At 60.4% G+C, this 57,671-nt stretch carries 46 protein-coding genes, 2 tRNA genes and 1 pseudogene (1 of these 49 running past the window's edge); 45 read left to right on the forward strand and 4 right to left on the reverse strand.

Features of this window, described 5'->3' with window-relative positions:
- The first annotated feature begins 699 nt into the window (after nucleotides 1-699).
- From GPK42_RS03145 to GPK42_RS03210, 13 genes and pseudogenes are all read left to right on the forward strand, one after another.
- Nucleotides 700-1,800, forward strand: coding sequence for an AAA family ATPase (locus GPK42_RS03145; RefSeq protein WP_215693452.1), 1,101 nt, complete (start codon nucleotides 700-702; stop codon nucleotides 1,798-1,800).
- Between the two features lie 2 nt (nucleotides 1,801-1,802).
- Entirely contained in the window at nucleotides 1,803-2,621 is an 819-nt protein-coding gene (locus GPK42_RS03150) for a hypothetical protein (RefSeq protein ID WP_215693456.1), read from the forward strand.
- A 296-nt stretch (nucleotides 2,622-2,917) separates the two neighbouring features.
- Nucleotides 2,918-5,959, forward strand: coding sequence for a DUF4118 domain-containing protein (locus tag GPK42_RS03155; RefSeq protein ID WP_215693457.1), 3,042 nt, complete (start codon nucleotides 2,918-2,920; stop codon nucleotides 5,957-5,959).
- Nucleotides 5,956-7,836 (forward strand): DUF2194 domain-containing protein, encoded by a 1,881-nt coding sequence (locus GPK42_RS03160; RefSeq protein WP_215693462.1) that lies wholly within the window; start codon nucleotides 5,956-5,958, stop codon nucleotides 7,834-7,836. Before GPK42_RS03155 ends, GPK42_RS03160 begins: the two co-directional genes overlap by 4 nt.
- Nucleotides 7,833-9,260 (forward strand): GT4 family glycosyltransferase PelF, encoded by a 1,428-nt coding sequence (pelF, locus tag GPK42_RS03165; protein ID WP_215693463.1) that lies wholly within the window; start codon nucleotides 7,833-7,835, stop codon nucleotides 9,258-9,260. The genes GPK42_RS03160 and pelF overlap by 4 nt, the downstream gene beginning before the upstream one ends.
- Before the next feature lie 3 nt (nucleotides 9,261-9,263).
- Nucleotides 9,264-10,808 carry an exopolysaccharide Pel transporter PelG gene (gene pelG, locus GPK42_RS03170; protein WP_338404317.1) on the forward strand — a complete coding sequence of 515 codons (1,545 nt, stop codon included), beginning with the start codon at nucleotides 9,264-9,266 and terminating at the stop codon, nucleotides 10,806-10,808.
- Nucleotides 10,798-12,567, forward strand: a complete 1,770-nt coding sequence (locus GPK42_RS03175) for a CotH kinase family protein (protein ID WP_215693464.1) — start codon at nucleotides 10,798-10,800, stop codon at nucleotides 12,565-12,567. Before pelG ends, GPK42_RS03175 begins: the two co-directional genes overlap by 11 nt.
- Nucleotides 12,554-13,345 (forward strand): annotated as a pseudogene (locus GPK42_RS10150) (polyphosphate polymerase domain-containing protein). The gene GPK42_RS03175 and the pseudogene GPK42_RS10150 overlap by 14 nt, the downstream one beginning before the upstream one ends.
- Nucleotides 13,346-13,348: 3 nt before the next feature.
- Nucleotides 13,349-14,014, forward strand: coding sequence for a DUF4956 domain-containing protein (locus GPK42_RS03190; RefSeq protein ID WP_252200059.1), 666 nt, complete (start codon nucleotides 13,349-13,351; stop codon nucleotides 14,012-14,014).
- Between the two features lie 128 nt (nucleotides 14,015-14,142).
- Nucleotides 14,143-15,114: a LacI family DNA-binding transcriptional regulator gene (locus GPK42_RS03195; protein WP_252200063.1), complete on the forward strand. Its 972-nt coding sequence runs from the start codon at nucleotides 14,143-14,145 to the stop codon at nucleotides 15,112-15,114.
- A 183-nt stretch (nucleotides 15,115-15,297) separates the two neighbouring features.
- Nucleotides 15,298-16,698 (forward strand): PTS transporter subunit EIIC, encoded by a 1,401-nt coding sequence (locus tag GPK42_RS03200; RefSeq protein WP_215693473.1) that lies wholly within the window; start codon nucleotides 15,298-15,300, stop codon nucleotides 16,696-16,698.
- 108 nt (nucleotides 16,699-16,806) lie between these two features.
- Nucleotides 16,807-18,348 carry a glycoside hydrolase family 32 protein gene (locus GPK42_RS03205; RefSeq protein ID WP_215693476.1) on the forward strand — a complete coding sequence of 514 codons (1,542 nt, stop codon included), beginning with the start codon at nucleotides 16,807-16,809 and terminating at the stop codon, nucleotides 18,346-18,348.
- A 96-nt stretch (nucleotides 18,349-18,444) separates the two neighbouring features.
- A complete protein-coding gene (locus GPK42_RS03210; RefSeq protein WP_215693478.1) occupies nucleotides 18,445-19,449 on the forward strand; it encodes a PLP-dependent transferase in 1,005 nt (334 codons plus the stop codon).
- Here GPK42_RS03210 and GPK42_RS03215 read toward each other — a convergent pair.
- Nucleotides 19,439-19,783 carry a winged helix-turn-helix domain-containing protein gene (locus GPK42_RS03215; protein ID WP_215693480.1) on the reverse strand — a complete coding sequence of 115 codons (345 nt, stop codon included), beginning with the start codon at nucleotides 19,781-19,783 and terminating at the stop codon, nucleotides 19,439-19,441. The two genes, GPK42_RS03210 and GPK42_RS03215, sit on opposite strands and share 11 nt — an antisense overlap.
- Nucleotides 19,784-19,976: 193 nt before the next feature.
- Here GPK42_RS03215 and GPK42_RS03220 point away from each other — a divergent pair, with 193 nt between their 5' ends.
- The 27 genes from GPK42_RS03220 to ffh all read left to right on the forward strand — a co-directional run bounded on the left by GPK42_RS03220 (nucleotide 19,977) and on the right by ffh (nucleotide 51,556).
- On the forward strand, nucleotides 19,977-21,488 hold the full coding sequence (locus GPK42_RS03220) for an IMP dehydrogenase (RefSeq protein ID WP_215693482.1): 1,512 nt from the start codon (nucleotides 19,977-19,979) through the stop codon (nucleotides 21,486-21,488).
- 260 nt (nucleotides 21,489-21,748) lie between these two features.
- Complete coding sequence (gene leuS / locus GPK42_RS03225) at nucleotides 21,749-24,325, forward strand: leucine--tRNA ligase (protein ID WP_215693485.1); 2,577 nt, start codon at nucleotides 21,749-21,751, stop codon at nucleotides 24,323-24,325.
- Between the two features lie 258 nt (nucleotides 24,326-24,583).
- The gene (locus GPK42_RS03230; protein ID WP_215693487.1) at nucleotides 24,584-25,078 is read left to right on the forward strand and encodes a ribosome maturation factor RimP; all 495 of its coding nucleotides are present in this window, start codon (nucleotides 24,584-24,586) and stop codon (nucleotides 25,076-25,078) included.
- Nucleotide 25,079: 1 nt separating this feature from the next.
- Nucleotides 25,080-26,327, forward strand: coding sequence for a transcription termination factor NusA (gene nusA / locus GPK42_RS03235; RefSeq protein WP_006234042.1), 1,248 nt, complete (start codon nucleotides 25,080-25,082; stop codon nucleotides 26,325-26,327).
- Between the two features lie 91 nt (nucleotides 26,328-26,418).
- Nucleotides 26,419-29,133 carry a translation initiation factor IF-2 gene (gene infB / locus GPK42_RS03240; RefSeq protein WP_215693489.1) on the forward strand — a complete coding sequence of 905 codons (2,715 nt, stop codon included), beginning with the start codon at nucleotides 26,419-26,421 and terminating at the stop codon, nucleotides 29,131-29,133.
- A gap of 11 nt (nucleotides 29,134-29,144) precedes the next feature.
- Nucleotides 29,145-29,555 carry a 30S ribosome-binding factor RbfA gene (gene rbfA / locus GPK42_RS03245; RefSeq protein WP_006234038.1) on the forward strand — a complete coding sequence of 137 codons (411 nt, stop codon included), beginning with the start codon at nucleotides 29,145-29,147 and terminating at the stop codon, nucleotides 29,553-29,555.
- Entirely contained in the window at nucleotides 29,548-30,591 is a 1,044-nt protein-coding gene (locus GPK42_RS03250) for a DHH family phosphoesterase (RefSeq protein WP_215693491.1), read from the forward strand. The genes rbfA and GPK42_RS03250 overlap by 8 nt, the downstream gene beginning before the upstream one ends.
- A 15-nt stretch (nucleotides 30,592-30,606) precedes the next feature.
- The gene (truB, locus tag GPK42_RS03255; protein WP_215693493.1) at nucleotides 30,607-31,539 is read left to right on the forward strand and encodes a tRNA pseudouridine(55) synthase TruB; all 933 of its coding nucleotides are present in this window, start codon (nucleotides 30,607-30,609) and stop codon (nucleotides 31,537-31,539) included.
- On the forward strand, nucleotides 31,536-32,543 hold the full coding sequence (gene ribF, locus GPK42_RS03260; RefSeq protein WP_252200061.1) for a riboflavin biosynthesis protein RibF: 1,008 nt from the start codon (nucleotides 31,536-31,538) through the stop codon (nucleotides 32,541-32,543). Before truB ends, ribF begins: the two co-directional genes overlap by 4 nt.
- On the forward strand, nucleotides 32,536-34,644 hold the full coding sequence (gene dnaG, locus GPK42_RS03265; RefSeq protein WP_215693494.1) for a DNA primase: 2,109 nt from the start codon (nucleotides 32,536-32,538) through the stop codon (nucleotides 34,642-34,644). The genes ribF and dnaG overlap by 8 nt, the downstream gene beginning before the upstream one ends.
- Nucleotides 34,645-34,754: 110 nt before the next feature.
- Nucleotides 34,755-36,104 carry an RNA polymerase sigma factor RpoD gene (gene rpoD / locus GPK42_RS03270; protein ID WP_055286388.1) on the forward strand — a complete coding sequence of 450 codons (1,350 nt, stop codon included), beginning with the start codon at nucleotides 34,755-34,757 and terminating at the stop codon, nucleotides 36,102-36,104.
- Nucleotides 36,105-36,296: 192 nt separating this feature from the next.
- Nucleotides 36,297-36,371, forward strand: a tRNA-Asn gene (locus GPK42_RS03275).
- A gap of 33 nt (nucleotides 36,372-36,404) precedes the next feature.
- Nucleotides 36,405-36,479, forward strand: a tRNA-Asn gene (locus GPK42_RS03280).
- A gap of 195 nt (nucleotides 36,480-36,674) precedes the next feature.
- Complete coding sequence (locus tag GPK42_RS03285; protein WP_022093773.1) at nucleotides 36,675-37,031, forward strand: Asp23/Gls24 family envelope stress response protein; 357 nt, start codon at nucleotides 36,675-36,677, stop codon at nucleotides 37,029-37,031.
- A 27-nt stretch (nucleotides 37,032-37,058) separates the two neighbouring features.
- Nucleotides 37,059-38,720 carry a DAK2 domain-containing protein gene (locus GPK42_RS03290; RefSeq protein WP_215693496.1) on the forward strand — a complete coding sequence of 554 codons (1,662 nt, stop codon included), beginning with the start codon at nucleotides 37,059-37,061 and terminating at the stop codon, nucleotides 38,718-38,720.
- Between the two features lie 10 nt (nucleotides 38,721-38,730).
- On the forward strand, nucleotides 38,731-40,908 hold the full coding sequence (gene recG / locus GPK42_RS03295) for an ATP-dependent DNA helicase RecG (protein ID WP_215693498.1): 2,178 nt from the start codon (nucleotides 38,731-38,733) through the stop codon (nucleotides 40,906-40,908).
- On the forward strand, nucleotides 40,905-41,549 hold the full coding sequence (rsmD, locus tag GPK42_RS03300; RefSeq protein WP_215693500.1) for a 16S rRNA (guanine(966)-N(2))-methyltransferase RsmD: 645 nt from the start codon (nucleotides 40,905-40,907) through the stop codon (nucleotides 41,547-41,549). The genes recG and rsmD overlap by 4 nt, the downstream gene beginning before the upstream one ends.
- On the forward strand, nucleotides 41,542-42,039 hold the full coding sequence (gene coaD / locus GPK42_RS03305; protein WP_118376690.1) for a pantetheine-phosphate adenylyltransferase: 498 nt from the start codon (nucleotides 41,542-41,544) through the stop codon (nucleotides 42,037-42,039). The genes rsmD and coaD overlap by 8 nt, the downstream gene beginning before the upstream one ends.
- Nucleotides 42,040-42,107: 68 nt before the next feature.
- Nucleotides 42,108-42,605 (forward strand): ATP synthase subunit B family protein, encoded by a 498-nt coding sequence (locus GPK42_RS03310; protein ID WP_022094019.1) that lies wholly within the window; start codon nucleotides 42,108-42,110, stop codon nucleotides 42,603-42,605.
- Nucleotides 42,605-43,159: a YceD family protein gene (locus GPK42_RS03315; protein ID WP_215693502.1), complete on the forward strand. Its 555-nt coding sequence runs from the start codon at nucleotides 42,605-42,607 to the stop codon at nucleotides 43,157-43,159. The genes GPK42_RS03310 and GPK42_RS03315 overlap by 1 nt, the downstream gene beginning before the upstream one ends.
- Before the next feature lie 64 nt (nucleotides 43,160-43,223).
- Nucleotides 43,224-43,403, forward strand: a complete 180-nt coding sequence (gene rpmF, locus GPK42_RS03320; protein WP_022094017.1) for a 50S ribosomal protein L32 — start codon at nucleotides 43,224-43,226, stop codon at nucleotides 43,401-43,403.
- A gap of 87 nt (nucleotides 43,404-43,490) precedes the next feature.
- Complete coding sequence (plsX, locus tag GPK42_RS03325; protein WP_138374831.1) at nucleotides 43,491-44,510, forward strand: phosphate acyltransferase PlsX; 1,020 nt, start codon at nucleotides 43,491-43,493, stop codon at nucleotides 44,508-44,510.
- 124 nt (nucleotides 44,511-44,634) lie between these two features.
- Nucleotides 44,635-44,877 (forward strand): acyl carrier protein, encoded by a 243-nt coding sequence (locus GPK42_RS03330; RefSeq protein WP_055286398.1) that lies wholly within the window; start codon nucleotides 44,635-44,637, stop codon nucleotides 44,875-44,877.
- A gap of 3 nt (nucleotides 44,878-44,880) precedes the next feature.
- Nucleotides 44,881-45,606 (forward strand): ribonuclease III, encoded by a 726-nt coding sequence (gene rnc / locus GPK42_RS03335; RefSeq protein WP_055286400.1) that lies wholly within the window; start codon nucleotides 44,881-44,883, stop codon nucleotides 45,604-45,606.
- A gap of 10 nt (nucleotides 45,607-45,616) precedes the next feature.
- Complete coding sequence (smc, locus tag GPK42_RS03340; protein WP_215693504.1) at nucleotides 45,617-49,153, forward strand: chromosome segregation protein SMC; 3,537 nt, start codon at nucleotides 45,617-45,619, stop codon at nucleotides 49,151-49,153.
- Nucleotides 49,153-50,070, forward strand: coding sequence for a signal recognition particle-docking protein FtsY (gene ftsY, locus GPK42_RS03345; protein WP_195544374.1), 918 nt, complete (start codon nucleotides 49,153-49,155; stop codon nucleotides 50,068-50,070). Before smc ends, ftsY begins: the two co-directional genes overlap by 1 nt.
- Nucleotides 50,071-50,080: 10 nt before the next feature.
- The gene (ffh, locus tag GPK42_RS03350) at nucleotides 50,081-51,556 is read left to right on the forward strand and encodes a signal recognition particle protein (RefSeq protein ID WP_035138144.1); all 1,476 of its coding nucleotides are present in this window, start codon (nucleotides 50,081-50,083) and stop codon (nucleotides 51,554-51,556) included.
- Between the two features lie 116 nt (nucleotides 51,557-51,672).
- On the opposite strand, the gene GPK42_RS03355 is transcribed toward ffh, so the two are convergent.
- Nucleotides 51,673-52,437 carry a DUF134 domain-containing protein gene (locus GPK42_RS03355; RefSeq protein WP_215693507.1) on the reverse strand — a complete coding sequence of 255 codons (765 nt, stop codon included), beginning with the start codon at nucleotides 52,435-52,437 and terminating at the stop codon, nucleotides 51,673-51,675.
- Between the two features lie 218 nt (nucleotides 52,438-52,655).
- On the opposite strand from GPK42_RS03355, the gene thyA reads away from it, so the two are divergent.
- The 4 genes from thyA (at nucleotide 52,656) to GPK42_RS03375 (ending at nucleotide 56,530) form a co-directional block, all read left to right on the forward strand.
- Nucleotides 52,656-53,504, forward strand: a complete 849-nt coding sequence (gene thyA / locus GPK42_RS03360) for a thymidylate synthase (RefSeq protein WP_161145471.1) — start codon at nucleotides 52,656-52,658, stop codon at nucleotides 53,502-53,504.
- A gap of 9 nt (nucleotides 53,505-53,513) precedes the next feature.
- Entirely contained in the window at nucleotides 53,514-54,032 is a 519-nt protein-coding gene (locus GPK42_RS03365) for a dihydrofolate reductase (RefSeq protein ID WP_215693508.1), read from the forward strand.
- Between the two features lie 109 nt (nucleotides 54,033-54,141).
- Nucleotides 54,142-55,056 carry a TrmH family RNA methyltransferase gene (locus tag GPK42_RS03370; protein ID WP_215693510.1) on the forward strand — a complete coding sequence of 305 codons (915 nt, stop codon included), beginning with the start codon at nucleotides 54,142-54,144 and terminating at the stop codon, nucleotides 55,054-55,056.
- A gap of 124 nt (nucleotides 55,057-55,180) precedes the next feature.
- Nucleotides 55,181-56,530 carry an MATE family efflux transporter gene (locus tag GPK42_RS03375; protein WP_338404318.1) on the forward strand — a complete coding sequence of 450 codons (1,350 nt, stop codon included), beginning with the start codon at nucleotides 55,181-55,183 and terminating at the stop codon, nucleotides 56,528-56,530.
- 129 nt (nucleotides 56,531-56,659) lie between these two features.
- Here GPK42_RS03375 and GPK42_RS10020 read toward each other — a convergent pair whose 3' ends face one another.
- Both GPK42_RS10020 and GPK42_RS10025 read right to left on the reverse strand, forming a co-directional pair.
- Complete coding sequence (locus GPK42_RS10020) at nucleotides 56,660-56,722, reverse strand: cob(I)yrinic acid a,c-diamide adenosyltransferase (protein WP_252200069.1); 63 nt, start codon at nucleotides 56,720-56,722, stop codon at nucleotides 56,660-56,662.
- Between the two features lie 8 nt (nucleotides 56,723-56,730).
- Nucleotides 56,731-56,943 carry a cob(I)yrinic acid a,c-diamide adenosyltransferase gene (locus tag GPK42_RS10025; RefSeq protein ID WP_338404321.1) on the reverse strand — a complete coding sequence of 71 codons (213 nt, stop codon included), beginning with the start codon at nucleotides 56,941-56,943 and terminating at the stop codon, nucleotides 56,731-56,733.
- A 122-nt stretch (nucleotides 56,944-57,065) separates the two neighbouring features.
- Here GPK42_RS10025 and ftsH point away from each other — a divergent pair, with 122 nt between their 5' ends.
- Nucleotides 57,066-57,671, forward strand: partial view of an ATP-dependent zinc metalloprotease FtsH gene (gene ftsH, locus GPK42_RS03385; protein WP_215693513.1) — the 5' portion only. 1,287 nt of this gene lie beyond the right edge of the window; only the first 606 of its 1,893 coding nucleotides appear in the window; it begins with the start codon at nucleotides 57,066-57,068; its stop codon lies off the right edge, out of view.

A 57,671-nucleotide genomic window follows, 5' to 3' on the forward strand; every position in this document is an offset into this window, starting at 1 on the left:
TCAGATTCTAGGACGAAGGCCGTTCTTCGTTAAACGGGCGCTAGAGCGTCACCCTTACACCAACATTTTCGACGCGATCGCTACAAAGCTCCGTGAAAAACAGCAGCCTGCTTGTTAAGGCCAAAGTTTTGTAAGGGGGTTCCTTCCCAAGGGGGGGGCATCCCCTATGTTTATGGCATCTCGACTTGGGGGTCTCCGCTGAAAGACGCGCCCGTAGACAAGCTAAGGATATCAACTAGAATAAAGTCAATTGCGGTGGAAGCCTTCGGGCGACACCTTAAGAGGGTTGATGCGTCGGCCCTCTTTTTTGTTTGCATGTAAGATTCGGCCTGTCAAAACTTACATCCCAGCTGGAAAAAGGCGAAATTGCGGGTGTTTTTCTGCCGGCATGTAACTTTACTGATGCGTTGTTGCTCAGCCTTAATTCGCTACGGTTTGTCGGTAAAGGATTGACTGGGACTGGGCTTTTCCTTACAGTTCCAACCGTGATGAGGCCTTGCGACGGTACGTCCGGCTTGGTCCGTGGAAACCGCCTAAAGGCGGTTTTTGCGTTTAAGGGTTGTTTTCCAGCGGCTTTCGTAGCGGGTATTCATGGTTCGCATGGACTCTGCTCACATGACTTTTCCCGTAGTGGCGTAATTGATGCAGGTCTCCTATCTCTTGCCGTAATATAATTACGGCAAGAGATAGGAGACTCTCATGCTTAAGCGTTTTACTGTTGATGGCTATAGGAATTTTTCGGCTCCGGTTTCATTTAATTTTGCAGCTTCTCGTGATTACCAGTTTGCAGAAAATAACGTTAAAAACGGAACCGTGAAAACCGCACTTTTGATCGGCAGAAATGCGTCTGGTAAATCGAATTTCGGTTCAGCTTTATTTGACATTACGTTCGGCTTTCCAGAGGCATTCGATTATTCTGACCAGGATGATCGTCTGTTTTTGAATGCTGATTGCGGGCGAGGTACGGCACAGTTCACCTATGTCTTTGAATTTGACGGTCGCGAAATCAATTACTGCTATGAGAAGACTTCTCCGACTACTTGGCTTCACGAGACCCTATCGATTGATGGGGAACGAATTTTCGATTTCAATAACGCACGCGGCGTTTTCGAAGAGAACCACCTTGAACGAATCGGTGCTGCTGGCATTAATTTTGAATTCTTCGACGCTTCGTTGAGCCTTCTTTCTTATATAACGAGCAGTCTTCCAACTAATGTTTTAGGTGTCTTGGCTGAATTACGCCGATTTGTCTCGCACATGAGGCTGATTCGCATGGACAGCTTTCGATTAAAAGGGGTTGAAACAAAAAAGGTAATCGACAAAATCATACGCGAGAACAAAGTTGCGGAATTTGAATCATTTATTCGCAATTTTGGAGTCGATGAGTCCCTGATCGTTATTAAAGAGTCCGACGGCTCGCCTGTTCTATATTTCAATCATCCCATGCGATGCGTCCCGTTTGTCGAGGCATGTTCTAGCGGTACAAGAACCCTGGTTATGTTGTTCTCTGAGCTTGAGCTAAACGACTCGGCCAGTTTTTTGTTCATAGATGAGTTTGACGCTTTTTGCCACTTTGAGATGGCTGAGAGCCTTTTGAAGTTCTTTGGTTCCAAGGCCTCTTGTCAGATTTTGTGCTCCACCCACAACACTTCGCTTGTTAAGAATGGCGTAATGAGGCCCGACTGCGTTTATCAAATTTCTGCAAAAGAGGGTATTCGAACCTTGGCCGATTCCACCGATCGTGAGTTGAGGCTCGGCAACAATATCGAGAAGCTCCTCCGAGCCGGAGAGTTTGAGTAGCCATGAACGGTGCGTCTGAAAAGAACGTCCTGCTCATTGTTGAAGGCGCTAAACGCGAGCCTCAGCTGATGGGGCGTTTATTTGAATCTTTTAGCCTCGCGGATGATCATCAAATTGTTCCTGTCGAGATCAATGTTCATGTCTTTCTTGATAAGCTCTTTCAAGAGTACGGTTGCGATTTCGAGTCCATTGATCTTAAGCCCTTTGTCGCTGAGCTTCTTTCGGATAAAGATGATGCGGCTCAGCTTCTCGAATCCAGTTTTACAGACACCTTGCTCATATTTGACTTAGATCCTCAGGACAATCGGCTCGATTTTAAACGGCTTGAGCTAATGCAAGACTATTACTGCGATAGCACTGATATGGGTCAGCTATATCTGAGCTATCCATCGGTTGAAGCATATCGTGATTTTGATCCCTTGAAGTGTCTCTCTCTGGATGACGCCCTTGTTCCTTCAGATGTGATTTTTGGCAAGCGATCTTACAAGGACTGGGTTGCCAGGAGGGGAGATTCGCTTGCGGATATTGGGCGTATTGATGGTTTTACATTTGCCTGCATTATTGCCGTCCATGCCCTGAGGTCGCTTTGGTTAACTAATGAGCAGATGATGCCAATTGCAAACGAGTCTCTGGCTGACTTAGCTGCGACCGTGGCGGGCATCAATCATTCTGAACTTCTGCTCAATGAGATCGAACGTCTGAACAATGATTCATTTTGCGCATGCTGCACCTGCCTTTTCTTTATTGCGAATTGGCCTAAGCGACTTAACGACGTTATGAACAAGGCGATTAAGAGGGGTTTGGGTATTCGTTTGTTCTAAAGAGTCCCCTTCGCCACTTATCTCCGGAAGTGCGGGGAAAAATCGAAACTTGCCGAGCACACACCGATTTTTGCCAACAAAACCGCAGGTCGCGGATGCCCAAAACTGGGGTCTGGTCGACAGGTCTCGGTTTTTCACCGCACTTCCGGATTGGGCGCTCATTTAGCACTCTCGATGTCCCCACATCCTCTAAAAAAGTTCTTAAAACAGCCTTAAAGGCGTTCTAGCTCGCGTTGACAGCGTAAAATACGCATGTTTGACTAGGACAAAAGTGGATTTTAGGGGAGGAATGCGCCATGGAAGTGCTAGTTGTTGGCAACACCGCATATGTTGACGATGACTTTTGCGCCAAGGCGTTCCCCGGGGACCACGTTAAGGTCGTCGCTGCCGCGGAAGCGCGCCACGATGAGTCGTCGCCTCATGCTTCGTGGAAAGAGCTACTCCAGCACTTGGATCAGGCCTACGAGTTCGACCGCGTGGTCTATCTATCTAATTACCTTACCCCGCATACCGATACCGTGGGCGATATCGAGCTGCTGCGCTCGGTCTTTCGTACGTGCGCGGGTCGCCGGGTCCAACTGCTGTATGTAGCGGGGCCCGCGGGTGCCGAGGGTGCCGCCGATGCCGCGGGGCGAACGGGCAAGGGAATTATCGCCCGCGCAGCCAACGACCTGTGCCGCTACTACGCTGCTAGCGAGGGCGTTCAGACCAAGATCCTGCGCGTGCCGTTCCTGTATACCGCGTCCGCCGCGCTGGAGGACCCGTTTTTGGTGCCGCTGTTCGACGCGTGCTCAACTGGATCGGTCGCTCTGCAGGGCGCGCAGGATGCGGCGTTTCCCCTGCTGTGTGCCGAGGAGCTTGCGGTGTTGGTACGCCGTATCTTCGACAGCTGGGATGGTAACTTTGAGATGCTCGACGTTGCCGATACCTTCCATCACACGTCAGGTGAAGTTGGCGACGCCCTCAAGGCACTGTTCCCCGGCCTTGCCGTTGCCTATGGCGATTCTGCCGGCTACGCCCTGCCCGTCAGCGGCGTCGTTCGCGTGCGTTATGGTTGGTTTCAGCGCTACGACCTGCTGCGCGATCTTTCGACCATTCAAGCGCGTTGGGATGCTGGCCGCGCAAAGAAGGTTAACCCCTTGCGCGCCGCCATCGACCGCATCCAGATGCGCGCGCTGCCTATTAAATGCCTGGAGACGGGCGTTGCCTGGGTCCTGTTCGAGGTGCTGGAGCATCTGTTCTCCCAATCGGCCCAGCTCAACGTGCTTGATTATCGCCTGCTCTACGTGGTGCTGATCGGCACGCTGTATGGCTTGGACTTTGGCCTGGTTGCGGCGCTGCTGGCGTCGGTGGGTTTGGCCGCGAGCTACTTTACTCAGTACGGCTATACCTTCCAGGGCCTGTTCTACGAGCCGTCCAACTGGCTGCCGTTTATTGCGTACTTTGTGGTGGGTGCCGTGTGCGGCTATGTGCAGCTACGCAACAGCGAAGCCATTAGGGCGGAGCGCGATCAAAATGAGCTCGTTCGCAACCGCAATACGTTCCTTACGCAGCTCTACCACGACGCGATCGAGGACAAGCGCGCGTACAGGCGCCAGATCGTGGGTCGCCACGACAGCTTTGGCAAGATCTTTGCCGTGACGCAGGAGCTCGACGTGCTCAACCCACGCGACATCTATCGCAAGTGCTGCGAGCTTCTGGGCGAGATTCTCGAGAACGATTTGGTGGCGATCTACCATGTTTCGGGCGGGGCATTTGCACGCCTGGTGGCAGCAAGTCCCGCGATTGCCGAAGATGCCGCACGCTCGCTCACGCTTGAGCAGCTTGCGCCTCTTTTGGGCGACGGGGGTCGTTCGAGCCTGTGGGTGAATCGCGAGCTGACGCCGGGGCTTCCCATGTTTGGATACACGATCGAGCGCGACGGGGCACCCGCCGTGTTGATTTTTGTGCGTAGTGCGGCCGAAAACCAAATGACCCTCTATTATCAAAACCTGTTCCGCATCTTGTGCGGCCTGGTCGAAAGTGCGCTGGGCCGTGCTTTTGACTATGAGGCGGTGGCGCAGGATAAACGCTGCGTTGACGGTACTTGCGTGCTCAAGCAGGCTGCCTTTGGCCAAGAGCTCGCGGCGGAGCAAGCGCTGGCAGATAGCAAGATGGGGAGTTTTTTGCTCCTGCGCGTGGTACCGGGCGTGGAGCCTGTTGGCGAGCTGGTGGGCGCAATTGGGTCGGCAATCCGCGAGAGCGACGCGGCGGGCTTGGTCGACGGCGACGTACTCTACCTGCTTATGCGTCAGGCAAAGGCGTGCGATCTGCCCATTATCCGCGAGCGCCTGAGCGCAAAGCATATTGCGGTGGAACCCGTCGACGGCGAGGACATCGTGGCGTTGTTGCAGCACATCTCTTACACCGGTGACGGTGAGGGGGGGTGCCGCTTGATCTCGCTTGTCGTTGCTGCCGTCTTGCTGCTGATTCATGCGTTGGTTTGCCTGATGCTGTGGACGCTCATGAAGCTGGGCCTGCTGCCGGTGCGCGGGCACATGCTGGCTGTGATAGTGCTGGTGCCGCTGTGGGGTCCGTTGCTGGTGGTTCTGCTATCGGTCTGCAGCGCGATGTTTGGCGAGGGGCTGAAAGAGTCTGCGCTGGAGTCGCTGCGCTTCAACGACGACCTGCATCGCAGTATGCCGGTACCGAGTGGTGAGGACGATGCAGGCGTAGTGCCGCTCGAGGAGGCGCTCATCGTCAATGACCCGGCATACCGGCGCCGCCTAATGCTCTCCATGCTCACCGAGGAGCCCGACGCTTACCTGGCGCAGCTGCAGGTGGCTAAGCTTAACGACGACGTTGAGGTGGCGCACTATGCCGCGACGGCGGTGGCGCAGATCTCCAAGGAGTCCGACCTTAAACTGCAGCAGCTGGAGCGTGCCTTTAAGACGGACCCGAGCGCGCAAAACCTCAACGAATACTGCGATTTTCTTGGTGAATACTTGGGCTCGGGCTTGGCCGAGGGGCGCGTGGCTCAGATTCAGCGCCAACAGTACGCGCGCCTGCTTGCGCGTCGCTGCGAGCGCGAGGATACCCTTGAGCTGCGCATTCGATACGCGACGGCTCTGGCCGATGTCGGACAGATCGACGAGGCGCAGGCCGTGACCGACCAGCTGGTGCTCGACGTGCCCGACGAGCAGGAGGTTTGGATGCTTTGCCTGCGCCTGGCCGTGATGCGCCGCGACGGTGACGAAGTCCACCGTGTGATCGATGCGATTGACAAGCAACATGTGTATTTGAGCGCCGACAACCGCGAAAAGTTGGCGTTTTGGCGCGACGGGGATGAGGTCCGATGAGCGTGGCACAACATATCCGCGACCGTGCAGGCCGCTTTCGTTGGATGGGGCTCCTCGTGGTGTGGGCGGTCTTTATTGCCATGGCCGCCGTGCTGCTAGTGGAGCGTGCCGGCGTGCAGTACAGTGCGGGCCAGCATAAGCTGGGGATGCTTGCCGCCAACGATGCGGTGCCGGCCTCCTCGGCAATCTTTGGCCAAAAGCCCACGTGCCTGGTCATTACCGATTCCGATCAAGCTGGCGTCGAGGACGTAAAGGAACAGTTCGACCAGATTTTGCTGGACATGAAGATCGCGCACCGCGACGTGGACCTTGCCCTGGATGGTGCGGATGCCATTCCCTCGCTGACCTCCTTCGATCGCGTGATTTTGCTCATGCCGTCGCTCGATGGGCTCGGTACGCACCTGAGCGACATTATGGGTTGGGTGAGTGCCGGCGGTTCTCTTATGCTCGCCATGCCGCCGGATAACTCGAGCTATCTGCAAGTGATTGCCTCCAAGCTTGGCATTGAATCGGCCGGATATGACTATGTAAAAGCCGAAAGCATTGTGCCGAGTGAGGACTTTATGCTGGGCGGGGGAGAGCGCTACGAGTTCTCGGATCCCTTCGATTCTTCACTTTCGGTTTCATTGCGCGAAACGGCGCACGTCTGGGCAAATACCGGTGACGCGGGCACACCGCTCATTTGGTCTAACGATTGCGGCAGTGGTCACACCGTGGCGTGCAACATTGGCATCTACGACAAGGTCATGCGTGGGTTCTATGCTTCGGCCATAAGCTTGCTGGGTGAAGCCACGGCCTATCCGGTCATCAACAGCGCCGTGTTCTATTTGGACGACTTTCCCAGCCCTGTGCCCTCGGGCGACGGCACCTACATCAAGCGCGACTACGGGCTTTCCGTCGCCGATTTTTATGCCAAGGTCTGGTGGCCCGATCTGCAAGAGCTCGCGCAAAAATACGGCATTCGCTATACCGGCGTGATGATCGAAAACTACGAGGACGCGGTCAACCAGACCGAGCCTGCGCGCCAGGCCGATACCACGCAGTTTCGCTACTTTGGCGGCATGCTGCTGCAGATGGGCGGAGAGCTGGGCTTTCACGGCTACAACCATCAGCCGCTGGCGCTCTGGGACACCGACTACGGTACGCTGTACGACTACAAGACGTGGAAGAACAAAGAGACGCTCGTCGCTTCGCTCAACGAACTTATCGCGTTTCAGGACGAGGTCCTGCCCAATGCTCATGGCTCGGTTTACGTGCCGCCGTCGAATATCCTTTCGGCCCGCGCGCGCAAGCTTATCGGTACCGATGTTCCGCGCATTAAGACCATTGCCAGTACGTATTTTGAGGATGGCACCGACCTGCCGTACGTGCAGGAGTTTGGCGTGGCGAGCGATGGCATTGTGGAGCAGCCACGTATTGTTTCGGGCGGCATGGTCGACGATTCCTATATGCGCCTGGCAGCCGTGTCCGAGCTCAACATGCACTACGTGAGCACTCACTTTATGCACCCGGACGACCTGCTCGATCCCGATCGCGGCGCCAAGGAGGGCTGGGAAGTCTACAAGGGCGGCCTGGTCGACTACCTGGACTGGCTTACCAAGTCTGCGCCCGACCTGCGCCGCCAGACGGCGTCGGAGTGCTCCGGTGCCATCCAGCGCTTTTCGTCGGTTACGGTGAGCGTGGATACCAGTGCGGATGCCTGGACGCTCAGCCTGGGCAATTTCCACGACGAGGCGTGGTTCATGTTCCGCGCCAATAATGGCGAGCCGGGTGCGGTGACGGGTGGCGAACTGACGCACCTTACGGGCAATCTGTATCTGCTCAAGGCAAATGATAAGACCCTGACGATCGAGCGCAAGGAGGGTGGCGACAGATGAGAATCTGCCTGGTACTCGAGGGTTGCTACCCCTATGTGCACGGCGGCGTATCTACCTGGATGCATGGCTATATCCAGGCCATGCCCGAGCACGAGTTTGTGCTGTGGGTGATTGGCGCGCATGCTGCCGACCGCGGCAAATTTGTCTACGAGCTGCCCAGCAACGTGGTCGAGGTGCACGAGGTGTTCCTGGACGATGCCCTGCGGCTTTCGGGCGAGCAACATGAAGCCAGTTTTAACGACCGCGAGCGCGAGGCGCTACGCCGCCTGGTGTCGCTCTCCAATCCGGACTGGGACGTGCTGTTCGATATCTTCCACCGCCGCCGCGTGCATCCGCTCTCGTTTTTGCAGAGCCGCACGTTTATGGATATCTTCCGCGACGTGTGCCTTGCCGAGTACCCCTACACGCCCTTTGCCGACGCATTCCACACCATGCGCTCTATGCTGTTGCCGGTGCTCTACCTGCTGGGCAGCGAGGTGCCGGTTGCCGATGTGTACCACGCTATCTCGACCGGCTACGGCGGCCTGCTCGCTTGCCTGGGCTCAAGCGTTCACCATGCGCCGGTGCTGCTGACCGAGCATGGCATCTATACCCGCGAGCGCGAGGAAGAGATCATTCGCGCCGACTGGGTGGTGCCGTCGTTTAAGGACCGCTGGATCCGCTTTTTCTACCTGCTTTCGGAGGAGATCTACAGCCGCGCCTTCCGTGTGACGAGTTTGTTCCATAACGCCCGCAAGACGCAGATCGATATGGGCTGCGATGCGGGTAAATGCCTAGTCATCCCTAACGGCATCCAGTTCGACCGCTTTAAGGATATTCCTTTAAAGCCCGATGACGGCTGGGTGGACATTGGCGCGGTGGTGCGCCTGGCTCCCATCAAGGACGTCAAGACTATGATCTATGCCTTCTTTGAGCTGCACGAGCGCCTGCCTAAGGTGCGTCTGCACATCATGGGCGGCGTGGACGACGAAGAGTACGGCGCCGAGTGCCACGCGCTGGTCGATACCCTGGGCGTGCGCGACCTGATCTTTACCGGTCGCGTCAACGTGGTCGAGTACATGGAAAAGCTCGACTTTACCATTTTGACGAGCATCTCCGAGGGCCAGCCGCTCAGCGTGCTGGAGTCGCTTGCAGCGCGCCGTCCCTGCGTGACGACCGAGGTGGGCTGCTGCCGCGAGCTACTCGAAGGCGCCCCGGGCGACGACTTTGGCGTGGCGGGTTTTGTGACGCCGCCCATGTATCGCAAGGGCTTGGCCGATGCCATGGAGCGCATGTGCGTGAGCCGTGCCCGTCGCATTGAGATGGGGGAGCGCGGGCAGCGTCGAGTTGCCACGTACTTTTTGCACGAGCAGATGCTCGCCAACTATCGCGCGCTGTACGACGAGACGGCGCGTGCGTTTAACCTGCCCAGAGAGGGGGAGTAGCCGGTGGCCGGAATTGGTTTTGAGCTCAAGCGCCTGTTTAGGCGCAAAGGCCTGTTTGCCACGATGCGCGCTTACGGCTACGCCGGCATTGTGTGCACGGGCCCCATGCTGTTGGGCGTGCTACTCCAGGTGGGTATCTTGGTGCTGTGCGGTCTGTGGGGCGTGGGGCGCGCCAACCAGGACCTGCTGGTGTGCATGGTGACCTATACGCTGCTGGCGTCGCTCACGCTCACGAGCTTTTTCTCTATGCCGGTCACGCGTTTTTTGGCCGATATGCTCTTTGCCGAGCGCGAGGATGAGATCCTACCTTCGTTTTGGGGCTCCAACGCCATCATGCTCGTTGCGGGCACGGTGCTCTACGGCGTCTTTTTGCTGTTCTCGGGCGCCACGCTGCTGCAGGGGCTGCTGTGCCTGTGGCTGTTCAACATTATGATCGTCAACTGGAACGGCATGAGTTACCTCACGGCCATCAAGGATTACCGCGGCGTCCTGTGCAGCTTTGCGGCTGCCATTGGCGTGGCGTGCCTGTGCGCCCTGGCCGCGCTGGCGCTGGGACTGCCGCCGGTCGAGGGCCTGTTGGCGTCAATTGCTCTGGGCTACGGCGTCATGCTCGCCTGGGACGTGGTGCTGCTGTACCGGTATTTTCCTCAGAGCGACCGCAGCCCCTGGCCCTTTTTGCGGTGGCTCGATCAGTTTATGCCGCTGGCGCTCACGGGTCTGTTAACCAATCTGGGACTCTTTGCGCACCTGGTGATTATTTGGACCGGTCCCATTGGCGTGCAGGTCAAGGGCTTCTTTTATGGTGCGCCCTACTACGATGTGCCGGCGCTCATCGCGTTTTTGACCATCCTGGTCACGACCGTCAACTTTGTGGTCTCGGTCGAGGTCAACTTCTATCCGCGCTACCGCGACTACTACAGCCTGTTCAACGACGGCGGCGTGGTGGGCGACATTGTGGTGGCCGAGGAGGAGATGCTCTCCACGCTCAACAGCGAACTGCGCTTTTGCGCGCTCAAGCAGCTGTTTGTGACCGCTGCGGTCATTTCGCTCGAGACCACGGTGCTCTCGGCCCTGCCGCTGGGCTTTAACAACCTTATGCACGGGTATTTTCGCACGCTGTGCGTGGGCTATGGCTTGTATGCCGTGGGCAATACGGTGATGCTCATCTTGCTGTACTTTACCGACTACAAGGGAGCCGTGCTGGCTTCGGGCCTGTTTGGCGGTGTGGCCGGGCTGGCGACTGCCGTGTCGTTGCTTTTGCCGCAGCAGTTTTACGGCTTTGGCTTTTTGTTGGGTGCGGCGGTGTTTTTTATCGTGGCGCTGCTGCGGCTCGATACCTATACCGCCAACTTGCCGTATCGTATCCTGAGCCAGCAGCCTATTGTGGCGACCGACAAATCGGGCTGGTTTACCGAACTTGGCCGGGTGCTCGACCGTGTTGAGCAATGCTACGAGGACAAGCGCGCGGGCGGTGAGCCGCGCAGTGCGTTTGAACGTATGGTGGTTCGCCTGTACCAAAAACATTGGGGAGGTTCTGATGATCGATAAGTTGATGTCTCGCCGCTGCCTGATCGAGGCGGCTGCCGGCGCGCTGTTGCTTTCGGGCTGCTCGTCTCAGGACGAATCCTCGACTAAAAAGGTCAAAAAGCAGGGCAAGATTAAAAAGGCCGAGGCCTCCGACCAGTCCAAGCACCTGCGCGATAAGGACGAGCTGTACGAGGTCTACGACGACTCGGGCATTGTGACCATGTACCTGACGGTCTCGCGCGGTAACAGCTCCGAGAACACCGATCATAGCTGGGCCGAGATCAATACGTACTCGGTGTATGACTACGCCGACATGGGCGTGACGCGCTATCAGGTAATGGGGCTTTTGCAGGCGGGCGACGAAGACGGCCCGGTGGCCGGTGAGGTTGGCTATGGCGAGGAAGCGCCCAATGCTACCGTGCAGGTGTGTGGCCAGACGTCGAGCATGAACTCGCAAAAGAATTACAAGGTTGAGCTCAAAAAGGGCAAGGGTAGCTGGCGCCAACAGCGCGCGATTGCGCTCAACAAGCACATGGGCGAGGGTATGCGTTTTCGCAACAAGATGGCCTACGACCTTATCCGCGGGATTCCCCAGATGATGGGCCTGCGCACGCAGTTTGTGCATCTGTGGGTGTGCGACCAGACCGAAAAGTCCAACGACACCTTTGAGGACTACGGCCTGTTTACGCAGGTTGAACAGCTCAACAAGACGGCGCTTAAGGCACATGGCCTGGATAAGAGCGGGCATCTGTACAAGGTGAACAGCTTTGATTTCCATCGCTACGAGGATACCATTAAGCTTGCTGACGACCCCGACTACAACCAGGCAAGCTTTGAGGGCATGCTCGAGATTAAGGGCGATTCGGACCACACCAAGCTCATCGAGATGCTCGATGCGCTCAACGACGAATCGCAAAAGATCGATGACGTGCTCGACACCTACTTTGATACCGAGAATCTGGTCTATTGGTTGGCGTTTCAGATCCTGACGGGCAACTGCGATACGCAGAACCGCAACTGCTATCTGTACAGCCCGCTTAACTCCAAGGTCTGGTACATCCTGGATTGGGATAACGACGGCATGCTGCGTAAGCTTGAGCTGAGCCTGACGGGGTTCTCGGATTATGCGAGCTGGGAGCGCGGCGTAAGCAACTACTGGGGCAACGTGCTATTCAATCGTGCGCTGCGCAGCAAGGCGTTCCGCGGTGAGCTCGATCGCGCCGTCAAGGACCTGCGCTCGTATATGACCGAGGCACGCCTGACCAAGATGATCAAGCACTACCGCGAGGTGACTGAATCCCTGGTCTTTGCTTCGCCCGATATCGACAATCTGCCTGTCACCAAGGACCAATACGAGCAGATCGCCGCGTCGATTCCCTCCGAGATCGAGGAGAACTACAAGAGCTTTCGCGAGAGTTTTAAAAAGCCCATGCCGTTCTACATCGGCGTGCCGCAGATCGATAACGGTAAGCTGCGCATTAACTGGGATGCGTCCTACGACTTTGAGGCGCGCGACATTCGCTACACCGTAGAGCTTGCGCGCGACTATGCCATAAGCGACGTGTTCTTTAAGGCCGAGGACGTGCTGCTTCCCGAGGTGACCTGCGATGCGCCCGATGCCGGCCAGTATTTTGTGCGCGTGCGTGCCGCCAACTCCGACGGCTTTACGCAAGATGCGTTTGACTACTATGTGACTGACGACGGTAAGCACTACGGCATGAAGTGTTTTTACGTGCAAGACGGCGGTAAGGTCGTGGAGGACACGTATGAGGAGGGCTAGCGCGCTGCTTGAGCGCTTGGCGGCCCCGCCTGTGCGTGCCACGCAGGAGCGTTACCGCCATGAGCTCAAATATCTCATTAACGAGGGCGAGCACGCCGCGCTTGCCTGTCGCATGGCGCCGGTGTTTAAGCTGGACAAGCATGCGCGGGCGGGCGGTTACACTATTCGCAGCCTGTATTTTGATGACTACCGAAACTCGGCCTACGAGGAAAAAGACGCCGGCATTCTCATGCGCAAAAAGTATCGCGTGCGCATCTATAACGGCAGCGACAAGGTGATTAAGCTTGAGCGCAAAAAGAAGTACGGCAGCTGGATCTACAAGGAGGACGCGCCGCTTACGCGCGGTGAGTTTGAGCAGATTCTGGCTGGCGACTACGACTTTTTGCTGAGGAGCCCTTATCCGCTCTGTCGCGAGTTCTACATCGAGTGCATCTGCAACATGATGCGCCCGCGGACCATCGTGGACTACGAGCGCGAGCCGTGAGTGATGGATGAGGGCACCGTGCGCATTACGTTTGACATGAACGTGCGTGCCGCGGTGGGAAGCTTCGATATCTTTGACGCGACGCTGCCCGCGCTGCCGGTCCTGGAGCCCGGCAAGCTGGTGATGGAGGTCAAGTTTACGGAGTTTTGCCCGCAGCTGGTGCGCGATATTGTGCCGCCGGGAGCGGCCGAGCTTACGGCGGTCTCCAAGTACTGTCTGTGTTACGAAAAGACCGCCTACCTGCGCGGATTTAATTACTGGGAATCGGATTTTGAGAACCGAGGGGATATTTAGACCATGAGCACCAGGGACTTTTTTAAGAACTCCGTCTTGGAGGCGTTTGGCCAGGTCGACCCTGCCAAGATTGGCCTTTCGCTGCTCGTGGCGCTCGCCATGGGCATCCTGATCTATTGCGTGTACAAGCGCTTTTTTACCGGCGTGGTGTATTCGCGCAGCTTTGCCGTGACGCTTGTGGGCATGTGCGTGCTCACCTGCATGGTCACGCTCGCGATTTCGACCAACGTGGTCATCTCGCTCGGTATGGTCGGTGCTCTGTCAATCGTCCGCTATCGTACGGCGGTTAAGGACCCGCTCGACCTGCTGTATCTTTTTTGGGCCATTACCACAGGCATTACGGCAGGCGCCGGCATGTACGCGCTCGTGGGGCTTACGGCAGTGGTGATTGTGGTGATGATTGCCGGCTTTGCGAGCCGCCAGGACAAGGCGCGCGTGTACATGATGGTCATCCACTACACGGGCCAGACTACTGGCGACGATATCGTGCGCGCATTTGGGCGCACCAAGTTTACGGTGAAGTCCAAGACCATGCGCGGTGACAAGGTGGAGATGGCCGCCGAGGTGTTCTCGGACGGTGTAGATATGCCCTATGCTGACGCCATTCGCGCGCTCGACGGCGTGGAAGACCTAACGTTGATCCAATACAACGGCGAATATCACGGGTAGAACCCTAGCGAGCAGATCGCCCGGCAGATGCCCGCGCAGCGTCGAGCAGTCCGGCGTTCGTCAGAACGCCGGAACGAACAGGTATCATGGTGAAAGCGATTTCAATGACAGGGGTGCTCGTGGTAAAGATGAAAGATGTGGCCGAGCTGGCGGGCGTTTCGAGCGCCGCCGTCTCGCGCTACCTCAACGGTGGATACATATCGGCGGACAAGGCCGAGCGCATTAAGAAAGCGATTGAGCTGACAGGATACGTGCGGTCCAGCCAGGCTCGCGCGCTGCGCACCGGTTCCACCAAGCTCATCGGCGTCATCGTCCCCAAGATCAACTCGGAATCCGTGAGCCGCATTACTGCCGGCATTGGCCAGGTGCTCGGTCGCCGTGGCTACCAGATGCTGCTTGCCAATACCGACAACGCCCCCGATCGTGAGCTTGAATACCTCGACCTGTTCCAGAACCATCCGGTCGATGGCATCGTGCTGGTAGCGACCATGATTACCGACGAGCACCGTCGTGCGATTGGGTCTTGTCGCGTACCCCTTGTGGTCATTGGTCAAAACGTCGAGGGCACGGCCTGTGTTTATCACGACGATTACGAGGCTGCCTTTGAGCTGGGCCATGCGCTTGCGGGCCGCGTGGACGGCAAGATCGCCTACATTGGAGTTACCGAAGAGGACCGCGCGGCCGGTTATGACCGCCGTCGCGGTTTTGAGGCCGGCTTGCGCGCCGCGGGTAACCCGCTCGATGCCGCCTTGATTCGCCTGGGCTCGTTTACGCTCGACTCAGGCTATGGTGCAGCACGTGAACTGCTTTCCGTCGCTCCCGATGTTTCGTTTATCGCGTGCGCGACCGATACCATGGCGGCGGGCGCGCTTCGTGCCATCGATGAGGTTCGCGGCGTGGGCGAGGGCATGCATCGCGTAAGCGGTTTTGGCGACAACGCGTTTTTGCGCGCGCTGACGGGCGGTATTCCCACCGTGCATTATGGCTACCTGACCAGTGGCGTCGAGGCGACCAATATGTTGCTCAACGCGCTCGATGGCGTGGAGGGGGAGAGCGGTCTAAAGACGCTCAAACTCGGCCATCAGCTTATGAATGTCTAGATTTTGGGCACGTCTGCCTGCCTCTGAGCCCTTATGTTTGTCTCAAAACTACCATTCGCCCGCTATTTCCTACCGTTCACCCTACTATGAAAACGATTACAGACATATGAAACTGAAATCGATTACAGTGTAAGTGTCAAAGATGGCCGGGTGCACGTGCGCCCGTTTGAGGAAAGGGAAGTCATGGACTACCGCAAATCAGCCCAAGAGGTGCTCGACAACATCGGTGGCGCCGGCAACGTTGTTTCGGCCGCACACTGCGCCACGCGTCTGCGCCTGGTGATTGCCGATAACGCCAAGGTCGACAAGGAGGCCCTCGAGAATATCGACGGCGCCAAGGGCGTCTTTGAGGCCCAGGGCCAGCTCCAGATTATTTTTGGCACCGGTACCGTCAATAAGGTCTACGAAGAGTTCATCGCGCTCAGTGGCGTCGAAGCTGCCACCAAGGCCGAGGTCAAGGAGGCCGCGGCTCAGCAGCAGAACATCTTTATGCGTGCCATTAAGGTGCTCGGCGATGTCTTTGTCCCCATCATCCTCGCCATCGTGGCTTCGGGCTTGCTGCTGGGCATTATGAGCGCCCTCAACTTTATGGCCTCCAACGACTTTATCGCGCTCGACACTAATAACTTTATTTATAAGATCGCCGACCTGGTCTCGGGAACGTCCTTTGGCATTCTGCAGATCCTGATCGGCTACTCCGCCGCCAAGGCCTTTGGCGCCAACCCGTATCTGGGTGCCGTCGTCGGCGGTGCGTTCATTAACTCCTCGCTGCAGAGCGCCTACACGGTTGCCTCCGAGGGCGTACAGACCATGGTTACCGTCATTCCCGGTGTGTATAGCTTTGAGTGGGTCGGCTATCAGGGCCATGTGATCCCCATCGTTATCGCCTGTGCCATTCTGGCCTTCCTCGAGAAGCGCCTGCACAAGATCGTTCCCGAGATGTTCGACCTCTTTGTGACCCCGCTCGTCTCGGTGTTCGTGACCGTGCTCGTGACGCTCGTTGCCGTCGGCCCCATCTTCGTGTGGGCCGAGAACGCCATCCTCGGTCTGATCCAGGCCCTGCTGACCCTGCCCTTCGGCATCGGTTCCTTTATCGTCGGCCTGTTCTATGCTCCCACGGTCGTTACCGGTATCCACCAGATGTACACCGCCATCGACCTGGGCCAGCTCGCCCAGTACGGCGTGACCTACTGGCTGCCCATCGCCAGCGCTGCCAACATCGCCCAAGGTGGCGCCGCGCTTGCCGTTGCCTTTAAGACCCGCGATGCCAAGATTAAGGGCCTGGCGCTTCCTTCGGCTCTGTCCGCTTTCATGGGCATTACCGAGCCTGCCATCTTCGGCGTGAACCTTCGCTTCTTTAAGCCCTTCATCGCCGGCTGCATCGGCGGCGGTTGCGGTGCCTTGGTCTGCGCGCTCACTTCGCTGGCTGCCTCCGGCACGGGCGTTACCGGTATCTTCGGTATCCTGCTGTGCCTGGCCCAGCCCGTGCAGTACGCGATCATGTTTGCGGTCGCCGCGCTGGTTTCCTTTGCCGTCTCGTTTGTCCTGTACAAGGACGAGCCCAAGGCTTCCGAGCAGGCCTAAGAGCTTTTGGATTAAGGGAATGCCCGCGGGCTGTATGCTCGCGGGTGTTTCCAGCATCGGGCGCCGATCTCTGGTGCCTTGTAACTTTCGATCTGTTAGGACTTTGATATGTCTAATGCACTTGGTCGCGATCTTGCAAAGCTGGTTGCCGCTGTTGACGCCGCCGCCACTGAGTACGGTCATGGCGCGTATGGCCAGCGCTTCCATATTATGCCGCCGGCGGGTTGGCTCAACGACCCCAACGGTCTTTGCCAAGCGGGCGGCGTGTTCCACGCTTATTTTCAATATGCGCCGTTTGATGTCGAGGGCGGCGTTAAGGCCTGGGGTCATGCCACAAGCCGCGACCTTATGAACTGGGAATATGTTGGCGCCCCGCTGTTGCCCGACGAGCCGTTCGATTGCCATGGCGTGTATTCGGGCTCCGCGCTTGCCGAGGACGGCCGCATTCGCGTACTGTACACAGGCAACGTTAAGCTTTCCGATGCGGACGGCACGTACGACTACGTCAATACCGGCCGCCGCGCCGATACTGTTTATGTCGAGAGCGTTGATGGCCTTGCCGGTCGGGAGTTCAGCCAAAAGTGCGTGGTGCTGGCGTCCGATGATTATCCCGAGGATTTGACCTGCCACGTGCGCGACCCCAAGGTGTGGCGTGATGCGGACGGGCGTTATCACATGGTGCTGGGCGCGCGTCGTCGCGTTGACGGTCCTCATGTCGAGAGCCGTTTTTGTGCCATGCACGGCGAGGGTGCCGGGCGCGATGTGGGCGAGATCCTGGTGTATGGCTCGGCCGATATGCTGAGTTGGGAGCTCGAGAGCCGCGTGTCTACGCCCGAGCGTTTTGGCTTTATGTGGGAGTGTCCGGGATACCTTGAGCTCGAGGCGAATGGCGGTGTACCGGCGAAGTGGCTGTCCTTCTCGCCCCAGGGTCTTGAGGGCGGTCGTTGGGACCGCGGCAATGTGTATGCCGCTGGCTACATGCCTGTAACGGGCGACATTACGGGTGGCAATGACGCTTATGAGCTGGGCGAGTTCCGCCTGTGGGACGCCGGTTTTGACTTCTATGCGCCGCAGGAGTTCACGGCCGAGGACGGTCGCCATATTCTGATTGGCTGGATGGGCATGCCCGATGAGCCGACCTATGGCAACGCACCGACCGTGGTGTGCGGCTGGCAGCACTGCATGACGGTGCCGCGCGAGCTTACGGCCGGTGCTGGTGGCGTGGTGCTACAGCAGCCGGCGCGCGAGATTGAGCACCATTATGCCTCGGTGCGTGTAGGGGAGGGCTCGTTGGAGGTTGCCGGCGATACCTGCTTTGACGTTGTTGTCGACGGTGTTGACGGTGCGTTCACCGCGACCGTTGATGGCGAGCTGAAACTGGCGTTTGTGCCCGCTGGGGATGAACTGCCCTCTCGCTTTGAGATTCGATTTACCGATGAGGGTCGCGTTTCTGCCGGCTGCGGTCGTACCGTGCGCTGGGAGCCCGTCGACGAGGTTCGTAACGTGCGCATTGTCGGCGATGTCTCGTCGGTCGAGGTGTTTGTGAACGATGGCGCGCTCGTGTTTTCGACGCGCATCTATCCCGAGGCCTATGGCGTGACCGTTGACGCTCCGGGTGCGAGCGTGAACTATCACACGCTCATCATCTAGGCGATTCGTCGCATATCGGCGCTATACTGCAGCCGTTGCCCACGATGCGGGGAACACCCGCATCGTGGGTTTTTGCTTATGAAGGGATGGTGCCGTGTGGGCGTACAGCAGCTAGAAGAGGCTTGGGCTTTGAGGACCGGCGCGCGTGAGGCGCGGTTGCTTGCGGCCCCGCATGTGCCGGCAGGGCTGTCGCAGCTGGGGATTGTGCGTCCTGGTGACCGCCTGGTGGCCTTTGCGGACGACTTTGTCGATGCGTTTGCGAGCGGCTTTGATTGCTGCGATGTCGCGCTGGTGGGCTCGCCGTCCGCCGATGCGTTTACCGCCGCGTCCGAGGTCTTTGATGCTTCGTTTGATGCCGAGGGGCCGCACCTGTGGTGGTTCGTCAACTCCATCGGCGGGTTTGGACTGCGCGTGCCCGATCTGCGTACGCTGGGTCGAGCGGCTCGCGAGGCCCATGCGCTGCTGGTTGTGGACAACACCGTGGCGTCGGCTTTTGGCTGCGATCCGTTGCGCTTGGGTGCCGTGCTGTCGCTCGAAGCGCTCGACCGTGTGTGCGCCGGTAACGCTTCACGCAAGTTGGTTGCCGTATCGGTCGCGCGCTCGCAGCTCAAACGCCATCGTGTGGATGCTGCTGCTGAGTGCGCGCATGCCCTGCTTGGGGGCCGTGGCTTGGCCAAGCTTGATTTGACTGCTGACGAGGCCGCTGCGCTGGAGCGGGGACTGGACTCGCTCGACGCCCGCATGCAGGCGCATTTCGACCGCGCCCGTGCGCTGGCCGAGTATCTGGCCGCCAACGAGATGGTGCGCAACGTGCGCTATCCCGGGCTGAGCTCGCACCCCGATCATGCGGTTGCAACGGGAATCCTCGAGCACGGCTTTGGCCCGGCAGTTGAATTTGGCCTTATCGAGCGTAGCGCGGGAGAGCTGTTCGATGTTTTGCCGGGGGAGTTCCGCACATCGCCGGCCGGCGGCGCAACGACGCGCCTTTCGGCCCCACGCGGCAAGCAGGGGAGCACCGTCCGCCTCTTCGCCGGCACCGACGACCCCTTGATCGTGGCCGCCACCCTAGACAACGCCCTCCGTAAATTAGCTACTCTTTGATGCTGGCGATGAGGGCGTTGGCTTTGGTGGCGATGACGTTGTTGATGTCGGCCTGCAGCTCCTCGTAGGCCGCTATGGCTCGCTCGCCGGCGGGGGTGAGGGTGGATCCGCGGGCGCCGTCGCGCTCGATGAGCTTGCAGCCCAGCTGGCCTTCTGCCTCGTTCACGATGCGCCAGGCCTTGGAATACGCCATACCCATGCTTTTGGCGGCGCGGTTGAGCGAGTGCTCGCGGGCAATACCCTGCAGCAGCAAGACACAGCCGTGACCGAAGACGCCCGGCAAATCCTTGTCGCGCGCTTGAATGACCAACTTTGCCGTCGTCTTGTACTCCATGTGCTCCACGTCTCCCCGCTAAAGTGTTTGCTGGGCAAACGCAAAGCCTGCGTCAAACCCTCGTGTGCTCTTCTTAAATCATGCATTGTAGCAGTCAAAGTGCGTTAAGATACTTCCCCAGTATTGGGCGCCCAAGGTTGGGCTGGGTCCTACGAGGCCTGCAGCCGACCGGTCGCATGGAAAAAGGAGAAACATGGCTACGTTCTTTCCCGGTGAGTCCCACACGTTTTCGGAGTATCTGCTGGTCCCTGGTTACTCGTCCTCGCAGTGCATCCCCAACAACGTCTCTCTTAAGACGCCGCTAACCCGCTTTAAGCGCGGTGAGAAGCCGGCAATCACCCTGAACATCCCCATGGTTTCCGCCATCATGCAGTCCGTCTCGGGCGTCGATATGGGTGTCGCGCTCGCTACCGAGGGTGGCCTGTCCTTCATTTACGGTTCCCAGAGCGCCGAGTCCGAGGCCGCTATGGTCAAGGCCGTCAAGGATCACAAGGCTGGCTTCGTTCAGTCCGATTCCACGCTGACCCCCGATATGACCATGGAGCAGGTCATTGAGCTCAAGGATAAGACCGGTCACTCCACCATGCCGGTCACCGACGACGGCACTCCCAAGGGCAAGCTCCTGGGTATCGTCACCAGCCGTGACTATCGCCCCAGCCGCGATGACCACCAGACGAAGGTCTCCGAGTTCATGACCCCGCGTGAGCAGCTCATCGTGGGCGACAAGAACATCAGCCTCAAGGTTGCCAACGACGTCATCTGGGACAATAAGCTCAACGCCCTGCCCATCGTCGACGACTACGATCACCTGATGGGCATCGTCTTCCGCAAGGACTACGACAGCCACAAGACCAACCCCAACGAGCTGCTCGACGGCGATAAGCGCTACATGGTCGGCGCTGGCATCAACACCCGCGACTATGCCGAGCGCGTGCCGCTGCTCATCGAGGCCGGTGCCGATGTTCTGTGCATCGACTCTTCCGAGGGCTTCAGCGAGTGGCAGAAGCGCACCATCGAGTGGATCCGCGCCAACTACGGCGAGGACGTCAAGGTCGGTGCCGGTAACGTTGTCGACGCCGAGGGCTTCCGCTTCCTGGCAGACTGCGGTGCCGACTTCATCAAGGTCGGCATCGGCGGCGGTTCCATCTGCATTACCCGCGAGACCAAGGGTATCGGCCGCGGTCAGGCCACCGCGCTGATCGACGTCTGCCGCGCTCGTGACGAGTACTACGAGGAGACCGGCGTCTACGTGCCCGTGTGCTCCGACGGCGGTATCGTCTACGACTACCACATGACGCTCGCCCTTGCCATGGGTGCCGACTTTATGATGCTGGGCCGCTACTTCGCGCGCTTTGACGAGAGCCCGACCGAGCGCGTCAACGTCAACGGTCAGTACATGAAGGAGTACTGGGGCGAGGGTTCTGCGCGTGCCCGCAACTGGCAGCGCTACGACCTTGGCGGCGCCGCGAAGCTCAGCTTCGTCGAGGGCGTCGACTCCTACGTCCCGTACGCCGGTTCCCTCAAGGACGGCGTGGGCGGCACGCTTTACAAGGTCAAGTCCACGATGTGCAACTGCGGTGCCCTCTCGATCCCCGAGCTCCAGGAAAAGGCACGCCTGACCTTGGTGAGCTCCACCTCAATCGTCGAAGGCGGCGCCCACGACGTTGTAGTTAAAGATTCGCAGCAGTCCGTATCTTATCGATAAGGTTAGAGCTGCATATCAAAGGTTGAGTATCAACCACGTTATTTAGATAAAGCGAGATGCCTGCAAGTCGCAGGCATCTCGCTTGTCGTATTTGTTATCATCAGTCAAGTTAACCTTAGGGTCGGTCGGCTTGGCTTTGTTCGCTACAAGTTCCGCACGCAAAGAAGAGCACTTAATGTGCTCTTCGTCTTGCGCAGGACTGTCCGCAGTAGCGAACAAAGCCAAGCCGACCGACCCCAGCTAAGATTAAAGGAGCTGATATGTGCGATTGCACAGATCATAAGGACGAGATCCCTGCCTACGACGCGCAGGCCATTGAGTCCAGGTGGATGAAGGCCTGGGAGGACTCCAACCTCTTTGCCGTCGACACCGACGACAGTAAGCCCAAGAAGTATGTGCTCGAGATGTTCCCGTATCCGTCGGGCGACCTGCACATGGGCCACGCGCGCAACTACACTATCGGCGATGCCATGGCCCGTCAGGCCCGCATGCGCGGCTACGACGTGCTGCACCCCATCGGCTTTGACGCCTTTGGCCTGCCTGCCGAGAACGCCGCCATCAAGCACAACACGCAGGCTGCCGCCTGGACGTATAAGAACATGGACCAGGCGCTCGCCACGATGAAGCGCATGGGCTTCTCCTACGATCTGGATCGTATGGTTAAGACCTGCAGTCCTGACTACTACCGTTGGGGTCAGTGGATCTTTGAGAAGATGTGGGAAAAGGGCCTGGTCTACCGCAAGAAGAACCCGGTCAACTGGTGCCCCACCTGCAAGACCGTTCTGGCCAACGAGCAGGTTACCGAGGGCAAGTGCTGGCGCTGCGGCACCGAGCCCGAGAAGCGCGACCTTGAGCAGTGGTACTACAAGATTACCGAGTACTCTCAGGAGCTGCTCGACGACTTGGAGAAGCTCCCCGGCTGGCCCGAGCGCGTCAAGCAGATGCAGGCCAACTGGATCGGTCGCTCCGAGGGCGCTGAGGTCGACTTTACCCTGTGCGACCAGGATGGTGAGCCCATCGAGGGCGATGAGGGCAAGATTACCGTCTTTACCACGCGTGCCGATACCCTTTTTGGCGTCTCCTTCTTTGTCCTGGCTCCCGAGTACGCAGGCCTGCACGAGCTCGTCGAGGGCACGGAGTACGAGGAGGCCGTCACCAAGATCGTCGAGGACTCCAAGCATATTTCTGCCGTCGAGCGTGCCCAGGGCACCCTCGAGAAGCACGGTGCCTTCACGGGCCGCTATGTGGTAAACCCCGTCAACGGCGAGAAGGTCCCCGTTTGGGTTGCCGATTATGTCGTTGCCGACTACGGTACCGGTGCCGTCATGGCCGTTCCCTGTGGCGACCAGCGCGACTTTGAGTTTGCCCGTAAGTACGACCTGCCGATCGTGCCGATCATCCTGGACGATGACGATCGCGCTGCCATCGAGGCCAGCGGCGAGACCATCGATACCTTCCATGCCGAGACCGTCGACTGGGATTGCGCCCACGCTGCCGAGGGCACGCTCGTCCAGTCCGGCAAGTACACCGGCATGCGCGGCGGTAAGCACTCCGAGGGCGAGGCTGCGATCGTGGCTGACCTCGAGGTCATGGGCTGCGGTCGTCGCAAGGTCGAGTTCCGTCTGCGCGACTGGCTCATCAGCCGCCAGCGCTATTGGGGCAACCCCATCCCGGCCATCCACTGCGAGCACTGCGGCATCGTTCCCGTGCCCGAGGACCAGTTGCCGGTGACGCTGCCCGAGAACCTTGACCTGGGCGCCGGCGAGACCCTCGCCGAGTGCAAGGAGTTCTACGAGACCACCTGCCCGGTCTGCGGCCGTCCGGCCAAGCGCGAGACCGATACCATGGACACCTTCACCTGCTCCAGCTGGTATTACCTGCGCTATACCGATCCGCACAACACCGAGCTGCCTTTCTCCCGCGAGGCTGCCGACCGTTGGATGCCCGTCGATAACTACATTGGCGGCATCGAGCACGCCATTCTGCACCTGCTCTACAGCCGTTTCTTTACCAAGGCGCTGCGCGACCTGGGCCTGCTGAGTGTGGACGAGCCCTTCACCAACCTGCTGTGCCAGGGCATGGTCAAGGACGAGAACGGCGACACCATGTCCAAGTCCAAGGGCAATGTCGTGCCCCCGAGCTCGGTCATCGAGCCCTACGGCGCCGACACCATGCGTCTGGCGATCCTGTTTATCGCTCCGCCCGAGAAGGACTTCGACTGGGATCCCAAGGCCGTTGAGGGCGCCAACCGCTTCATCAAGCGCGCCTGGCGTATCGTTTGGCAGCTCGTCCAGTCCGGTGACGCCAACTTGGCCTTCGACAAGTCCGCGCTCGACGAGGTTGCGATGAAGCTCTATCGCGAGCGTCACCGCACCATCGCCAAGTGCACCGAGGACTTCGACCGCGGCCAGTTCAACACCGCCATCTCGGCCGTCATGGAGCTCGTCAACGCGGCGAGCGCCTACCTCAACGCCACCGAGGGTACCGCCCGCGACAAGGCTTTGTGCTACGGCGTGGCCAAGGATATCGTGAGCGTCCTTGCCCCCATCTGCCCGTTCTGGGCCGACGAGCTGTGGCACGAGGCGCTCGGCTGCGAGGGCAACGCCTACACCGCCGCTTGGCCCGAGTTCGACCTGGCCGAGTCCGTTGAGGACACGGTGCAGATCGTGGTCCAGGTGCTCGGCAAGGTCCGCGGCCGCGTCGACGTGGCCCGCGATGCCTCCAACGAGGAAATGCAGGCTGCCGCCGAGGCCGCTGTCGCCAAGTGGACCGAGGGCAAGACTGTCGTCAAGGCCATCTGCGTGCCCGGCAAGCTGGTCAACCTGGTGGTCAAGTAAGTGCTGCGCACTTAACTGACGCATAAAAGACGAGGGACGGTCCGGTTGGGTCGTCCCTCGTTTTGCATGTACCTGCCTAGGTACCTTCGGTCAATTGTCTTCTTCTTGTGGAGAAGCTGTGCGCACGCTGACCTGCAGATTCGTACTGTGCTTGCACGTTTCCGCAGCTATTGGTATAGTTTGCTTGCAAATGAAGTTGTAATTGAAAGAAGTGGGGTTTCGGCCCCGCTTCTTTTTTGTATGGATGGAGGTGCCGCAATGGTCAAGACCAAGACCGAGCAGGCGATCATCGACGCGCTCGAGGCCGTCGCTCCCCAGCACGATATCGACATCGTCGACGTCGAGCTCGTGGGTGCCACCAAGGCCCCCTGCGTGCGCGTGCGTATCGAGGGTGCCGAGGGTCAGAGCCTGTCGCTCAACGACGTCACGGCCAACACCAAGTGGGTCGGCGATGTGATTGAGGAGCTCGACCCCATCTCTTCGAGTTATACGCTCGAGGTGTCGAGCCCTGGCATGGCGCGCCCGCTACGCCGCCCGTGCGACTTTGCCCGCTTTGTGGGCGAGAACTGCGAGCTCACCTCCTCCGCTACCGAGGGCCGTCGCAAGTACGCCGGCAAGATTGCCGCCGCCACCGAGACGAACGTGACCCTCGAGCTCGAGGACTGCGAGTCCGTCACCCTCGATTTCTCTGATGTTAAAAAGTGCAAGTTGAAGCCCACCTACGACTTCAAGCCCGCGAAGGAAGGAAAGTAAGATGGCAGCATCCGACATGATGTCCGCCCTGATGGAGCTTTGCCAGGAGAAGCACATCGACCAGCTCTACCTGATCGACCGCCTGGAGCAGTCGCTCGCCAAGAGCTATGCCGAGATCCTGCATCTTGAGTGGGGCGCCAAGGTGACCATCGACCGCACCACCGGCAAGATCTACGTCTACCGCCTGGAGCCGATCGACGATTCCATGGACGAGGAGGGCAACTTCACCGAGTTCGAGGAGATCGACGTCACCCCCAAGAACACGAGCCGCATCGCTGCCCAGCACGCCAAGGCCGAGATCAACGCCATCGTGCGTAACTCCGCCCGCGAGCAGATCTACGAGGAGTTCTCCGGCCGCATCGGTGACCTCATCAGCGGTACCGTGCTGCAGTCCACGCCCGACTTCACGATCGTCAAGATTCGCGAGGGCGTCGAGGCCGAGCTGCCGCACTTCGACCAGCGCCGTTACGAGAACGAGCGCAACGAGCGTCCGATGGGCGAGCGCTACCTGCACAACCAGCACATCAAGGCCGTGATCATCGACGTTCGCGACCCCAACTCCAACCTGCAGCCGGTTCGTGGCGAGCACAGCCGTCCGCCGATTGTCATCTCCCGTACCCACCCCGAGCTCATGCGTCGTCTGTTTGAGCAGGAGGTGCCCGAGATCTATGAGGGCACCGTCCAGATCAAGTCGATCGCCCGCGAGCCCGGCCAGCGCTCCAAGGTCGCCGTCCACTCGCTCGACGACCGTCTGGATCCCGTGGGCGCCTGCGTCGGCCCCAAGGGCAGCCGTGTTCGCGCTGTCGTGGGCGAGCTCCGTGGCGAGCGCGTCGACGTCATCCTGTGGGATGCCGATCCTGCCGTCTACGTCGCCAACGCCCTGTCGCCCGCTAAGGTCACCCGCGTCCTCATCGACGAGGAGAAGGCCTACGCCGGCGTCATCGTGCCCGACGACCAGTTGTCCCTCGCCATCGGCAAGGAGGGCCAGAACGCCCGCCTCGCCGCGCGCCTGACCGGCTGGCACATCGACATCAAGTCCGAGACGCTTGCCGCCGACATCCTCAAGAACGTTCCTGTTCACGAGGAGCCCGCTGCCGACCTGATCGGTGACGAGGAGGACGAGGACGTCCGCCGCTGCGAGTACGTGTCCGAGGACGGCATCCAGTGCCGCAACCAGGCTCGTCCCGGCTCCCGTTTCTGCGGTGTCCACGACACCGACGCCTTCGATGATGCGGAGGACCTGATCTAGCGCGCGATCGCGCCGGGCGGGTCCCGGCGCGTCTCCCACGCTCGTTCAGTCTCTAGGCACCCAAGGTGCCAGAAAGGGTAGGTGAAGTCATATGGCAAAAGTCCGTGTGTCCACCCTGGCCAAAGAGTTCGGCATGACCTCCAAGGAACTGATGGGTCATCTCGCCGATATGAAGATTCCCGCTAAGTCCGCTTCCTCCACCTTGGAGGACGCCTATGTCGCTATGGTCCGCAAGCAGCTCGCCTCGGTGATCGAGGCCCGCGCCCAGGAAGTCGAGGCCGCCAAGCAGGCCGAGGAGCAGGCAGCTGCCGCCGAGGAGGCCGCACGCGCTGCCGAGGCCGAGCGCGAGCGCATCGCCGCCGAGAAGGCACGCGAGGAGGAGCGCCGCCAGTTTGCCGCAGCCCAGGCTGCCGAGGAGGCCGCCCGCGCCGAGGCCGAGGCCAAGAAGAAGGCCGAGCAGGAGCGCCTTGCCCGCGAGAAGGAGGAGGCTGCCCGCGAGGCCCAGCGCCGCGCCGTTCCCGCTTCCGACTCCGGTTCGCGCTTCCGTTCGCTGCTCGACCAGATCGCCGCACAGGAGACCGTGCTCAAGGAGAAGAAGGACGCCGAGGACAAGGCCAAGGCCGAGCGCGCCGCAGAGCGCGGTAACCGTCGTGGCGGCAACAACGATCGCCGCGGTGGCCGTCGTAACGATCGCAATGCTTCCGACAACAACTCCGAGCGCAACGCCTCCGAGAGCCGTCCGCACAGCCATCGTACCAACGCCAGCAACAACGTCGCTGCCGGCATGGACTTCCCCAACCCCGATAAGCAGGGCAAGGGCAAGAAGCGTAAGGGCAGTCACAACAACGAAGAGGATCACTACAGCCGCATGGCTCGCGAGGCCGAGGAGTACAGCCGCGAGAAGGTGCTCGAGGAGGCTCGTGCCGCCGTTGAGGAGGCCTCTCGCGAGTCCACCGGTCGCCGCAAGAAGCGCAAGGAGAAGCGCGAGCGCGAGGCTGCCAAGGCTCAGGAGGAGCGCAAGATAGAGGAGGCGCTGGCCCAGGGCGTGAACCCCGAGGACCTCGACGCCATCAAGGTCTCCCAGGGCGTTACCGTCCAGGAGCTTGCCGAGGCGCTCGACGTTCCGGCCAACGACATCATCAAGCGCCTGTTCCTGCTGGGTACGCCGCTCACCATGACGCAGTCCATGTCCGACGACCTCGTCGAGCTCGTCGCCGACGACCTGGGCCGTCAGATCAAGATCATCACCCCCGAGGAGGAGAACACCTTCTCGTTCTACGACGATCCCGCCGACCTTAAGCCGCGCGCCCCGGTCGTCACCGTCATGGGCCACGTCGACCACGGTAAGACGTCGCTGCTCGACGCCATCCGTCACACCGGCGTTGCCGCCGGCGAGGCGGGCGGCATTACGCAGGCCATCGGCGCTTCGCAGGTTATGATCAACGACCGCAAGATCACCTTTATCGATACCCCGGGTCACGCCACCTTTACGGCTATGCGTGCCCGTGGCGCCAAGGTTACCGACATCGTCATTCTGATCGTGGCCGCCGACGACGGCGTCATGCCCCAGACCATCGAGTCGATCAACCACGCCAAGGCCGCCGGCGTTCCCATCGTCGTCGCCGTCAACAAGATCGATAAGCCGGGTGCCAACCCCGACCGTGTGCGCCAGGAGCTCACCGAGTACGGCATCATCCCCGAGGAGTGGGGCGGACAGAACATGTTCGTCAACATCTCGGCCAAGCAGAAGATCGGTATCGACGACCTGCTCGAGACCGTGCTGCTCCAGGCCGACGTGCTCGAGCTCAAGGCCAACCCTGACACCTTCGCTTCGGGCAACGTCCTCGAGGCTAAGCTCGACAAGGGCCGCGGCTCGGTTGCCACCGTGCTCGTGACCCGCGGTACCCTGCACGTGGGCGACACGCTGGTCGCCGGCCTCACCTATGGCCGCGTCCGTGCCATGCTCGATCCCAAGGGTAACGCCGTCACCGAGGCCGGTCCCTCCGACGCCGTCGAGATCTTGGGCCTGCAGTCCGTCCCCAACGCTGGCGATGAGTTCCGCGTGTTCGAGGACGAGCGTGAGGCTCGCGCCCTGGCCGACGAGCGTTCGCTCAAGGCTCGTATCGAGGAGCAGAGCCGCGTGAAGCACGTGACGCTCGAGAACCTCTTCGAGACCATCGCCGACGCCGAGGTCAAGGAGCTCAACCTGATCATCAAGGCCGACGTCCAGGGCTCCATCGAGGCCCTTCAGGACTCCCTCGACAAGATGGATCAATCCGAGGTGCGCATCAACACGATCCACTCCGCCGTTGGTGCCATCAACGAGACCGACGTGGTCCTGGCCGACGCCTCCAACGCCATCATCATCGGCTTTGGCGTTCGTCCCGACGGCAAGGCCCGCTCCGCCGCCGAGCGCGAGGGCGTTGAGATCCGTTGCTACGACGTCATCTACAAGTGCCTCGAGGACCTCGACGCTGCCCGTATCGGCATGCTCAAGCCCACCGAGGTTGAGGTCTCCACGGGCACTGCGACCGTTCTGGACACCTTCAAGGTGCCCAAAGTCGGCATCGCCGCCGGTGTCCGCGTCGAAGAGGGCGAGATCGCCGCGACCGATTCCGTACGCCTGGTGCGCGACGGCATCGTGGTCTTCAACGGTAAAATCGCCTCGATGCGCCACTACAAGGACGAGGCCAAGAGCCTCAAGAGCGGCTCCGAGGGCGGTATTGGCCTGGAGAACTTCCAGGACATCAAGCCTGGCGACACCATTGAGGGCTACCGCATTGACCAGGTTGCCCGTACCGAGTAGGGGGTAGCGCTATGAAGCAAACGCAGGCAACCCGCCGTCTGGGCGAGCAGCTTCGCGAGAAGCTCGGTTATATCCTGCTCTTTGAGGTTTCCGATCCGCGTCTCGACCTGGTCACCCTGACCGCGGTCGAGGTCGCGGTGGACCGCTCGTTCGCGCGCGTGTACGTGTCGTGCGACGCGAGCCGCTACGACGAGGTCATGGAGGCGCTCGCAAGCGCCAAGGGCCGTATTCGTAGCCTGTTGGCTCGCTCGCTCGATTGGCGTGTCACGCCCGAGCTCGATTTTCGCATCGATCGCTCGACCGATGAGGCCGAGCGCATCACGCGTGCGCTGGAAAACGTTCCCGCCACGCTTGCGATCGAAAAGGACGAGGACGGCTATCCGATAGCGGATGCCGCCCAGGAGGCAGCTTTAGATGACTAATTCCGCCGACCTCGCCTCGTGCGAGTCTGCAGATATTCAGCGACGCATCCTCGAGCTCATCGAGGGTGCGTCCTCCATTGCGATTTCGGGACATACTTCTCCCGATGGCGATGCCTTGGGCTCCGTATTGGGTCTGGGCCTTTCGCTCATGAAGTTTTTCCCCAACAAGGACATTGCGCTGCTGCTGGCAGACGATGACCCGGTTCCGCGTATCTACCGCTTTATGGAAGGCTCCGATCGCCTGGTGCCGGCATCTGCGTACGCCGGCAATCCTGACCTGTTCATCTCGGTGGACGTACCGGTCGTCGAGCGCCTCAATAATTCCGCCGAGGTGCTTCGTCGCTCCAAGCATGTGGTGTGCTTCGATCATCATCCGGCGCGCGAGGAGTTTGCCGAGCTGAGCCTGAGGCGCGTCGATGCCGCGGCCTGCGCCATGATCATCGACCGCTTCTTGGACAATTGCGGCATTGTCGCACGTGATAGCGTTGCGACCTGCCTGCTGTGTGGCTTGGTTACCGATACCGGCCGTTTTCAGTACCAAAACGCCGATGCTGCCGCGTTCCATGCAGCCTCGCGCCTGGTGGCGCACGGTGCCGATCCGGCGCGCGTTGCGCTCGAGGTCTACCAGAGCATGCGCGTTGAGTTTTTGCACCTCAAGTCCATTGTCATGGGTCGTATCAAGACGGTCGCGCATGGGCGCGTGGCGTATAGCTATGCCTACCAGAGCGACCTTGAGGCCTGCGGCGTCACCTCGGACGAGTGCGACGGCCTGGTCGATGTGGTGCGTTCGGTGATGGGCGTCGAGGTCTGCATGTTCTTAAAGGGCATTGAGGGCGATACCAAGGTGCGTGGCAACCTGCGCTCCAAGGGCGACCTCGATGTGTCCGAGATTGCTGCCAACTTTGGCGGTGGCGGGCATCATGCCGCCGCCGGCTTTTCCAACAACGGAACAATTCGCGAGACGCTCGCCGTGGCACTTCCCATGCTGGCCGAGCTGGTGGGGGAGGATCCCGCTTCGGTGACCGTCGAGCTTTAACTTTTTGGATGGTACATGGCTCGTCGTACGCCTTCTCAACTGAATATGCTGCTCGCCGTCGATAAGCCGGTGGGCTGCACGTCCCACGATGTGGTCTCGCAATGCCGACGCGCCCTCCATGAGCGGCGCGTCGGCCATGCCGGCACGCTCGACCCCATGGCATCCGGCGTCATGGTGGTGGGCGTGGGCCAGGCTACTCGTCTGCTGGGCATGCTAACCCTCGATACCAAAAGCTATGTCGCCGACATCTCGTTTGGCGCCGAGACCAATACCGATGATGCGGAGGGCGAGGCGGTCCGCACGGTGGCTGTTGCCAACGAGCTCCGCGATCCTGCCTATGCCCGTGAGCACTTGGCCGCTATGCTGGGCCCGCAGATGCAGGTGCCGCCGGCGTTTTCTGCTATCTCGGTCAATGGCGTTCGCGCCTACAAGTCTGCTCGCGAGGGCAATGCGGTGGACCTACCTCCGCGCCCCGTCGAGGTATATGCCGCCGACCTGATCGCCGTGGGCGGCGAAGGTGATACGTGTGTGTGGACCGTGGCGTTCTCGGTGAGCAAGGGCACCTATATCCGTGCGCTCGCTCGCGACCTGGGCCGCGCTTGCGATAGCGCCGCGCATATTTCCGCGCTGCGCCGCACGGCTTCCGGTGTTGTTTCCATTGGCGCTTGTCATGCGGTCGAGGAGCTTTCTCCCGAGTCCGCGGCTGGCTTTGCCCTGGATCCCATTGCGGCCCTGGGCGCCACACGTGTTGACTTGCCGGGCAATCTTGCCGACGACCTGCTCTGCGGCCGACGCATTCCCGTTGAGCGTGCGCTTGCCGATTTCGATTCCTTGAAGGCGCCGTTTGCGTTGGTGCTCGATGGGGGACTCAAGGCGCTCGCCCGCATTGAGGGCGGCCGCTTTGTCATGGAGCACGTGTTTCCGCAGGCAATCGGCGGTGTTCGATGATGTTGTCCGCTCGCGAGCTCGCGCGTATCTTTTTCGCGGGCGAGTCGGACGAGGCTCGCATCGTTGCTGCCGATACGTTTGATGAGTGTGAGCACTTGGGTGCCGCTTCAATCGCCATTGGCGTGTTCGACGGCGTTCACCGTGGACACCAGGAACTCATCGAAGCGCTTGTCCGTGATGCCCGTGCCCATGGCTGTAAGGCGGTCGTGGTTACCTTCGATCCCGACCCGGACGTTGTGGTGAGCCCTTCGCCCGCTCAAAAATTGATGACGACGGCCGACCGTCTGCATGCCTTGGCTCAAACCGGGGTCGATGCGGTGGTGGCCGTTCCCTTTACGCCTGAGGTTGCGGCACTCGACCATGTCGGTTTTCTCGCACTGCTGTCACGCGTAGTCGACATTCGCTCGATTCGCGTTGGAAGTGACTTTAGGCTGGGTCGTGGCGGTGCTTCTGGTGTTGCCGAGATGCGCGCCTGGGGTTCCGAGCACGGCGTTGACGTGTATGGTCACGACCTGCTTTGCGAGGGCGGTGAGGCCATTTGCGCCACCCGCATTCGTCATGAGCTGGGACAGGGCCATGTGGAGCTTGCTGCTGGGTTACTCGGCCGTCCGTATATGGTGCGTGGCGGTGTTATTCGCGGCCGTCACGAGGGTTCTGGCATGGGCTTTCCCACGGCAAACTTGCAGGTTCCCGACGGCATTCAGGTGCCAGCCGATGGCGTGTATGAGGGTCTGGTGCTGGTCGATGACACCGTGTGGCCCGCTGCTGTGAACGTCGGCCTGCCGCCAACGTATGCTGACGATGCGGCATCTGCGCATCTCGAGGCTAATTTAATTGGTTATACGGGCGACCTGTACGGCGCTTCCGTTTCGCTGGCGTTTACGCGCTGGCTGCGTCCCTCGCGTGTGTTCGATTCGCTGGATGAGTTGATCGCGACCGTCGAGGGTAATATCGAGGATATTCGTCACAACTTGGGCGATCAGGGGGTGAGCATCCGTGATTAGCGATGAGGAAAAAGACCAGGTACGCGCTGCGTCTGACCTGGTTGCCATCGTGCAGGAAACGGTCGAGCTCAAGCCTCGCGGCCATGAGTTTTGGGGATGCTGCCCCTTCCATGGCGAGAAGACGCCGTCCTTCCACATTATCCCCGCCACGCAGGTGTGGCATTGCTTTGGTTGCGGCGAGGGTGGCGACGTTTTCACGTATATCATGAAGCGCGAGAACCTGAGCTTTCCCGAGTCAATCCGTTACTTGGCCGATCGCGCGGGTATTGAGCTGCATGACACCGGAGATCGCCGCGAGCGCGGCACCAAGCGTGCCCGCATCTACGATCTGTGCGCCGAGACCGCCCAGTTCTACCACACCATGCTCATGCGCGGTAAGGACGGCCGTCCGCGCGAGTACTTTGCCAGCCGCGGCATGGGCGGCGACGTCTGCCGCCGCTACTGCCTGGGCTTTGCACCGGGCCGTAACGCGCTGGTGTCGCACCTGTCCCAGGCGGGTTTTACCCCGCAGGAGATGATCGACGCCAACGTTGCCGTGAGTCGCGGGCGCGGGCAGCTTGCCGACCGCTTTTACGACCGCGTGATGTTCCCCATCTTTGACGAGCAGGGTCACAACATTGCCTTTGGCGGTCGCATTATGGGCGACGGCCAGCCTAAGTATCTCAACACCGCCGAGACGAGCGTGTTTCATAAAAAGCGAAACCTCTACGGCTTTAATTGGGCCAAGGAGTTTATCGTCGCGCAGGATACCGCCATCGTGGTAGAGGGCTATACCGATTGCATCGCCTGCTGGGAGGCGGGGATTAAAAACGTTGTCGCCACGCTGGGCACCGCCCTCACGGAGCATCACGTCAAGACGCTCACTCGCTTTGCCAAGCGCATCGTGTATATGTTCGACGGCGATGCAGCGGGCCAGAAGGCCGCCCGTCGCGCGATTCAGTTTATCGAGCAGGATTCCATGGACCTGCGCTGCGTGGTACTGCCCGACGGCAACGACCCTATGGAGTTTATTACGGCGCACGGCGGCCAGGAGCTGCAGGCGCGCATCGACGCGGCCGAGCCGCTTATGGACTTTGTCTACCGTTCGCTGCAGGAGTCGAGTGACATCACCACGCCGGGCGGTCGCGCTAAGGCGCTGGAAGATGCGCTGACGCTTATCTATCCGTTGCGCAACAGCTATATGATCGACACGTACTTTATCCAGATTGCCGATCTGCTGGGTTTGGATCTGGAGACGGTGCGCGCGAGCTCGGGTCGTGTGTTTCGCGATGTCGCCAAGCGCGAGGATGCGGAACGACGTCGTGAGCAGAACTATGAGCGCCAGCGGGCACAGACTGAGCGGTCCGGTAGCGCGGGCGGTCGGGCGTCGGGTTCTCGCGATGCCGGTCGCGGTGCTTGGGCATCGGGCGCGACGCCGCCGGTGTCCGCGCCGGTCGAAGAAGAGCCGTACGACTACGTCCCGCTCGATGCCTACGGCGCCGCGCCCGTGGAGGTCGTCGACGACCTGCCGCCGATCGATGTGCCTGATGGTATGGGCGCTGTGCCTGTGGCTGACGGTTCGGGCGCACCGGCTGCGGCGGCGCCGATGGTTCTTACCGATCTTGAACGCAAGTCCTTGGCAGGGGAGCGCGAGCTGTTGACGATGCTCACGAGCTACCCCGACCTGTTCCGCACGTATGCCGACCGCATCTGCTCCATCGAGTGGGTTGACCCGCGTCACGAGTCCATTGCATGGGCCGTTCTGGCAACGCCGCCGGGAACCGATCCTGCAGCCTGCATGGATGCGGCGCGCTCAGTGTGTTCCGATGCGGCAACGCTTGTGAGTGCCGGGCGCATCTCCGCGACGAGCAAGCACCCCACCGAGACGAACATCGTGTTTATGCTTGATACGCTTGAGCTCTACACCATCAAGCGTCGCATGCGTGCCGCACAGGCCAAGCTGCGCCAGGACCGTTCACTCGATGATGAGGCCCGTCGCGCGCTGACCGTTCAGGCCGCGCAGGATTCGCAGCGTCAACGCGAGCTGCAAAAGTCGATCGGCGGCGTGGCGGACCCGTTCCGTTTGATCGGCCTGGAGGCCGCAGGCACCGAACAGGCCTAGATGTTGTGGTCAACCAGCGTATTCTCGCCTATATCCAGTCCTCTTTTTGGGTATAGACGTCTATGTGTGTGCTAAAGTATTGAGTCCTGTGGACTATGAAGGGAGAATCTGTGCCAAAAAAGACTGAGAGCACGGGTACTGGGCTGGAATCCTACGTTGCAAAGCTCATGGGCAACGGCTCAAACAGGACTTCGGTAACCGAGGACGAGATTCAGGTCGCCCTGAAGGATATCGATGTTTCTGACGAGCAGCTCACCGCGGTGTATTCCGCGCTGCGCAACAGCGGCATCCAGATTATCTCCGCGAGCGGTAACGACGACGCCCCTATGGACGTCGACGATGACGATAACGATACCGATACCGATGATTTCGATGACGACGACGAGCACGATTCCGGCTCGCTCGATGATCACGAGCTCAAGATGGCCCGCCAGGCCGACGCCGAGATGGGTTCTTCCAAGAGCAAGAAGAAGCGCACCGTGCGCACGTCCCGTTCGCGTTCGCGCGTGCGCGGCATCGATGCCTCCACGGTGATGCTGACCGGCGACCCGGTCCGTATGTACCTCAAGGAGATCGGCAAGGTCGACCTGCTGACCGCCTCCGAAGAGGTCGATTTGGCCATGAAGATCGAGGCCGGTCTTGAGGCCACTGAGAAGCTCGAGGCTGCCGATGCTGGTGAGCTCGAACTCACGCGTGCCGAGATGCGTCGTCTTACGCGCATTGAGAACGTGGGCCTCGAAGCCAAGCAGGCACTCATCAGCGCAAACCTGCGTCTGGTCGTCTCCATCGCCAAGCGTTATGTCGGTCGCGGCATGCTGTTCCTGGACCTGATCCAGGAGGGCAACCTCGGTCTGATTCGCGCCGTCGAGAAGTTCGACTACCAGAAGGGCTTTAAGTTCTCCACGTACGCCACGTGGTGGATCCGTCAGGCTATCACGCGCGCTATCGCCGACCAGGCCCGTACCATCCGTATTCCCGTGCACATGGTCGAGACCATCAACAAGCTCGTCCGTGTGCAGCGCCAGCTCCTTCAGGACCTGGGTCGCGACCCGACCCCCGAGGAGATCGGTGCCGAGATGGACATGAGTGCCGACCGCGTCCGCGAGATCCAGAAGATCTCGCAGGAGCCCGTGTCGCTCGAGACCCCCATCGGCGAGGAAGAGGATTCCCAGCTGGGCGACTTCATCGAGGACTCCCAGGCCATCGTTCCGCCCGATGCGGCCAGCTTCTCCATGCTGCAGGAGCAGCTCACCCAGGTGCTCGACTCGCTTGCCGATCGTGAGCGCAAGGTTATCGAGCTGCGCTTTGGCCTTGTCGACGGACATCCCCGTACGCTCGAGGAAGTCGGCCGCGAGTTTGGCGTCACGCGCGAGCGTATCCGCCAGATCGAGTCCAAGACCCTGGCCAAGCTCCGCCACCCGAGCCGTTCGAGCAAGCTGAAAGACTATATTGAGTCTTAACCTCGCAAGCAAGAAGCGCCCTCAAGCACATCCGCTTGAGGGCGCTTTCATGTAGTTGTTGGGGACGTTCTTGAATGACTGGTCGTTTAAGAACGTTCCCAATGATTAGGTCGGAAAATTTCTTAAAAAAGTTCTTGCCCTTAGCGGATTCGTCCGTATAATAAACTTCGTTGCTTGAGAGCACGCACCTATTCCTCGGTAGCTCAATGGTAGAGCACGCGGCTGTTAACCGCGCTGTTGTAGGTTCGAGTCCTACCCGGGGAGCCAGAATTTTCCAGCCCTTTCCGTTGGGCTTTAAATTCCTCGGTAGCTCAATGGTAGAGCACGCGGCTGTTAACCGCGCTGTTGTAGGTTCGAGTCCTACCCGGGGAGCCAGGTTGTAAAACCCGTCGCTTATGCGGCGGGTTTTTTCATGCCGCGATCGCCGTTCGCAAACGTTACCGTATCAACATTTCGTGTCGAGGATGTAATCCCGAGGCCCGCCACCTCAACATGGCGCGGTCGTTGTAGAATATTGCAATGATTGCTCCCACGACATGGTGCCGCGAGCACCAAGAAAAGGAGATTCTTGTGTCTGAGACCATTAACGGCAGCCTGAGCGTCTCGAACGACGTTATTGCCGATATTGCCGGTTATGCCGCGATGACGTGCTATGGCGTTGTCGGTATGGCTGAGCAGCTCCAGGGCGCCGAGAGCGTGCGCCTGCTTGCCGGTCAACGCCTCCGCAAGGGCGTGCTTGTTTCCGCCGACGAGAACGGCCTTACGGTCGATCTTCACGTCGTGCTCGAGAACGGCGTCAACATGAAGTCCGTCTGCCACAATCTTTCGAGTTCCGTTGCCTTCACTCTGCAGGAGATCGCCCAGATCGATCCCGCCAGCCTTAAGATCGGCATCCATATCGACGCGCTCAAGAGCCGTCTGAACTAGCATCCGAAAACGGAGATTCAAATACCCATGATTGCAAAGACCATTCGCACCTGTTTTCCGATCGCTGCGGCTGCCGTTTCCGACAAGGCCGAGGAGATCAACAAGCTCAACGTCTTCCCCGTACCCGACGGCGACACCGGCACCAACATGTCGCTCACGCTCGCCTCGGTGACCAAGGAGCTTTCTGCTCTTCCTGCCGACGCTGACATGGAAGCCATCGCCGGCGCCATCACCCACGGCTCCCTGATGGGCGCCCGCGGTAACTCCGGCGTCATCACGTCGCAGATTCTGCGCGGCGTGGCCGAGGGCCTTGTCTCTGCCGATGAGCCCATTACGTCCGCCAACATCGCCTTCGCCTTCCGTCGCGCCGTCAAGGTCGCCTTCCAGGCCGTCCGCAAGCCCATCGAGGGCACGATCCTCACGGTGCTGCGTGATGTCTCGACCAAGGCCGACGAGTGCGAAAAGAAGAAGTTCTCGGCCGAGGACGCGCTCGATGCCATCGTCGTCGAGGCCTACCAGTCCGTCGCCCGCACGCCCGACCTGCTGCCCGTTCTGAAGGAGAACGGCGTCGTCGACTCCGGCGCCTTTGGCTTTGCCATCTTCCTGGAGAACTTTGTTGCCGCCGCGCTTGGCCGCAGCACCGTTGTCGAGGATTTCTCCGCCACGTTTGATTCTGCCGGCTCTGCCCGCGACGCTGCCCTCGGTCGCGTTGAGATCGAGGCCAACGACGATTGGGAGGGTTCGGAGTTCCGCTACTGCAACGAGTTCCTCTTTAAGGCCGACGCCCCGTTTGACGAGGACGAGTGCCTTAAGTTCCTGGGCTCCATGGGCGACTGCGAGCTGCTCGTGGGTGCCTACCCCGATTACAAGATCCATGTGCACTCCAACACCCCCAACCTGGTGCTTGAGCACATGCTGCAGCTTGGTCAGATCTACGAGGTCTTTATCCACAACATGGAGATGGAGGCCCACGACCGCACCGCCAAGATTCACGAGGACCAGGAAAAGGCCGCCGAGCCCGCCAAGGCGCTGGGCTTTGTCGCCGTTGCCGCCGGTTCGGGCGAGGCCGACATCCTCAAGTCCCTCGGCGTTGACGTGATCGTCTCGGGCGGTCAGACCATGAACCCCTCGACTGCAGACCTGCTGGGCGCCGTTGACCAGGTCAACGCGACCTCGGTCATCATTTTGCCCAACAACGGCAACATCCGTTTGGCCGCTGAGGCCGCTGCCTCAGCCTGCACCGACAAGAAGGTCGCCGTCGTTCCCACCAAGACCGTTCCGCAGGCCTTCTCCGCGCTGTTCGCGGTCCTGCCCGATTCCGAGCTCGAGGACGCCGTCGCCGCCATGGTCGACGCCATCAGCGAGGTTCGCGATGGCGAGGTCACCCGCGCCGTGCGCGATTCCAGCGCCTCTGACGGCTCTCCGATTCACTCTGGTGATGTCATGGGTATCATCGCCGGCTCCATCGACGTGGTCGGCTCCGACGTGAAACAGGTCACGCTCGACTGCATCAACCGCATGCAGGAGGAAGAGGAGGGCGACGCGCTGACGATTCTGGCCGGCGAGGAGCTGTCCGATGAGGCATTCCAGGAGATCGTCGACGCCATCGAGGAGGCTCAGCCCGATCTGGAGATTGACGCCCATCGTGGCGAGCAGCCGCTCTATCCCGTGATCTTCTCGATCGAGTAGGCAACTGCCCATGTCCGAGCTGTGCTCCGTGCCGCGCGTCTCGGTGCGCTTTGCCCAGAGCAATGCGCTCGACGAGGATATCGCGCGACTCAAATATGTTTCGGGTAAACGTGAGGAGGCCCTTCGCCGTCTGGGAATTCGGACGGTGGGGGACCTCCTTCTCCATATCCCTCATCGATATCTCGACTTTACGCGCTCCTGGTCCATTGAGATGGCGCCCATTGGTACCGTGTGCACGATTGTCGCTACGGTCGATCGTATCGTCCAAAAGCAGCCCCGCCCGCGTATGCAGGTGACCGAGGTCTCGCTGGTGGACGAGACGGGCGTGCTGCAAGTCGCCTTTTTCCGTCAGCCCTGGATTGCCCAGCAGTTTAAGCAGGGCGACCGCCTGGCCGTGATGGGTAAGGTCGAGTTTGCCTACGGCTTTAAGCAGATGGTCTCGCCGCACTTTGAAAAGCTCGAGGACGGGCGTGCCGCGGGCACCATTCTGCCGGTCCATTACGTGAGCGATGGCGTGAGCCAGGCGTGGATGCGCCGCATCGTTAGCGGCGCGCTCGAGGCTGTCGGCAATCCCTTCGATCCGATTCCCGCACGTTTACGTGTCAAGCGCCGCCTGATGAGCAATGCCCGTGCACTGCGCTCAATTCACTTTCCCTCGAGTATGGCCGAGCGCGATATCGCGCGCCGCCGCCTTGCCTATGAGGAGTGCCTCTACCTGCAGCTGGCGCTGCGCTTGCGCAACGACGGCGGCTTGGTCGAAGTCGCTCCCTACGCCCACGCCGCGGGCGAACACCTGGCGGCGCTCAAAGAGGCCCTGCCGTTTTTGCTGAGCGACGAGCAGGAGGCCGCGTTCCAAGACATCCTGCACGACATGTGCGATGGCGGGCGCGTGATGAACCGTCTGCTGCTGGGCGACGTCGGTACCGGCAAGACGGCTGTCGCCGCCTGCGCGCTGGCCGTCGCGGCCGATTCGGGTACCCAGTCCTGCGTTATGGCGCCTACGGGCGTGCTGGCGCGCCAATATGCCGATAAGACCGGCCCCTTGCTCTCGCAGGCTGGCATGTCCTGGGCGCTCCTGACGGGTGCCACGCCGGCCGCAGAGCGCGAACGCATCCATGCCCAGCTGGAATCGGGTGAGCTTGACGTGCTCTTTGGCACCCATGCGGTGCTTTCGGATAACGTTGCGTTCAAGCATCTGTCGCTTGTCGTCATCGACGAGCAGCACCGGTTTGGCGTCGGCCAACGCAACGCCCTACGCGCGAAGGGCCCCGGTGCCGATCTGCTCGTTATGACGGCAACGCCCATCCCGCGTACGCTGGCGCTTTCGGTTTACGGCGATCTTGACACGAGCATCATCCGCCATCGGCCCGTCCCTGGCGCTGGCGTGACGACACGCGTACTCACCGAGTCGAGCCGTGACCTCGCCTATGGAGCCATCCGCGAGGCGCATGAAAAGGGTCAGCAGGCCTACGTGATTTGCCCGCTCGTGGAGCCGAGTGACTCGGCCGATGAGCTGGAAGACGTGCCCGGTATTGCCCGCGACGATGAGGGCCGCGTGACCGTCCCCGTGCCGCTGCACGATACGGCGACCGAGCTCGATCGCCTGCGTCTGGCGTTGCCGGGTCTTGCCATCGAGCGCCTTCACGGCCGTATGCCAGCGGGGGAGAAGGACCAGGTTATCGATGCCTTTAAGCGTGGCGAGATTGACGTGCTCGTCTCGACTACGGTGGTCGAGGTGGGCGTCGACGTGCCTAACGCCACCGTCATGGTCATCGAAAACGGCGAGCGCTTTGGTTTGGCTGCCCTGCACCAGCTGCGCGGCCGCGTGGGCCGTGGCGGCGTGTCGGGCACGTGCCTGGTCATGACGCACTCCAAGGGCAACGGCGGCGCATCGGCGGCACAAGAACGTCTCCAGTCGCTCGAAAAGACCTCGGACGGCTTTACGCTCGCCCAGATGGACCTGCGCCTGCGCCACGAGGGCGAGATCCTGGGTTATCGCCAGCACGGCGGCGTGACCCTGCGCTTTGTGGACCTGGACGCCGACGAGGATCTTATCGAATGGGCCCATTTGGACGCGGTCGAGCTCTTGCGGTATGCTTGCAACCTTGACTCCGTGGCGACGCGTCCCTTGCGCGATGCAGTCGCCACGCGTTATCGACATATCTTTAAGGAGGTCAGCGGAGGATGAGAATCATCGGCGGTGAATGGCGCGGCCGCAAGATCGAAGAGCCGCGTGGGCGCGATGTCACCCGTCCCACGACCGATCGCGTGCGCGAGGCATGTGCATCCATGGTCATGTCGGCGTTCGATTTCGATTTGGACGAGGTCCGCGTGCTGGATGCCTTTGGCGGCTCCGGTGCCTTGGGAATCGAGATGCTCTCGCGTGGCGCCCGCTCGCTCACCACGTTCGAGATCGATCGCAACGCCGCCCGTCTGATCACCAAGAATATCGAGTCGCTGTGCCGCGACCGCTCGCGCTGGCGCATCGTTACCGGCGATGTGCTGACAAGTGCCTCGCGCGGCCGTGTGCCGGGCGGTCCTTTTGACTTGGTCCTGCTCGACCCGCCCTATGCCTTTGGCGCCGAGCCGGTCGAGGAGTTGCTGCAAAATCTTTCCCAGCAAGGACTGCTGGCTCCGGGGGCCTACGCGCTCTTTGAGCATGCCGCATCCGATGCGGGCGCTCATCCAGCTGGTTTTGAGACCGTGCGGGAGAAGCGCTACGGCATTACCTCGGTTGACTTGCTGTGCTGGGTGGCCGGGGACGAGAACGACCATGGTGACGAGAACGAAAATGACGAGGATGTGCCATCGGAGGACACCCATGAATGACACCATCAACCGCGTAATCGTCCCGGGCACCTTCGATCCCATCACCTTTGGTCATATCGACGTGATTCGCCGTGCCCGCCGCATCTTTCCCAGCGTGATCGTCGCCGTGGCCGAATCACAGGGTAAAAACGGCGTGGGTACCACCTTTATGCTCGACGAGCGCGTGGCGCTGGCCCGCGAGGCCCTCGGCGATTTGGACGGCATCGAGGTACTGCCTTTCACTGGTCTGCTGGTCGACTTTGCACGTGAACAGGGGGCAGGTGCCGTTGTTAAGGGTCTGCGCGCCATGACCGACTTTGAGTACGAACTGCAGCAGGCCGACCTCAACTACCGCCTGGATAACGAGCTGGAGTCCATCTTTGTCATGAGTGCTCCGCAGTACGGCTATATCTCGAGCTCGGTGGTGCGCCAAATCGCGTCGCTTGGCAGCGACGTGTCGACGTTTGTGCCGCCCAACGTGGTCGAAGCGCTCAAACATCGCTTTTCGTGACGTTTTTTAATGCCTGGTGGCATGTGGTAAACTTACACGATGATATGTTACCTATGAAAGGAGACCGGATGCCGGGCGAGAATTTTCCTGGCGACAGGATCGTGAGTCTTGTCGACGAGCTCGAGGGGCTCATCGAAGAGGCTAAGACGCCGTTCGGCAAGAACGCCCAGATGAAGGTTATCGACGCTGACGTCTTCTTTAACATCCTCGATGAGATCCGCATGAGCTATCCCGAGGAGTGGCAGAAGTCCCGCCGTATCCTCAAAGAGCGCGAGGAGCTTATGGCTTCCGCTGCCGCTCAGGCCGATTCCATCATTGCCGATGCTCAGCAGCAGGCGCTCACCATTGCCGGTGAGCAGGAGATTGTCCGCTTGGCGCAGCAACAGGCCGACGACATCCGCGACCGTGCCCAGCAGTACGAGCGCGAGACGCGCTATGCCGCCGAGGATTACGCCGAGCAGGTCTTTACGCACCTCGAGGAGAACCTCAAGAGCCTGACCGGCACCGTCACCCGTTGCCGTCAGCAGCTCAACGAGGGTGCCGCACAGCAGAACGGTCAGTGGTAATGGCTGAGTTCCCGAGCGTAACCGTCGATCTTTCCGAGCAGCTCGAGTTTCCCGGAGACTCTTATCCGCTGACCGGCAAGGTCGATGTCGCCACCTACACGGTGGGCGAGAAGGAGTACCGGCTGCAGGACGGTATTGCCTACGATGTGGTCTTTACCAACGCCGGTACCGGCGTTCTGCTCTCGGGCATGGTCCGCGCCCACGCCACCGGCGAGTGCGACCGCTGCCTGGAGCCCGCCTCGTTTGACATCGCAGGCGAGATCGAGGAGTTCTACCTCTTTGAGGAGCCCGAGGATCCCGAGGCCTACGAGGACGGCTACGAGCTCCTGGGCGAGGATCGCATCGTCGATCTGGGAGAGCCCATCAACGACGCGGTCGTCATGGACACGCCGTTCGTTGTCCTGTGCAAGCCCGATTGCCGCGGCCTTTGCCCCACTTGCGGTTGCAATCTCAACGTCGAGCAATGCGATTGCGCCGCCCAGGCAGAGGCAGAATGGGCCGCTGCCACGGAAAATCCATTTGCAGCATTGAAGAATCTCAAGCTTGATGAGTAAAACTGTGGTAGTATCGCTACTTGCGCGTAATCGCCACACTGGATAGTTCATAAGGAAGGTCACTATGCCCGTACCTAAACAAAAGCAGGGTCGTATCCGCACTCACACCCGTCGTTCCGCCAACATGAAGATCTCGGCTGCGGCTCAGTCCACGTGCCCCCGTTGCGGCGCTGTTAAGCTTCCGCACCACGTGTGCCCCAGCTGCGGTTTCTACAAGGACCGCGAGGTTATCGTTACCGAGTAACGGTATACTCTGGATGCGATGCCGTTCCAAATGGAACCACAATGGCCGGCTCAATGAGTCGGCCATTTTTGTATAAGGAGCATGTATATGAGTAACGTTCGCGTTTGTGTAGACGTTGTGGGCGGAGACGAGAAACCTCAGGTTGTTCTCGATGGTATCGAAGCTGCGCTTGCCGCCGATCCCGATATCGAGGTCTTGGCAGCTGGTCCCGCCGAAATCGTCAATCCCTTTGCAGCTTCCCATGCACGTGTTGAGGCCCTTGAGGCGCCTGACGTTATCGCCATGGATGACGATCCCATTCGCGCCGTGATGACCAAGCGTAAGTCGTCGATCGTGCTTTCTTGCCGCGCCATTAAGAAGGGCAACGCGGATGCGTTCTTCTCCGCCGGCTCCACCGGTGCCATGACCGCCGCCGCCACCGCCTATGTGACGCCGTTTAGGTATCAGGCCGAAGGCAAGAAGCAGCCGGTGCGCCCCTGTCTGACCAATGCGCTGCCCAATCGCGCCGGCGGTCTGACGGTGCTGTGCGACATGGGTGCCAACCCCGATGTGGAGGTCGATGACATGGTGCGTTTTGCCCAGATGGGTAGCGCCTATGCCCGCGTCGTCCTGGGCATCGAGCATCCTCGCGTGGGCCTGCTTGCCAATGGCACCGAGGATGAGAAGGGCTCCAACTTTACCAAGGCCTGTTTCCCTGCTATGAAGGCCGCCGTTCCCGGCTTTGTTGGTAACTGCGAGGGCACCGACCTCACCTCAGGTAACTTCGATGTCGTCGTTGCCGATGGCATGTCGGGTAATATCGCTCTCAAAGCTACCGAGGGCGCTGCCAAGTTTTTGCTGCAGGAGCTCAAGGGCGCCTTTATGGCCTCGCTCGGCACCAAGATCGCCGCGCTGCTCATCAAAAAGCAGATGCGCGAGATTAAGGCCAAGCTCTCTGGCGACGCCAAGGGCGGCGCGATTCTTCTGGGCCTGCGCGGTGTGGTCCTGATCGGCCATGGCGCCACCTCGGTCGAGGCTGTCAAAAACGGTACGCTCGCGGCGGCCGAAGCCGTGCGCGCCGGGCTGGTCGAGAATGTCGCCAACTCTATGGACAGTATCGTTTTGTAAGAGCGAGTTAGAGCGCTGTTATGTGCTTCGCGGCGCACGTCGTGGGGTAGAATCAGAACCGTGTCTTGGTACCGCCCGGGCGGTACCATTCTTTTGGTATTCATGTACTATGAGAGGAAGCGCTATGGACCGCTCCGAAATCTTCGACAAGATCGCCGAGGTCGCTGCTGACGTTCTGGGCGTCGATGTTGCCGAAATTAGCGAGGAGACCACCTTTGACGACCTCGATGCCAACTCGCTCGAGCGCCTGCAGCTGGTTACGGCTATCGAGGACGAGTTCAACCTCGAGATCGATGACGAGACCCTGCTCTCGCTCAACTCTGTCGCCGACGCCGTCGACGCTATCGAAGCTGCCAAGGAGGCCTAAGTCTTGGCTTTATCCGAACGACTTACGCGCGCCCAGGAAATCCTGGGCCACGAGTTCAACAATAAGGTGCTGCTGCGCGCGGCCCTTACGCATCCCTCGGCAGTCGAGGGCCAGCCGGTTTCTGCCAGCTATGAGCGCCTTGAGTTCTTGGGCGATTCCATTTTGGGCGCTGTGGTCGCACGCTCCCTGTTTGAGTCCTATCCCGAGTTTGACGAGGGCAAGCTCACTCGCTTGAAGGTGTCGCTCGTCTCGGGCGCCACGCTATCCGAGGTTTCTCACGAGTTGGGCATCGACGACATCATTATCTTTGGTGCCTCCGAGACCGGTACCGGTGCGCGCGGCCTGCATTCGGCCCTCGAGAACGTCTATGAGTCGCTCGTGGGCGCGCTGTACCTGGATGCCGGCTGGGACGTTGCGGCGGAGTTCATTCACCGTACGCTTAAGCCGCATTTGGCTTCCGAGCGTGCCGAGCATCCTGCGAACCCCAAGTCGTTTTTGCAGGAGTGCGTGCAAGCCGACGGTCACGAGCCCCCGGCGTACAAGCTCGTTGGCTCCGAGGGCCCGGCGCATGCGCCCACCTTTACCGCTGTGGTTTTGATCGATGGTATTCGCCAGGGTCGCGGCTCCGGCTCCTCAAAGAAGGAAGCCGAGGGAGCTGCCGCGCTTGAAGCGCTCGACCGCATGGGTTACACCACCAACGGCGTGATTCTGAACAAGAAGCACGTGTAAGCGAGGAACCGTGTATCTCAAGTCCCTTACGCTCAAGGGGTTCAAGTCGTTTGCCGACCGCGCCCATATGACGTTTGAGCCGGGCCTGACCGTCATCGTCGGTCCAAACGGCTCGGGAAAATCGAACATCTCTGACTCGATTCTGTGGGTCCTGGGCGAGCAGAGCGCCAAGCAGCTGCGCGGCCAGGCCATGGAGGATGTCATCTTCTCGGGCTCGTCGGCGCGCAAGCCGGTGGGTGTCGCCGAGGTCACGCTGGTGCTCGATAACTCGGACCATATGTTGCCCGTCGACTTTGACGAGGTCGCCATCACCCGTCGCATGTATCGCTCGGGCGAAAGCGAGTACCTCATCAACTCGAGTCCGTGCCGCCTGATGGACATTCAGGACATCCTGCACGATTCGGGCCTGGGCAAGGATACGCATTCCATCATCAGCCAGGGCAAGCTCGACGCCATTTTGCAGAGCCGCCCCGAGGAGCGCCGCGCCCTCATCGAGGAGGCCGCCGGCATCTCCAAGCACAAGCGCCGCAAGGAGCGTGCGCTCAAAAAGATTAAGTCGATGGACGAGCACCTGACGCGTGCCCGCGACATCAATAAGGAAATCGCCCGTCAGCTGCGACCGCTGGAGCGTCAGGTCGATCGTGCGCGCAAGTACAAAGAGTTGTCCTCGCGCGCGAACGAGCTTACGCAGATGCTGGCCGTCGATGAGCTGCGTTCGCTGCAGTCGCAGTGGAACGACCTGGAGAGCCGCTCCAAGGAGGGCGCGGCCGAGCTTGAGCTTGCGCAGTACCGCTTGGGCGAAAAGGAGCGCGAGCTCGAGAAGCTCCAGGTCATGCTCGAGGAAAAGGGCCTGTTTGTGGGCGACCTGGGCGAGCAACGCCGCCATATGCAAGATGTGGTCGGCCGCATTAACTCCGACATGCGCCTGCTCGAAGAAAAGGGCCACAACATGGTGTCGCGCCTGTCTGACATGCGCGGTCAGATTTCGAGCTCCGAGCATCAGCGTCGTCGCGTGGTCGAGGAGCTTGAGGACGCGCGTGCGCAGCTTGAGGAAGTGACCGGTGCGCATATGCAGGCCCAGGAGGACGTTGACGCCGCTGGTCCTGCCGCCGCCGAGCTCCACGAGCGGCGCGTGGCGCTCGACAATCAGATTTCGAAGCTTACGCGCGAACAACGCGATGTGCAGCGCGTAGCCGATAACGCCGCGCTCGAGCTCGCCAAGGTGAAGGATTCCTTGAGCAATGCCGAGGTCGAGGACAACATGTATGCCTCGCGCCTGGAGCAGATCGATGAACAGCTCGAGGAGGTCACGGCCTCGCTCGAGAGCCGTCGCGACCGCGCCGAGGAGCTTGAGGGCGCTCTTGAGGAAGCGCGCCAGGCCCAGGCCGATGCGCGTGAGGCCACCGAGGTCGCCCGTGTAGCCCTGAAGGACTTGCGTAATCGTGAGAGTGAGGCGCGCAACAAGCTGTCCGAGGTGCGCTCGGAGCTTGCCAGCCAAAAGAAACTCGATGCCCGCATGGCCGACAGCTCGCCGCTCGTGAGCCGTCTGGTGGGTGCGCTGGGCGATGATGTTTCGGGCCGCCTGGGTGACGTGCTCGAAGCCCCGCGCGAGCTTGAGGGCCTGGTTGAGCAATTGCTCGCCGGCGATATCGATGCGCTGCTGTTTGATGACGCCGCCACGCTTGAGCGTGCCGGTCGTGCGGCTCTGGACCAAAAGAAGGCCTCGGGCGAGGCACTGCTGGTGGCGCGCGGCGTGAGCGGCTCTACCGCCGCTGAGGGCGCTGCCGGTACCCGCCTGGTTGATCGTCTGTCCGTGCGCGCAGGCTACGGACCCGTCGTCGAGGCGCTGCTCGGCGGCTATTACGTAGTGGACGATCTTTCTGCCGCGCTTTCGGCGCCGGTCGTTGACGGCGTGACTTACGTGACCCCCGATGGCGCCCGCGTCGCCTGCGGCGGCCTGGTGCGTGTGGGCCTCGATGCCGGCGAGGCGTCGGGTGCTCTGGAGCGTAAGCGTCGCATTCGCGAGCTGGAGGGGCTTGAGCCCGATTTGGCCGCTGTGTTTGAGCATGTGTCGGATCAGGTCGTCGAGGCCAATGCGGCCGTTGAGGAAGCGCGTGCCGCTGAGGGCGATGCCGCCGGTGAGATTGCCCGCCTTGAGGGCGAGCGCCGCTCCCTGTTGTCCGAGATCGGCCGTCTGGAGCAAAGCGCCAACAATGCCGAGGTCGAGCGCGTGCGTATCTCCAAGCGCCGTGAGCAGGCTGCCGAGGCCGTTCGCGCCGCGCGCCCGCGCGTGGACGAGCTCACCCGTTCGCGTGACGAGGCCCGTGCGCAGGCAAGCGATCTGGGCTTGCAGATTGCCGAGGCCAACGACGAACTCGACCGCGTTCGCCGTGACGATTCCGAGGCTGCCGGCAAGCTCGCCGACGCCAAGGTTCGCCTAGCCCAGACGAGTGAACGCCTGCGTTCGCTGAAGGGCCGCGTGCCCGACCTGGAGCATCGTCTTGAGGGCATCGACCGTCGTATCCGCGGAACACGCCAGGCGTCGCGCTCGCTCGAGCTGCTGCGCCTGCGCGTCGATCCCATGCACGAACGCTATTCTGCCCTGTTGGAACGCGCGTCGGATTGGGCAGCGCGCCTGCGTGACCAGGCCTCTCTGGAGGAGGCGGACTCCGCTTCGCTCAAGAAGACCATCGAGGATGCCAAGGCAGAGGTTGCCCGCGCTAAGGAGCGAGTCGATACCGCCTCTGCCACGCAAAACGAGTTCAAGGTCGCACGCGGCAAGCTCGAGGTGCAGGTGGAGGCGGCCATCAAGGCCATCACCGCCGATGGCACCACGGTACTCGAGGAAGCGCTCATGCTTCCCGCGCCCACCGACCGCGACGCCGCCGAGCGCGAGCTCAACCAGCTTGTGCGCCAGATCAACAACCTTGGTCCCGTTAACCAAGTTGCCATGGAGGAGTACGAGCAGCTCAAGCGCCGCGCCGACTACATCGAGGAGCAGCTGGCCGATCTGGAGAGCGCGCGCAAGGCGCTCACCAAGATCACGGTGGCCATTGATCGCAAGATGCGCAAGGCGTTCCTGGTGACGTTTGAGAAGGTCGACGCGAACTTCCGCGAGATCTTCGCTATGCTCTTCCCGGGCGGCCAGGCTCATCTGGAGATGACCGATCCCGAGCATCCTGCCGAGACGGGTATCGAGGTCGTGGCGCAGCCGCGCGGCAAGCGCATCACCAAGATGATGCTCATGTCGGGCGGCGAGAAGAGCCTGACGGCGCTCGCCCTGCTCTTTGCTGTGTACCGCACGCGCACGGTGCCGTTCTATGTGCTGGACGAGGTCGAGGCGGCACTCGATGACGCCAACCTGTCCAAGCTCATCGGCGCACTCGACGTGTTGCGTTCCGATACGCAGCTCTTGGTTATCTCGCATCAACGCCGTACTATGGAGGACGCTGACGTCCTCTACGGCGTCTCGATGCAAGCCGACGGCGTCAGTCGCGTCGTCTCGCAAAAACTCGATCGCGAAACCGGAAAGGTCGTGAATGCATAATGGGATTCTTCGATGCTCTCTCGCGCGGACTTGAGCGCAGCCGCGAGGCCCTCAACGAGGTCTTCTACTTTGGCGGCGAGGTCGACGAGGATTTTTGGGAGGACCTGGAGGACACCCTCGTCATGGGTGACATGGGCGCCGAGGTCGCTATCAAGGTCTCCGATGACCTGCGCGATGCCGCGGCCAAGAAGAACCTCAAGACCGCTCCGCAGCTTCGCCGTGCCCTGGCCGAGCAGCTTGAGCAGCACTTTGTGCCCATCGAGCGAGATCCGTTCTCCGATACGCCGAGTTGCGTGCTGTTTGTGGGCATTAACGGTGCCGGCAAGACCACGACGGTCGGTAAGATCGCGAGCGCCATGGCTGCCCGCGGCAAGAACGTGGTGATCGGTTCGGCCGACACCTTCCGCGCCGCCGCCATCGAGCAGCTCGATGTGTGGGGGCAGCGTGCCGGCGTACCGGTTATCAAGCGTGACCGCGGCTCCGATCCGGCGAGCGTGTGCTATGACGTGCTCGACGAGGCCGATAAGCGCGGCAGCGACCTGGTGCTCATCGATACCGCCGGCCGTCTGCACACGAGCCCTGAGCTCATGCGCGAGCTTGCCAAGGTGGTCAATGTGACCCGTAAGCGCGCCGCCAATATGGCCGCCGGTCCCATGCCGGTTTCGGTCGTGCTTGTGATCGACGCCGCGACGGGCCAAAACGGTCTGAACCAGGCGCTCGAGTTTAACGAGGCGCTGGGCCTGGACGGTATTATCATGACTAAGCTCGACGGCACGGCTAAGGGCGGTATCGCCATGGCCGTGGCCGAGAAACTCAAGCTCCCGATCCTGCGCGTGGGCGTGGGCGAGCAGGTCGATGACCTGCAGGAGTTCAATGCCAAAGATTTCTGCCGCGCCCTGGTGGGCGAGTCCAATTAAGGAGTGACTAGTGTTTGATTCCCTGAGCGATCGCCTCAACGACACATTTGACCGCCTGCGCGGCAAGGGCAAGCTTACCGAGGCCGATATTACTTCGGCCATGCGCGATATTCGCATGGCGCTGCTCGAGGCCGACGTTAACTTTAAGGTCGTCAAGGAGTTTGTCGCCAAGACCAAGGAGCGCTGCATGACCGCCGAGGTCATGGAGTCGCTGTCGCCGGCGCAAAACGTCGTCAAGATCGTGCTCGACGAGCTCACCGAGATGCTCGGCTCCACCGAGAGCAAGCTCGTCTTTAGCAACCGCATCCCCAACGTCATCATGCTCGTGGGCCTGCAGGGCTCTGGTAAGACCACGGCGGCCGTAAAGCTTGCCTACCTGCTCAAGAAGCAGGGCCGCTCGCCGCTGCTCGCCGCTTGCGACGTCTACCGTCCCGCCGCTGCCGACCAGCTGGCCACGCTCGGCGGAGAGATCGGTGTCCCGGTCTTCCGAGGCGACGGTGCGCACCCGGTCGACATCGCCAAGGGAGCCATTCAGGAGGCCGTCGACCACCTGCGCGATGTGGTCATCGTCGATACCGCCGGACGTCTTCAGATCGATGAGCAGATGATGCAGGAGGCCGTGGACATCAAGAAGGCCGTCAAGCCCGATCAGGTGCTGATGGTCGTCGATGCCATGACCGGTCAGGATATCGTCAACGTCGTCTCGACCTTCGCCGAGCGCACCGACTTTGACGGCGTGATCATCTCTAAGCTCGACGGCGACGCCCGTGGCGGCGGCGCGCTTTCCGTGCGCCAGGTGACCGGCAAGCCCATCAAGTTTGTGAGCATGGGCGAGAAGCCCGATTCGCTGGAGCCGTTCTACCCCGATCGTATGGCCAAGCGCATTCTGGGTATGGGCGACGTTGTCGGCATTATCGAGAAGGCCCAGGAGGCGGCCGACGCCGAGCAGCTCGAGGCCGCCGAGCGCATGCTGCGCGAGGGCTTTACCATGAACGACATGCTCGACCAGATGAAGGCCGTCAAGAAGATGGGCGGCATGAAGGGCATTCTGGGCATGCTCCCCGGTGGCCAGCGTGCGCTTAACCAGATGGGTGGTAACCTGGACGAAGGTATCTTCGATAAGAACGAGGCCATCATCATGTCGATGACCAAGGAGGAGCGCCTTCGCCCCTCCATCATCAACGGCCAGCGCCGTGCCCGCATTGCCAAGGGCGCCGGCGTGACCCCCACCGAGGTCAATAGCCTTATGAAGCAGTGGGGCGAGATGAATAAGATGATGGGCCGCATGCGCACGATGGCCAATCAGGCGCAGGCCGGCGGCAAGAAGGGCAAGAAGGGTAAGAAGGGCAAAAAGATGCGCATGCCCAATATTCCCGGTCTGGATGCCATGGGGCTGGGCGGCATGGGCGGCCTGGGAACGGGCGGCCCCAAGTCCGATATGGACCTGCTGCGCCAGATGGAAGCGCAGATGCGCAACAAGAAGTAACGACTAGTTGAGTCGTGTATGGCGAAGGCCGCCTGGATGGTATTCCAGGCGGCCTTCGCCGTTTGTTCGCTGGTTGTCGCACGCGTGGAAGCGCGTTCTCGACGAGGTGCTTGCCGCTAGTGGCAGCCGCAGCCTTCGTGCCCGTCATGGTCGTGGTGACCGTGGCAGCCGCAGGACTCGCCATGCTCGTGGATGTGCTCGTGATCATGTCCATGGCAGTCGCAGGTGGCCTCGCCGTTCTGTGCGAGCGTGCCGGCAATGAGGGCCTCGACGCAGGCATCGCAGCTGCCTTGGGCGCCCGCATAGACCGTGATGCCGGCTTGGGCAAGCGCGTTGATAGCGCCGCCGCCGATACCGCCGCAAATGAGCGTGTCAACGCCACCGTTGGCAAGCAGGCCCGCCAAGGCGCCGTGGCCGGTGCCACCGGTGCCTACGACCTGCTCGTTGAGCACCTTGCCATCCTGGATGTCGTAGATCTTGAACTGCTCGCTGCGGCCAAAGTGCATAAAGATGTTGCCGTTGTCGTACGTCGTTGCCACCCTCATGGTGCCGACCTCCTTTGCTGGCCATGCGGCCGTCGTCGTGGCGATGGGGGAGTACGCGATATTGCCGCCCGCGATGACGAGCGCTCGTCCGTTGACCAGCGCTTCGGCCACCTTGCGATGCGCGCGGCTGCAAATGGCCGCCACCGTTGCGCGGGCGATGCCCATCTGCTGGGCGACCGCCTCTTGGTTGAGACCTTCCAGGTCGCACAGGCGCAGCACCTCAAGCTCGTCGACGGTCATGTCGATGGCATCACCGCTGGCAAGGCCATCGGGGGTAAAGCCGCGATATTCGGGGATGATCCCAACGCGGCGCAGTTTTTCGCGTCTTCCTGCCATGCACACTCCTTATCTGACATATGTCAACAATAGGATAACGCGTTAGTCGTTGGGCGCAAGGCATTTCTGTCATATGTCAGAAAAAGGCTAAGATGCCTCGTTGCCGCATGCGGAGCCGCGCTGCCGTGCATTGCGTGTGCCGGACTAAGTGTCCAATTCGACACTCGCGCGCCTGGGCTACAATAAATCTCGCTTGTAGGCGACTGACAGGAGGGTCAATGAGCAAAGCTGATCAACAGTTTGTAACCATGTGCCGCGATATCTTGGACCATGGCACCACCACCGAGGGCCAAAAGGTCCGCCCGGTGTGGGAGGACGGCACCCCTGCCTATACCATTAAAAACTTTGGTGTCACGGCGCGCTATGATCTGCGCGAGGAGTTCCCCGCGCTCACCCTGCGCCGTACGGCGCTTAAGTCTGCCATGGACGAGATTCTGTGGATCTATCAAAAGAAGTCCAATAACGTGCATGATCTCAACAGCCATATTTGGGATGAGTGGGCCGATGAGACCGGTTCCATCGGTAAAGCCTACGGCTATCAGATTGGTCAGAAGAGCCATTACGTCGAGGGCGACTTCGACCAGATGGACCGTGTGCTGTACGACCTTAAGCACACGCCGTATAGTCGCCGCATTATGACCAATACGTACGTGTTTAGCGATCTGTCTGAGATGCACCTTTATCCGTGCGCCTATAGCGTGACCTATAACGTGACGCAGCGTCCTCAGGACGACAAGCCGACGCTCAACATGATTCTCAACCAGCGCAGCCAGGACATTTTGGCCGCGAACAACTGGAACGTGTGCCAGTACGCCATTTTGCTGATGATGGTCGCGCAGTCGGTCGATATGATTCCCGGTGAGCTGCTGCACGTGATCGCCGACGCCCATATCTATGATCGTCATGTCGATATCGTCCGCGAGCTTATCGAGCGTCCGCAGTTTGCGGCACCCAAGGTAACGCTCAACCCCGATGTGCATGACTTCTATGCGTTTACGACCGATGACCTGATCGTCGAGGGCTATGAGCACGGCCCGCAGGTCAAGAACATTCCCATTGCGGTGTAGGTGGTGCTCATGACGTGTAAGCTATCTGCTATCGTCGCCGTGTGTGACGATTGGGGTATTGGCTGCGAGGGCGATATGGTGGTGTCCAATCGCGCCGATATGCGCCATTTTGTGGCCTGCACCAAGGGCTGCCCGGTTATCATGGGACGCAAGACGCTGCTGAGTTTTCCCGGCGGGCGTCCTCTCAAGAACCGCCGCAATATCGTGCTTACGCGCGACGATAGCTTTGCGCCCAAGGGCGTTGACGTGGTACACAGCGTGGACGAGGCTCTAGCGGCTGTGGCCGATGAGCCCGTCGCGTGGGTGATTGGCGGCGGTGAGGTGTATCGGCAGTTCTTGCCATATTGCGCCGAGGCCGAGGTCACGCACAACCATTGCACCCATGCCGTGGACACGTACTTTCCCGACTTGGATGTCGATCCCGCGTGGGAGATTGTGAGGCGTGGCGGTGTTGCCACGATTGCCGCGGGCGAGGGTGACGAGGGTCTCGATTATGAGTTCGTGACGTATCATCGCGTTGAGGCGTAAATCGTCTGGCGTGAACGGTATCATCGGGTTGATTGAATGCATGGGGCGGCGCTTAGCGTCGCCTCGTTTGGTATAGATGTGCTGTAAAGAAGGGTGCGGGCTGGCTGCTATGACTGATGCCGTTGAGGTTCTGCGAATTGATTCGCTCGAGGACGAGCGGCTCGATGCCTATGTGCGACTGACCGAGCGTGAGCTTCGCTGCGTGCTGGAGCCGCAGAAGGGCATTTTTATCGCTGAGAGTGCCAAGGTCATCGAGCGTGCGGTTCGCGCCGGATATGAGCCGGTGAGCTTTCTTTTGGGCGAGCGCTGGCTCGACCAGATGATGCCGCTGTTTGACCAGCTTGTCGTGCGCGAGGGAGCGGGTCCGGTTCCCGTGTTCGTGGCCTCCATGGAGCTCATGGAGCAGTTGACGGGCTTTAACGTGACGCGCGGCGCGCTGGCGGCGTTCCGTCGCCCGCGTCAGATTCCGGTTGATGAGTTCTTGGGCGGCGTCGTCGAGGCGGCGGGGGATCGTCCGGTGCGCGTGTGCGTGCTTGAGGGTATTGTCGACCACACCAATGTTGGCGCGATTTTCCGCTCGGCGGCTGCGCTGAACGTCGATGGCATTTTGGTGAGCCCCACTTGCTGTGACCCGCTGTACCGTCGCTCGGCCCGCGTGAGCATGGGCACGGTTTTCCAGGTGCCTTGGACGCGCATTGGCAGCGAGGCGCGCGTATGGCCGCATGATGGGCTGGCGGCGCTGCACGATGCCGGCTTTTCGTGTGCCGCCATGGCGTTGACGGACGATTCCGTATCGTTGGACGATTCCGCGCTGCAGGAGATTGATCGCCTGGCAATCTTTATGGGCACCGAGGGTGCTGGCTTGGGCGCCAAGACCATTGCGGGCTGCGACCGAGCCGTGCGTATTCCGATGGCGCACGGGGTCGATTCGCTCAACGTGGCCGCGGCGAGCGCCGTCGCCTTTTGGCAGCTGTGCCCGCACGTGAGTAATGAGTATCACTACCAGCCAGGTTTGTATCACTAGGCAGTTTTCCGCACCGTGCTCTAATTCGGGGTGTTTCGGTCGCCGCCAGTCGGTGCTAAGCTAGTATTGGCTTTGGTCTTAAATTGCCGTTATGTTGTTTGACGTACGCTGGCGGGGAGGGCGTGTGGCTAAGAAATCTACGGCTATCGATGTAACGCAGGGTGTCATTTGGCAGCAGCTGCTTTCGCTGTGCGTTCCCATCTTCTTTAGCTCGTTTTTTCAGCAGGCCTACACGCTTATCGGTACCTATATCGTCGGCCAGTTTGGCGGCAAGCTCGCATTGGGCGGCATCCAGGCCACGATGGTGCTCACCGAGCTCTGCATTGGCTTTTGCGTTGGCGTCGGCGCCGGCTGCGCGGTCATTACCGGTCAGTATTTTGGCCAGCACGATGATGAGCGACTGAGTCGTTCGGTCCATACGGCCATGACGCTCGCGCTGGTGGGTGGTATCGTTTTCTCGATTCTTGGCATAGTGTTCGTTGAGCCCATGCTGGTGCTTATGAACACGCCGCATGAACTATTGGCCGAGGGCGTGGCCTATGCTCGCTGTTATTTCGCCGCGATGGTTGCGGCACTGCTGCTTAATATGGGAACCGCACTGCTGCGTGCCGTGGGCGACACGCGCGGCCCCGCCGTGATCATTGCCTCTGGCTGCCTGGTTAACGTGGTGCTGGATATCATCTTTGTCGCTGTGTTGCATATGGAGGCGCTGGGCTGCGGCATCGCAGTGGCTCTGACCATTTGCTCCAATGCAACGATGATCGTGTTGCGCATGATGCGCGCTCCGGGTGCATGGCGTCTTTCGCTGTCTAAGCTCGGCATCGATCGCGGTATTTGCAAGAGTATGATCTCGTGTGGTCTGCCACTCGGTTTTCAATCGGCTGCCTATTCGATCTCGAACGTGCTGATCCAGGTGTCGGTTAATTCGTTTGGCGCCGATGTCACGACTGCTTGGGGTCTATCTGGGCGCCTGGATGGCATTATCTGGATGGTGACCGAGGCGCTCGGCGTATCGATCACCACGTTCTCGGCGCAGAACTTTGGCGCGCGCAATTACGAGCGCATGCGCAAGGGATATCACACGTCGCTCGTGCTTTCGTTTATGCTCATTGGTGGCCTGTCTGCCGTGCTCCTGGCGTTCTCGGGTCCTCTGTCGCGTTTGTTTGTCGACGATGCTTCGATTTCGGCGTACACCACGACGATTCTTCATTTCATCGCGCCGTTCTACGCGATCTTCTCGATTATCGAGAACGCGTCGGGCTCCATTCGCGGCGCCGGCGTGAGTCTGCAGCCTATGATGCTCACCATCTTTGGCACCGTTATCTTGAGGGTGATCTGGGTGTTTGCGATCATGCCCTTCGATCCGTCGCTCGAGCATCTACTGCTGGTCTACCCCGTAACCTGGCTCATTACGGCCGCGATGTTCACCATCTACCACCACAGCGGCAACTGGCTTGGCCGCGCCACCGCCTAGCTCATCCGTCGGGTTCCCCTGATAAGTTGCGGTGAAATAGTTCCTGAAAAGCCCTTGCGGACCGTCAAACAAGTTCTATTCCACCGCAACTTCCTTATGAGCTGTAGGTGTTGGCGGAAAACGAATCAATTAGTATTCGATGCCTTGGCGGGCTAGGAGACCTTCATCGAAGTAGTGTTTGACGGGGCGCATTTCGGTTACTAGGTCGGCAAGGTCGGCGAGGGGTAGCAGGCCTCGGGCGTGTCGTGGTCGGCTTGTACGGTGCGCAGACCCAAACGGGGCGCCGCATCATGCTCGGCGCAGTGAAGTTTCTTGGCAGACTGCAGCCTAAGAACGTTAAGTCCATAGCCCGTCGCGCGCAGCGCGAGCCCCAGCGCAGCCTTCGTCTTGCCCTTGCCGTCTCCCGTATAGATTTGAACCTTGCCGACTTACAGTGATGCCATCTCTGTCCTTTCGTGCCCGGCGTCGGTTTATCACCGCTCGGGTTGGGTATTCTAGAAACCATTATCAACCCCAGTAGATGGAGTTCAAGCAGATGGAGATGGATGACAACAAGCGTAGACGGAATATGATCCTCTACGTGCTCATCGCCTTCGTCGTCTACCTCGTGCTCTCGACCGTTCTGTTCCCCAACATCGGTCACACGCAGCAGATTACGAAGACCGATTACTCGACGTTTGTCAAAGCCCTCGATAAGAAGAGTGTCGACAAGGTCGAGTACAACACCGACGACTATACGATTTATTACACCAAGAAGGGCGAGGACGAGAACATCGCCTATAAGACGACCGGTGTGCCGAACGATGTGGGCTTTACCGATCGCGTGCTTGAGTCTGGCGCTTCGCTGGAGTCGGTCGTTCCCGATAAGAGCTCGGGTTTGATGACCTACTACCTGCTCACACTCATTCTTCCCATGGCGATTTTCTTCCTCATCGGTTGGTGGCTCAACCGCCGCATGAAGAAGGCTATGGGCGATGACGGCCCGTCGATGAACTTTGGCGGCGGCGGTTTTGGCGGCGGCGGACTGGGTAAGTCCGGCGCGCGCGTGATCGCCTCCAAGGACGTGGGCGTGACCTTTAAGGATGTCGCCGGCCAGGAAGAGGCCAAGGAGTCTCTCAAGGAGGTCGTCGACTTTCTGGAG

Origin of the sequence: Collinsella aerofaciens (assembly GCF_018785265.1) — a bacterium.
GTDB lineage: Bacteria > Actinomycetota > Coriobacteriia > Coriobacteriales > Coriobacteriaceae > Collinsella > Collinsella aerofaciens_AI.

Coding starts and splice junctions, on each gene's coding strand:
- GPK42_RS03145 (WP_215693452.1), top strand. CDS start 700: ATGCTTAAGCGTTTTACTGTTGATGGCTATAGGAATTTTTCGGCTCCG.
- GPK42_RS03150 (WP_215693456.1), top strand. CDS start 1,803: ATGAACGGTGCGTCTGAAAAGAACGTCCTGCTCATTGTTGAAGGCGCT.
- GPK42_RS03155 (WP_215693457.1), top strand. CDS start 2,918: ATGGAAGTGCTAGTTGTTGGCAACACCGCATATGTTGACGATGACTTT.
- GPK42_RS03160 (WP_215693462.1), top strand. CDS start 5,956: ATGAGCGTGGCACAACATATCCGCGACCGTGCAGGCCGCTTTCGTTGG.
- pelF (WP_215693463.1), top strand. CDS start 7,833: ATGAGAATCTGCCTGGTACTCGAGGGTTGCTACCCCTATGTGCACGGC.
- GPK42_RS03175 (WP_215693464.1), top strand. CDS start 10,798: ATGATCGATAAGTTGATGTCTCGCCGCTGCCTGATCGAGGCGGCTGCC.
- GPK42_RS03190 (WP_252200059.1), top strand. CDS start 13,349: ATGAGCACCAGGGACTTTTTTAAGAACTCCGTCTTGGAGGCGTTTGGC.
- GPK42_RS03195 (WP_252200063.1), top strand. CDS start 14,143: ATGAAAGATGTGGCCGAGCTGGCGGGCGTTTCGAGCGCCGCCGTCTCG.
- GPK42_RS03200 (WP_215693473.1), top strand. CDS start 15,298: ATGGACTACCGCAAATCAGCCCAAGAGGTGCTCGACAACATCGGTGGC.
- GPK42_RS03205 (WP_215693476.1), top strand. CDS start 16,807: ATGTCTAATGCACTTGGTCGCGATCTTGCAAAGCTGGTTGCCGCTGTT.
- GPK42_RS03215 (WP_215693480.1), bottom strand. CDS start 19,783: ATGGAGTACAAGACGACGGCAAAGTTGGTCATTCAAGCGCGCGACAAG.
- GPK42_RS03220 (WP_215693482.1), top strand. CDS start 19,977: ATGGCTACGTTCTTTCCCGGTGAGTCCCACACGTTTTCGGAGTATCTG.
- leuS (WP_215693485.1), top strand. CDS start 21,749: ATGTGCGATTGCACAGATCATAAGGACGAGATCCCTGCCTACGACGCG.
- GPK42_RS03230 (WP_215693487.1), top strand. CDS start 24,584: ATGGTCAAGACCAAGACCGAGCAGGCGATCATCGACGCGCTCGAGGCC.
- nusA (WP_006234042.1), top strand. CDS start 25,080: ATGGCAGCATCCGACATGATGTCCGCCCTGATGGAGCTTTGCCAGGAG.
- infB (WP_215693489.1), top strand. CDS start 26,419: ATGGCAAAAGTCCGTGTGTCCACCCTGGCCAAAGAGTTCGGCATGACC.
- rbfA (WP_006234038.1), top strand. CDS start 29,145: ATGAAGCAAACGCAGGCAACCCGCCGTCTGGGCGAGCAGCTTCGCGAG.
- GPK42_RS03250 (WP_215693491.1), top strand. CDS start 29,548: ATGACTAATTCCGCCGACCTCGCCTCGTGCGAGTCTGCAGATATTCAG.
- truB (WP_215693493.1), top strand. CDS start 30,607: ATGGCTCGTCGTACGCCTTCTCAACTGAATATGCTGCTCGCCGTCGAT.
- ribF (WP_252200061.1), top strand. CDS start 31,536: ATGATGTTGTCCGCTCGCGAGCTCGCGCGTATCTTTTTCGCGGGCGAG.
- GPK42_RS03290 (WP_215693496.1), top strand. CDS start 37,059: ATGATTGCAAAGACCATTCGCACCTGTTTTCCGATCGCTGCGGCTGCC.
- recG (WP_215693498.1), top strand. CDS start 38,731: ATGTCCGAGCTGTGCTCCGTGCCGCGCGTCTCGGTGCGCTTTGCCCAG.
- rsmD (WP_215693500.1), top strand. CDS start 40,905: ATGAGAATCATCGGCGGTGAATGGCGCGGCCGCAAGATCGAAGAGCCG.
- coaD (WP_118376690.1), top strand. CDS start 41,542: ATGAATGACACCATCAACCGCGTAATCGTCCCGGGCACCTTCGATCCC.
- GPK42_RS03310 (WP_022094019.1), top strand. CDS start 42,108: ATGCCGGGCGAGAATTTTCCTGGCGACAGGATCGTGAGTCTTGTCGAC.
- GPK42_RS03315 (WP_215693502.1), top strand. CDS start 42,605: ATGGCTGAGTTCCCGAGCGTAACCGTCGATCTTTCCGAGCAGCTCGAG.
- rpmF (WP_022094017.1), top strand. CDS start 43,224: ATGCCCGTACCTAAACAAAAGCAGGGTCGTATCCGCACTCACACCCGT.
- plsX (WP_138374831.1), top strand. CDS start 43,491: ATGAGTAACGTTCGCGTTTGTGTAGACGTTGTGGGCGGAGACGAGAAA.
- GPK42_RS03330 (WP_055286398.1), top strand. CDS start 44,635: ATGGACCGCTCCGAAATCTTCGACAAGATCGCCGAGGTCGCTGCTGAC.
- ftsY (WP_195544374.1), top strand. CDS start 49,153: ATGGGATTCTTCGATGCTCTCTCGCGCGGACTTGAGCGCAGCCGCGAG.
- GPK42_RS03355 (WP_215693507.1), bottom strand. CDS start 52,437: ATGGCAGGAAGACGCGAAAAACTGCGCCGCGTTGGGATCATCCCCGAA.
- thyA (WP_161145471.1), top strand. CDS start 52,656: ATGAGCAAAGCTGATCAACAGTTTGTAACCATGTGCCGCGATATCTTG.
- GPK42_RS03365 (WP_215693508.1), top strand. CDS start 53,514: ATGACGTGTAAGCTATCTGCTATCGTCGCCGTGTGTGACGATTGGGGT.
- GPK42_RS03370 (WP_215693510.1), top strand. CDS start 54,142: ATGACTGATGCCGTTGAGGTTCTGCGAATTGATTCGCTCGAGGACGAG.